Source organism: Ruegeria sp. BH6 (genome assembly GCF_056538105.1).
Map to the genome: position 1 here is coordinate 110,513 of NZ_JBQFSR010000011.1, position 46,189 is coordinate 156,701.

Here is a 46,189-nt window from a genome sequence, read left to right on the forward strand (position 1 = left end):
CGGTGGCCTGCGGCAGGGCCAGATTTCTGTCTTCCTGCCCGATCATCCGGCAGAGCAGGAGGGGGAGGTCAGGCAAGAGGACATAGGTCCAAATCTTGAACAGGCTTCGGGTGTTTTGCGGGCAGAGTTAAACGCGGTGATCTGCCGAATGACTCTGCCGCTGGCGTCGCTGTCTGACCTTGCCGTTGGGGATGTGCTGCCGTTGACGGGATCACGGCTGGATCGGGCGCAGGTCTTGACGATCGACCGCGCGCGCGCTGCCGTTGGTCGCTTGGGGCAATGTGGCGGGATGCGCGCCGTGCGCCTGAACGAATGCGCACCGCTTACGGCGTTGACCCAATCTGAAGCCGAGGAGTTTCTGGAGGCCCGGTCGCCTGTGGCATCACATCAGGAACCGGACATGCCCGCACAACCAGAGATGTCGCAGATGCCTGTCCCGTTCGATTCAATCGCACCGGAGGATTTGGAAACGAACCTGAATTTCGCCGACTCAGATCAAATGGTTGCCGAAATTTCGCAGTTGGCCGGGTTGTCGACGCCCACAACTGATCCCAATAACCCTAGCTAGTTTACTCAGTGTCGCCGCGGATCTGCTCAAGGATCGGGCGCAGGTTGTCCAGCGTGTAACCCGCTTTGGTGGTCGCGTTCAGGATGTCGTCCGCACTCATCCGATCGCACTGCCCCAATGCCCACACTACCGAACACCGCGTGCCCGAGGCGCAATAGGCCAGAACCGGTCCGCCGCAGCTTTCGGCTAACTCGCGTTGCAGGGCCACATTTTCAGGGGTCATGGTCTGGTGGGTCAGTTCCAGAACCTCGTATTCCATACCCGCCGCACGCACCGCGTCGCCGATGGCGTCTGATTGCATGTCCGCAGGAACCTCGACATTGGGCCGGTTGCAAATCACTTTGACAAAACCGGCATCGGCGATGGCTGGGACGTCCTCGACCGAAATTTGCGGCGAGACGGCGTAGCGGGGGGTAATCGGGCGAATCTCCATGGCAATTGCTTAGGCCGCGTTGGCGGCTCTGTCCAGTTGCGCACCAAGGGTAGGGGCCGCAACCATGCCCACAATCATGGCGATCAGGAACACAATTCCGCCAACTCCCCCATAGCCAAGCGAGGCAAGGGCCGGTCCGGGGCACAGCCCAACCAATCCCCAACCCATACCAAACAGAACAGAGCCAAAGATCAACTGGCGGTCCAATTCGGGTGCGGCTTTTTGCGGAAACCTCCCTCCGGTCAGTGGGCGGCGGTTGGACGTCAACCGCCATGCGACAAGCATGGGAAGGATCGCCCCAGCCATCACAAAGGCGAGCGTTGGATCCCATTGTCCGAACAAATCCAACCAGCCCTGCACTTTGGTTGTGTCGGTCATACCAGAGATCAGCAGGCCGATTCCGAACAACGATCCTGCAAGAAATGAAATGACTACGCGCATCAGATCAGCCCCCAGACATGGCGCAGCAGAGCGACCGTTGCGATCCCAGCCATGATGTAGACGATTGTGGCGACAATGCCCCGCAAGGAAAATCGGGATATTCCGCAAACGCCGTGCCCCGATGTACACCCATTGGCGATGCGTGTGCCCAAGCCCACCAATAGACCGGCAATAATCACGAGAGTGATGTTCCCGGTCAGATGAGTTTGGGCCGCGGGCAAGAGCAGGGGTCGCAGCAACAAGGGCACTCCGATCAATCCCGCAAGAAAAGCCAGCCGTTCAAGTGATCGATCACTGCCGTCGACCAGTCCGCCCAGAATGCCACTGGCCCCCATGATGCGCCCATTGCCCAGTAAATAGAGGGCAGCACCCAGCCCAATCAGAAGACCTCCGCCAAGGCCCCATATCCATTCAGGTTGCATAGTTTGTCCTTTGCACGACAGCCGCCAATGTTTCAGAGTTTGTTCAGTGGCAGTTTCAGGTAAACGTCGCCATCTTCATCGGCTGGCGGCATCTGCCCTGCACGCATATTCACCTGCAGCGACGGCAGAATTAGGCGGGGCATGGGCAGCGTTGCATCACGGGCGTCGCGCATTTCAACGAACTCTTCGACAGAGCGTCCATGACCAATATGGACGTTCAGCGCCTTTTGCTCTCCCACGGTTGTTTCCCAAGCATATTCGTCACGCCCCGGCGCCATGTAATCATGCCCCACAAAGACGCGCGTCTGATCCGGTAGTGCCAGAATTTTTTGGATCGATTCGTATAGCGTTGCGGACGACCCACCTGGAAAATCACAGCGCGCCGTGCCGAAATCGGGCATGAACAGAGTGTCGCCGACAAACGCGGCATCGCCAATCACATAGGTCAGGCAGGCCGGAGTGTGGCCGGGCGTATGCAGAACATCGCCGCGCATCTGACCAACGTGAAAGCTGTCGCCTTCGCGGAACAGGGCGTCGAACTGACTGCCGTCCCGCTGAAATTCGGTCCCTTCGTTAAAGATTTTACCGAATGTTTCCTGAATGGTAACGATCTGATCCCCGATCCCGATCTTGCCGCCCAGCTTTTCCTGCAGATAGGGGGCAGCGGATAAGTGGTCGGCGTGCACATGGCTCTCCAGAATCCATTCAACCCGCAGGTTGTTCGCCCGCACGTACTCGATGATCTTATCGGCTGCGTGCGTACCCGTCCGGCCAGAGGCGTGGTCAAAATCCAGAACGCTGTCGATAATCGCGCATGCAAGCCCTTCGGGCTCTTGCGCCAAGTAGGAAACCGTAAAGGTCTCGGGGTCGAAAAACGCTTTTACTTTTGGTGTCATGTGGTCCTCCGCCTATGTCGGTAATTCATATATCAATTACGGAATATATTGCAATCAACACTGCGTGATTTGATGCGGGTCAATGCAGGGTAGCCTCGTTTCGAGTAAAAATTAATCAAATCGCCCCCGGTCGCAAAAATAGTCCGACGAACAGGCGGTTTTCCGCGCGATTGTGTGGCAATCTATACGGGTCTTAAAACGGTCACATATATCAGACTAAATGAAGACATTTGGGAGGATAGAAATGTCGTCAGTCAATTTATACTCAGAAGCCGAACAACTTGAAGAAAAGCTCAGCGGAGCGTGCCTTGATACACGTCTGGCATTGCAACCAAGTGTGGCCAAAGTGATTCAACGGATGCGCCAGCAGGGAATGCATGTCCCGTCGCGCCTACGTCGTTTGGATGCAGCCCTGTGCGAAGATGCGATGGAAGCGCGCTTTGATAATCTGCCCGTTTGAATTCAACGGTCAGCCAAAAGAAATCCCGACGATCACCACCATCAGGCCAAGAACCGACAAAAACAGTGATGCCAGGTTCCACGGCAATACACCTTGAACAACAGCGCGCAGTTCCTCGTCCGACAAGCCGGACTTGCGCGCCTTCATCACACGCAGGATACACCAAACCAGGCCGCAGAGCCCGGCAAGCGACAGGGCGGCACCGCCCCAGGTGATGAATTCGAACATGGTTCCCCACATTTGCTTGTCAATTCCACCAGCGCTTAGCGGATCGCCACTGCTCACACAAGCCCGGCTGGATTGGGTGCTTGCGGCCCGTGCGGCAGCGATGTATCCGGCGTAGAGCCCGCTGTCACAGCATCAGATATCCACCTCTGGGAGAGACATTTATGGATGACATGACCGAAGATCAGGCCACTGCGAATTATCGTGTTACCGCGGGTGAGCTGCGCCAGTTCATCGAACGCTTTGAACGCCTGGACGCAGAAAAGAAAGACCTTGCGGAACAGCAAAAAGAGGTGATGGCGGAGGCCAAAGCCCGTGGATACGACACCAAGGTCATGCGCAAAGTAATCGCGCTGCGCAAGCGCGACAAGGACGATATTGCCGAAGAAGAGGCGGTGCTTGAGATGTACAAGGAAGCGCTGGGCATGAGCTGAAACAGGGCTGGGTCCGTCTGACGATTCTTGTCATGCGGGTCCCTCACATTCACGATCAGGGTTTTAGAACACGCACGCCCGGTACGGCACCAAGCCGTTCAAGATCCTGTTCGTACAGTTCGGAAAACGCGTCCACGATCTCGGTGGACCAGCCAGGCAAGTCCAACTCTTCCTCGATTTTCTCAGGCAGCGCGTGCTCTTCAAAAATCTGAGCCAAATGTTCATGCAGGGCTGACCTGTCTTGCGGCTCAATTTGGTTGCTCAGGGCCAGCACTTTGGTTTGTCCGGCTTCATCCAGCAAAGTCGCCAACAGGTCATATTCATCCACCAGCGTCGTACTGTCGTCCAAGCCAGTTAAAGACCGTATAATGTCCCCCCAGATAAACGGGGTGTCCTCATTGCTCCACAATGTGATTTGAACGCTGGGGGCGAGGTCCTGAATGTCTTCGATCATGCCGATCCAGCTAAGGCAGCTCAGGTCAGTGTTTCGAACAATTTCGGCACGCTCACCTTCGGGCAGCGACATTAGGAGTTTGGGGATAAAGCTGCCCGGATTTCTGAGCCCTATGAACAATTCAAGTTGGTGTTCATCAAAGGCTTGCTCCAACAGCGCCATTCTGCGACCGGCTAAAGGATACAACTGCCCTTCCTGCAAGGCATCAGCCGGTTCACCCGCGAATCTTCCACTGGAAAAGATCGCGCGCTGGGTATGTGCATCGTTTGGCAGAATGCTATTGAGGTTTTGGGATAATTCGACGGCCTCAGTTCCTAACTTTTCAAAAATAGGATTGAAGCTCCTGTTGTATCGCCGCGGGCCAAAAATCTTGACCCCGTTATTTTTCAGGATGTCTGAGTTTTTCTTCAACGAGTTCAGCACGCGGCCTTCATCTGTAAAAGCCGCGCCCGCGTGGATAGCAACCTTCATTTTCGGTTCTCGTCCTTGCTTTCAACTCTTCTAGTCGGGTTACAGCCTGCGGTCGGAACAGTCAAATCCACACCATTCTGCCCGGTTGTTTCTTCGCGTTGCCAAGAAATCCGACATTCACTAAGTTAAGATAAAAATATGGGCTTGCAGTCTCCAACAAGAGAAAGTAATCGACACTCAGTGCCCCTATAGCTCAGCTGGTAGAGCAACTGATTTGTAATCAGTAGGTCCGCGGTTCGAGTCCGTGTGGGGGCACCAAACCAGACGCAGAAGCGTTGCAATCCGCTAACGCTCTGAAAGGTAAAGTCAGATTCACGGTTCGAAACCCTTGTTTATGGCTGTAGACCGCTGGAGCGGCAAAGATCATTCGAAGCATAGATTTTCGCCATTCGAGCGTTGACTTTTTCCATATATCAAAAGGGCTTGAGAGAATCCGCATTGCCGGTTCGAACGCATCTGAGAAGTCTGGGCTGTTTTGGTCGAATTCTCTTAATTTGTGCTCCTCATGGGCCTTTTCATTGTGTAGTTTTTCTAGCTTTCTCTCCAGGGCCGAAGACACAACTTCCAACTCAGTGTCTACGTACTTGTCAGTCGTCTTTTCGATTTCACTGTTTATCTGAGAGATTCGCTTTCTGCGCTCCTTACGTGACTGTTTATCCTTGAGCCTCCGAAGCTCCCACGCATCTCGCAGCATTTGGGAAAAGACCTTCACGAAACCAGGCTCGGGTTGAATCTGGCGCAACAAAGATTCGAACTCACCTTCAATCTGCTCTCTTCGAATTGACTTTCCGGCCCTGCTGCATCCGTGTTTTCGGCAAATGTAGTAAGGATAGTGCTTTGATCTTCCTCCTGACCAATTCGAGGTCATGAAGTTCCCGCAAGCTTCACAAAGGACGAATCCACGGAGAGGAAAATCCTCGCTGACATCTTGCCTGACACGAGCCACCACCTTTCCATCCAAACGCTTCAGAATTTTCTGATGTTCCTCATATGAGATCAGTGGAGAATGCTTTCCTTTGGTGAGTGGGATGTTCCACTTGAGGTTGCTGTAGCGCCCTGCATATAACGGGCGCCGCAATATCGCTGAGACGTATGAGTAAGTAAGTTTGCTTTTTCCGATATAGCGCATGAATGTAGGATCATTCTCAAGGAACGATTTGGATTCTCCCACAGTTTCGAAGCGACCAGCGGCAAACCCTGATAACATCTCTGATAGAATGGATGCCACGGGCTCGTCCCTTACAACCTTTTTTCGCCCTTGATTGTCCGAACGAACATACAGGTAGCCAACCGGCAAGCGGCTGAAAGCATAATATCCGTTCAACATTCGACCACGAGTGCGGCTCTTGTTTGTCTCTGCATTTTTTTGGCTAAAGTGCTGAGAGAACACTGCTTGCATCATCTCAAACAGGATTTCATCGGCGCTTTCGCCAAAGCGAAGTCGAGGGCTTACCAATTTACCGCCCGCGCTTTCGATTTCCTCCTTTATTCGCAAGTATGCCTTCATACCTCGGGCAAGCCGAGAGACGTCATCAATGATGACGGCTTTCGTATGCCCTTTAGATCGTTTTAGATAACTAAGCAGACTGCTCATGCCTTTTCTTTTATCCAATCGACCCGACGCTATATCTCTAAATTCTTTTTCGACATCTAAGTTGTTTTTAAGTGCAAACTCGCGGCATATGGTTAGCTGCGATTCTAACCCATCGCCTTCCTTAATTTGCTTGGAACTCGAAACTCTGACATAAATTACTGCCGCGATCTTTGTGTCAAGGTTGCTCATTTTTAATTCTCCCTTTTTATTCGATGTAATTCCGCTATTTTTGATATTTCATTCACTAATATTCGCAATAGCGAGCACGATTTGCCATGAGGCCCATAAATGTGATCTTCCAATTCTCCTTTGACCCGCTACCCAGTTGAGCTCGGTGCAATATTTTTCGAAATTCTCATTAAATTTCGCCGTCACACATAGAGAACTTGTTCGCGTAGCCAACGCGTCTACGTCTGAACATACCGCGCCCCAACCATTTGAAATTGCGCCGACTGTGCTGGCTCCCTTGGTCGACTTCCACGAGATGCTTGGCTTATCTTTCTTTTCCTTTTTTGATCGGATCATTTCACGAACCATTTATTACATTAACTGACTTCCCTATTGCCTCAAATGAAACTCAATTCGTCAAGGGTAATGAAAAAACAAGCCCGGTGGAGTAGCGTCACTAATTCTAGACCAGTTCATTTATCCTTGAATTCCTGGTGCTAAAATTCTGTGAGGTCTATTCTTTCAAAATCTCCTATCGGACTCATCTATTCATGTTGGCAAGAATAAATTTGGCGCCCATTAGATCTAAAAATACGAATATTGCCTTGAAGTCTTGGTAAGTATTTTGGTGTGGAATTCCATTTGCCATTGGGAAAATGGTAGCCAGTCAAACTCAAAATTCTACCGAAAAAAAGCGAATCAGTCAGGAGTGCTGTCGCGATTTTCGGGCCTACCTGTTAGCAATTGACTTGAGTCCCAAGTCTTCTCAACTTAGGAGAAAATTCCTGAGTTTGGGGTTTCCCGAATGGAAGTACAGGTAGCGCCATGCCGCTCATGAAGTGGGATCAGTTTTGAACACTACGGTCGCAGGCATCTCCAGGGATGGCCAGCGGAGGCAAACTGGCCTCGTTCAGCCATGATAGATAGATCGCAGAAAACAACACTGACGATAGTCACAACTGCCACCGAACAATGAACTTCTCGATCTGAATGACGTTGGCTTGGAGCTTCGCTCGCAGCCTCGATGCCAGGATGCCTGCCGTGGGCGTGTCCTCATGCTGCGTGATGAGTCCATCATTGCCAGTCCACCGGATGTCGAAGAAATCAGGGCAGGGTATCTCCATGCCGCGGACGGTTGCTTTCTCGTATTCCTCGAAAAACCACTCCCTAACGGTTCGCTTGATAGTAAGCGGTGCTGCCCAGGACGGCATCCTGCTGACCGAGGAACAGATGGCGGCGCTGGAGAAGGCCAAGCAGCAGAGGGAGGCGCATGGCGAGATCGAGAGCCACCATCCCGGTTACCTTGGCAGCCAAGACACCTACTATGTGGGCACGATGAAAGGCGTGGGGCGCATCTACCAGCAGACCTTTGTCGATACCTTTGCCCGCGTGGCGATCTGCAAGCTCTATACCGAGAAGACGGCGATCTCCGCCGCAGACCTGCTGAATGACCGGGTGATCCCGTTCTTCGCCGAACAAGGCATCAACCTGCTGCGCATCCTGACCGACCGGGGCACCGAGTATTGCGGCAAGGTCGAAAACCACGCCTACCAGCTTTATCTGGCGGTCGTGGATGTGGATCATTCCAGGACCAAAGCAAACAGCCCACAGACCAACGGCATCTGCGAGCGCTTCCACAGGACCATCAAGGATGAGTTCTACGACATTGCCTTCCGCAAAAAGCTCTACCGCTCGGTGGAGGAGTTGCAGACCGATCTGGATATTTGGCTGGCCAAATACAACGAACAGCGGCCACATTCGGGAAGATACTGCTACGGCAAAACACCTATGCAGACCTTCCGAGAAACGCTACACATCGCCGTGGACAAGACAATCAGGGGTTCCGATCAATCGGACGGCCAACAACCCATTCTCAGCCCTGTTCGCTGAGGTGTCCGTCAGATCAAGTCTGAAGTTTTACATCTCATTGTTCTTCGGTAAGCCGTTTCAAACCAAGCTCCAGCTTCGCTCCAGTGCTTACAACTCGCGTTGCCTCTCGAAACCAGAGCCGATCTTCGGCGGATACCTCGAGAAGGAACCACTTTGCCAACTCGTTGTGATTGTGCGTGTAGAGCTGCGTTAGTGCAGTTGTTCCGTCGTCAAGTTTGTCTCTCACGTTTGCTCCGTATTCTATCAGTGTGCGAAAAAGCCAGGGATCTCCTATTTCAGCCGCAAAAAGAAACGGAGTCATTCCGTCGCAAGAGACTTTTGTGGTGATGTCTGCCCCTGCGTCTAGAAGGGACAAAACGATCTCTTTACAGTTTACAAGTTCGCTCTGTTGCTTCTGAAAATACTCATCCATTTGCGGCACGATCCGAGGGTTTTTGTTGATAAAACTCTCCCACGCTTCTGCATGCCTATGCCTGAATGGAGATGGTGTCTGCCAATGCCGGTCACCCCAAATGGACACCTTTTGAGCACGTTGGTGAGGATCAAGGAAGTCTTCCAACAACCTTTGTGGCGACCGGAAGTTATTTGCTGCTGCAAATAAAGGCGAACCTCCTTGCGGCCCTTCAATTTCGAAATCTGCACCTTTAGAAAGCAAAGATTCAACAAAACCCGAGTGGCGCTCCTTTATTGCTTCATGCAAGCATGTCTCGCCATTTTTTGCCTTCGTATCGATTGTAGCCTTCTTTGTGGCGTCGATTAGTTCGTAAAAGACATCTTTGTCACCTCGCTTAATCGCAAAAAACAAAGGTGACCTTTCCCGCTTATCGAGGTCGCCTGGATCAGCTCCCTTCTTCAAAAGTGCTTGGATATTTTCCCTGTCGAGGAGGAATGTGTAAATATGAAGCTGGCTCACGGGTCCATCGCCCCAATCCCTAAGTCTCCTGCCCGGGTTAGATAAATCTGGTGTCCGGCCTTTCCATTTAGCTGCTGCGGGAAACCCGACTTTCGATGTCTTTATTGGCAGGCAACCAAGTGCTTCAGGATAAGAATTTGGAAACAAAGACTTGAAAGAAGTATCCGTCTCCTGAGGCATTACCTCTAGTCCGATTGTTTCACAACGCGCAGTCCAGCGGTTGCGAATTTGCTTTTCGTTGATGGCGGCTGAAGTGGCGAACAAGTAGGTCATTGCGCATTCAAATCCGGCGGCACTATGGTAGCTGAACGCTGCGCCCGCTTCATCAAAACACTTCAGCGCGGCCTTGCGATCTCCAAGCTGTGCCAAGTGCATCCCTTCCATCAAAGAAAGGTTAGCCAGACTGAAGCTATCGCAAAGCTCTTCCTTAAGCAGCTCGATACAAGCTTCGGCCCTTGCTACATCTCCAGCCACCTTCTCTCTACTAGGGGCTGTGAGCTCCGAGAGCTCCAATAAGTTTTTACAACGGGCTTCTCGAAATTGCTCATGCGAAATAGAGTTTTGGAGTTTTATTTCTTCAAGGACCGTCTCGACCGACTTCTCGTAACGCGAAGTGTGCCGAGAAGTATCTACCATTTCGAGACAGCAATAGTTTCTGTATGCATTCGCAAGTGCCAAAGCAAAACCGAGATCAAAGTCATATTTGCTCTGGATTGCTAAGATCTTCGAAACGCTCATGCCGGACTTACGCGACCATCGACCGATCTCAGTTTCCCAACTGCGCGCCTCTATCGGAATTTTTTTTTGTAGGTCAGCAGATAGCGCCCGGATGGTTTTACCCTGAAGACGTGCATTCCATACAACGGAGACACCTTCCGCAGGATGACCAATAACATCTTCAACCTTGAAACCGAGTTTCTGCGAAAGCGGCGTCAGGAGTTCGACAAACAAAGAAACAGCGTAGCTGTCAAAGACGCTTCTAACTTCAATAGCACCACGAGATCCGCACTCGAGTTCTCGGACGGCAAAAAAGTAGTGGTCCTTATAGTTGACCAGAGTTTCTAGAATCCCAGTAGAATCGGGGCAGGACTTCAACAAACTCGAAAGCTTTTTTAGTGAGAGTTCGCGGATTTCTTCAGAAAGAAAACCCTGTAGATCAGCCATTCGTTGAAGTTTCTTGTCGAGAGCAGAGTTGTTCTCACCGTCAACGTGCGTGAAATTACGAAGTATAAACTCTAAGATTTCGCCGGGTTGTGGGATTGGCTTCATTGGGAGGCTATTCGTTTTAGATTCTCTAGCTGCATGCGCGTGTTCAGGTAAGCTCTCCGGCAGCTTGGGGATCTTGCTACGACCAAAATTCCGCCATTCGCTAACCGCAATTTGCCGTGCTTTCGACCAATTGCAAAGCGTGCTCCTGCTTTTACTTCTTGACGGATCATTTTGTCTATATCTCTGTTTTTACAGTACTTCATGTGTGAGATTTGGGGGGAGGTGATGAAAGCCTCATCACCTCGATGATATTATTTTTTTGTCTGCTTTGCCGCAGCAGCCTGGGCACGGGCCGGAAAGCTGCCTTTACTCACTTTGCCACCGTTGCTTTTCGCGGAGGCACTCTGTACTCGCGCAGCAGCTTTTGCAGTCATTGGTTTTGATTTTCTCATAACGTCTTCCTTGTTGCGTTGTAGATGGCCAATATTTGGCAAGCACCAAGAAACAAATCGAGAGACATACTCGGGACACCAATCTTCATTTTTAGGGAAGGTCGGGTTGAGGTTGCGCGTCCAACGGGCTCAGTAACCCCTTTTACGCATACTACTCAGTGAAGCCGCCAAATCTCTCATACAGTATCACTGACACTGCGACACGCGGTCTGCTCGTCTTTGCCCTGTGTAATCAAGACCCTGCGCTAGAGACTTCGAAATGGGTATTCACCACACGCAACAAGTGCTCAAAGTCACCCTGGACGGCGTCCTCGAGGAAGGCCCGAACTCTGGCTTGTTCGGCTCCGGCTTTTTCGGCTGCGGTCTGGCAGCGTGCCAGCACTTCAAAGGCGTTGCCGCTTGTCCTGGGCAGGTCGATGGTTGCAAGTTTTTTCATGTCAAATCCTCATCTAGAATACCGGGCAACCATTGCAGGTCGAAATTAATCTCAGGTATAAGAATTGCGGATTTTGCCCCGATCCAGAGACTGATTGGGATTTAACATAAGTTGCGATTATAGAGTGATTGCGCTTTCGTCAGCCTGCTACCCGCTGCATCCGAACATCGACCAGTCGTGAAACTTCGATAGGTGACAGCCTTGAGCCCTAAGTTCAAAATGCTTCTTCGCACTCAAAGGTCTGCGATGCGCAGCAAGCGGACTTTGCAAAGTTTGGTGGCCATCTCTGCTGTGCTGCTTCGTCAAATCAGACATATGAAAGCCGTTGCGTTAATGCTGGGTATCAGTGACAGATTGTAGCACGTTTATGCGAGTTTGGTTTCAGCAAAGATATACGATGAGCAGAGCAATTCCGACAAAACTGATACAAAGTTTGAGGGATGAGTTAGCATCCGCGATATCAGATTATAAGGCCTATGAAGTGCCGGGTGTCTGCGCACGATTGGGTTTGGCCGAAGGAAGCGAAGAAGAAGCGTTTCAGAGTAAGTACAAGTATGCGTCCAGCAGGTTGGCAGCAGTTGAGGTCGAACCACTCGTAAAAATGGCTCGTTCGCTTCTTCAAGAGATCGACGCTTTCAACCTCCTTGAGTTGGTTGATAAGATCGCGGATCTGGAACGGCCCGAGATTACTAGCATCACGCGCCGAAGATTAGTCAAACTGCTGACCGTGGGCCCACTGGTGAGTGAAGTTGATGATTTTACGTTTGTGGCGGCTGTCTTTCCACTGGAAAACATGTCCGCACCCCATCGAAATGATAATCGCACACTCGAAGAATACTTAATCCAACACACAATTCGAAACGATGATCTGACTCAACAGGAGTACTTGGAAGCTCTTGGGCTGCTGACTTGCTCCACCCGTTTGTTGTTTAGCTTTATCGAACAGCTCACCTCTGCCGAATATCAAAGTGAGGAACGCCAGAGGATACTATCTGGGAAGGTCGACGATTTGCTGCGCCATGATGGGTACACGCTGTCTGAAGCCGGAAGAATCTCAGGATCACCGATTTTCGAGGTAAACCCGCTGCCAGAAGGAAATCCGGCTGATATTGAGATCACGGCGACCCTGAGCACCTTTAACCCGGATCAAATTGGCGAAAGATGGCAAAGTGCACTCGACAGCAGGTCAAAAGACGCTGAACGCGCAATCACATTGGCCCGAACTCTATTGGAAGACGTTTGCAAGTGGATCTTGCACGAGGCAGGTGAAAGCTGGGAAGAAAAAGATGATCTTCCAGTTCTATACAAAAAACTCTCCAAGACGCTAAGGTTGGCCCCTGATGATTACACGGAACAAGTATTCAAACAGATTTTGAGTGGGTCACAATCGGTTGTGACGGCACTCGGTGCGCTCAGAAACAAGCTGGGAGATGCTCATAGTATTGGACCGAAGCGCATCAAACCAGCGGCTAGACACGCAGAGTTGGCCGTCAACTTGTCAGGTACTATGGCCACGTTTCTTGTTTCCACTTGGAACGCGAGGCAAGCAGAAAAGTAGAAACACAGATACTGGTTGGCAGGTTTGGCTGAGCAGCCTCATCTGACTGGTCCAAGTTGATTGTTAGTGCATCATTGGCCTGTGATCCATTGAGATGATGGTTTCGGGCGCTGGCGGGCGGTAGCCCAGTGCACTGTGGGGACGTTTTGTGTTGTAGTGTCTCCTCCATTGTTCGATCAAGATTTGTGCTTCGCGCAGGCTGTAGAAGATTTCGCCGTTGAGCAGCTCGTCTCTGAACCTGCCATTGAAGCTTTCACAATATCCGTTCTCCCAAGGGCTTCCAGGTTCGATGTAGGCTGTCTTGGCCCCGACAGCAGCCATCCAATCCCTGACGGCCAGGGCAACAAATTCCGGCCCATTGTCTGAACGAATGAAACCGGGCGCGCCACGCAGGATGAACAGATCCGTTAGAGCATCAATCACGTCCGTTGAGTTCAGCTTGCGCTTCACTCTAATCGTCAGGCACTCCCGGCTGTGCTCATCAAGGATGTTCAGCGTCCGAAAGGCTTTGCCATCGTCGGTTCGACAATGAATGAGGTCATAGCTCCATACATGATTGCGATACTCCGGCCTCAGCCGAACACACGACCCATCGTTCAGCCAGAGCCGTCCTTTCTTCGGTTGTTTCACTGGCACTTTCAGCCCCTCTCGTCGCCACAGGCGTTCAACCCGCCCGTCGCTAACAGACCATCCAGCCTCTCTCAGCAGCGCTGCGATCCTGCGATAGCCATATCGGCCGTACTGTCGGGTCAACTCGATCATGTCGGCCACCAGTCGGTCTTCGTCTGCGCGACCTTGTGGGACGCGCCGTTGCGTGGACCGGTGTTGCCCCAGCACGCGGCAGGCGCGTCTCTCGGAAACGTTCAGCTGGTTGCGTACATGGTTAATACAAGCACGACGACGAGCGGGGCTCAGTAGTTTCCCTTTGTGGCTTCCGTCAGGATCAGTTTGTCCAGCGTCAGATCTGAAACTGCGCGTCTCAGCCGCTCGTTCTCTTTCTGAAGCCGTTTCAGTTCCTTCAATTGATCAACACCCATTCCACCGTACTTCTTCCGCCAGCGGTAATAGGTTTGTTCGACAACTCCGATCTGTCTGATCGCATCAAGACGGGACATGCCTTGCCCCATCAGAACTTCAACCTGCCGTAACTTCGAGACAATCTCTTCAGGCTTCGGTCTCTTATTTGCCATTCGTGGCCCTCCGTTTCCTAAACATAACGGTGGACCAGTTCAGTTGGGGAGGCTCAAGACCAGACGTTCGCAGGGCGAAGGCACGTTGGTACAACGAGCACTCCGCTGCCAATCTCTGCGCCCCGGACAAGCGACCGAAGGAAGCCCAAAACAGACATTGCGATTGCAGTCCGTACTCCGGTAGCTTTCACATTATGAATGTACTACCTTACCTCTCCGAGCATTACTCAGACCCTAAAACATATCCTCCTGGTGTGGCTTTCCTGGACGGACAGTATTTGCCGATTTCGGAAGCCAAGATTTCGGTGCTGGACTATGGGCTACTTCATTCTGACGCGACGTATGATGTCGTCCATGTTTGGAACGGAGCTTTCTTTCGACTCGAAAATCACCTTGATCGGTTCTTTGCAGGTTTGGAAAAGCTGCATATGTCGATTGAGTATAACCGAGAACAGGTCATCGAGATACTGCACAACTGCGTCGCACTGTCAGGGTTAAAGAACTCCTACGTCGAGTTCATTTGCACACGCGGTATGTCTCCGACATTCAGTCGGGATCCACGTGATGCGGTCAACCAGTTCATTGCATTCGCAATACCGTTTGGATCGGTGGCCAATCCAGAGCAGATGAAACATGGACTAAATGCAGCAATATCATCCTTAGTCCGCATTTCTCCAAAGTCAGTCGATCCGACCGTGAAGAACTATCATTGGTTGGATCTGGTCAAAGGCCTCTACGAGGCTTACGACCGCGGTGCTGACACTGCGATCCTTGTCGATACAAATGGTAACGTATCTGAAGGGCCCGGATTCAATATTTTTGCCGTCATCGACGGAAAAGTTCTAACACCGAAGTTCGGTGTGCTTCTCGGGGTCACTCGTCAGACGGTCTTCGACATTTGCACGAACCTGGATATCGACTGCTCAGCCGTCGACATACCCCAAGACCAACTCCTAGTTGCAGACGAAGTCTTTATATCTTCAACCGCCGGTGGGATCATGCCAGTGACCAAAGTAAATGGACGAAATATCGGTGCTGGATCTCCCGGCCAAATCACAAGTCAGATTACCATGAGTTATTGGGAACTACACAAGGAAGAGAACAAAAGGATGTTTGTCAGATACTTGGATGACAAATAGCATTCAGTCGGTGTCTGGTTGGCTCGGAGAAACGGAAGCTTTTCTGCAAGACGGACCCCGGCAAGACACGCCAAAATAGCGGACCAAAACAGAGCTTTTCTGTGACCGGTCTCAGCCCTAAGCGGACATTCGAGTCTCGGGTAGCAGCTGCGCGGAAGCCCCCCGAACTAGTATTCGGCAACCAATAGATGTGCATCATTTACCGTCCCGTACCTAGTTGTTTGGGAAGACTAGCTTGGTTTCATCAGTTCAGATATGCCGTGCCAAGTGAGCGGTGTCAGGATGCGCCGCGGAAATTTCTTTTTTGGAGAGCAATTTGGAACACGCTGAATACATTGCATTGGCCGGTGTGGTCGCAACACTTCTGGGAGTGTTTGTGACTTGGAAACTGGCGAAGAGACAGTTTGCAATGAAAAAACTAACTTACTCTTATGACATCGAAAGGCTCGTCAAAAACGACGACCCTGATCTATCGCTAGATCTCAAAGTACTATATCGCGGTGAGGAACTTCCTGAGCCCACATTGATGACGTTAGAAATTACAAATTCCGGCCATAGCGCAGTCGAGGACGCAGAAGTTGTCGTGCAACTCCCAGGCTCCACTTACTTGATCCCTGGACATTTTATTGATCTCCCACCTGGATATCTGTCTCTGTGGGACATCGAAAGAACCGATGCTGAAGAATGCACTGTGAAGCTCAAGCATATCAACCCGAGACAGACTGCCAAAATGCGGTTTCTGATGGACGAGATGCCGCAGGGAAATCCTCAGCTGGCCTGTCCGATGCCAAACGTCGAGTTCGACAAAGCTAGTGTTGCTAAGATGGGTGTAATGGCAGAAATTGTCGTGTCGTTCGTTGCCCCACAGGTATTGGGTGCCACGCGGCTACGCTGAGCGTGTGAGCTGCACGCCTGGGAAGCCCATATCTTAAGAAACGCAGGGAGCATCAACCAATAAACTCACTCTCCCACCTCTAGCCATATAGCTACTGCAACAAGCCGCAGGCAGCCCCAAGCGGACATTCGTAACAAGTATTTTCAGCTCCTGCTTCGGACCATAGGCCGTCAGAGATTGATAGGAGGTGTCGTCACACTGGTTAGCATCGCCGTTGCAAACAGGATCAGGACAACAGCCAACATCTCCATTGAAATCGACCGCCGGAGAGCAATTTCCGCGCCACGCTTCTCAGCCCTGAGAGCCGGAACAAATCTCAGCTTGTTCAGCGCCGCCAGGCCAAGAAGGGCAGAAACGATAACGACCTTGGCCAAAAGTACCAATCCATAGGCCGTTCCGAACAAGGCGACCACAGAGCCCGAAAGCAGCCATGCGAGTGCTGCGCCAGCAACAATCAGGACGGCAACTCCGTAAGCAGCGACATTGCCAAAATGGTGCAGTAGATCGGCCCCAGTGGGAGTGAGCGCCGCTTTGTGCAGGGGCAGAAGAGCGCCAACCCAAAAGGCGACTGCCAGAAGATGAAGAACCAGTAAGACTGCGAGAGGCGCCCTGGGCTCTCCAAGCGAGTGTCCCACCTGAGCAAAGGAAATCGCTATGGCAAGGCTGCCCGCCAAAGCGACCCACTGCCCTACGCGGGGGAGCAGGATTGCCAATATCGCGAGTTCGCCCACCCCTCGCCAAATCGCAGCGGTGCCAAGCGGGCTGTCCCAGACAATGCCAAGCATCATTGGGTCCGTCGCGCCCTCAAAGCCCATTCCGGATATCCGCGCCGCTCTGATGCCGAAACGTAGAGCCAGAACGGCGAGACCGAGAAGCGCCGCACCGACCGAGAGGTGACGTGCAAGGCGCAAAACGGACGCCTCGGCGCGCGTGGCAAAGAGAACGGTGAACAGGATGCTGCCCATCGCCAGCAGCGCCGCGCCGTAGCCAAGTGCTTTCGCCAAAATGGCCAAGACGACAACACCGTCAATGGGGGCCAGTCCGGTCACTCAGCGACCGTGAAAGAGAAGCTGCCCTGCATCGGGTGACCGTCTGACGCCATACCTCGCCAGTCGAAGCGGTAGCTTCCCGGTGCAAGCTCTTCCAACGGCATGGCCCGGAATTCTGTGGCGGGGTCCATACCTGTCTCGCGTTCAATTTCGACGTCGCCATCTGAGGAGGTCAGCGTAATCGAAATGATGCGCATCGGATCATCGAAACGCATGGAAATCTCCGGCGCGTTCGTGACAGTCGCGCCGTCAGCCGGTGTCGTTGCTTCAGACTTTGAATGCGCAGCCGCAAGCATCGGAGCCATTGCAACGGCCAAACCGAAAAGAGTTTGTTTGATCATCTGAGTTGTTTCCTATTCGGACTGGGCATTCAGTTCGTCATGATACTCACGAAGGTCATCGGGCCAGGTTGATTTGATAAAGGATAGCACCGCAATGATTTCGTCATCGCTGAGCACACCTTCATAGACCGGCATACCAGTTGCGTGCGCATTCTCTATCAGCCCGGCCAGGCCAAATTTGGTCAGGGTGAAAAGCGTTTCATCATCGTGGTGCCACGTATGCCCTGTGGCGTCATGCGGAGGTGCCGGTAGCAAACCATCCTCGCCGCGTATCCGCCAGTTTGGCTGTCCTTCCAGGCGTGCTCCGTGGCAGGCAGCACATTGTTCCGCGTAAATTATTTGGCCAATGGCGACCAGTTCAGCGTCATCCGGTGTCAATAGACCGACCGCTTTGGTGGGCTGGGCCAGAACGAATGCTACGGTGAAACCGGCGAGCGTAAGCCCGCCGGTGACCAATAATGTTGTGCGCCCAGCCATCAGGTGTCGAACGGCTGCGCGGTGCCCGCGCGGTAGTACACCGTTCCGGTTCCAGCCTTTCCCCCAAATGCAATGACATCATAGCGGGCGGACGGATCGTCGCCCATACCAGGGGACCCCACTGGCATGCCGGGAACAGCAAGCCCTGTGATGTCAGGCCGATCCTTCAACACGGCTTCCAGTGCTTCAAACGGCACATGGCCTTCAAAGACATAACCATCGGCTTCTATGGTGTGACAGGATGCGAGGTTCAACGGGATACCCCGCGCTGACTTCTGTGCCTCGGGGTCGGTCAGTTCCTCAACGGTAACGGCGTAGCCACGTGCGCGAGCCAAGTCGGCCCATGCGTGACAACATCCGCAACCTGGTGAGCTGAGCACGTGCATTGGGGTGCCTGCACGAACGGGAAGAGCGGTCGCGATGAGAGCAGTTGCAGACAGTGCTGTGAAGTAACGACGTGTGATCATGTCTGTCGGTCCTTTGAAGTGAAATTTGAACGGATTGCGGGCGAGCGCCCGTAGCCATTCAGGCTTTCGGAGGACCGGTGGGGACACCCAGTGCGAGGCTCGAATAATCGGAACCAGCGTGCGTCACACCACCCACTGAGATCACCAATGGAGCAATCGGCGAAATCCCCGCCGTGGCGACAAAATCACCAAAACAGGATGTTGAACCCATGCCGCTACTGGTGTCGCAACAATCCGCAGCAGCTTTTTCGGCATCAGCCAACGGATCGTCGCCCGCCATTTGAGCATGATGACCAGAATGATCCGATCCATGGGTCAAGCCATGCTTCGCGGACGCTGCGGATGCGCCAGAGAATGCAACAACTAGAAATATCGACAGGACCAGGCGAAACATACCAAATACCTACTGGGGGTATGTGGTTTTGACAAGTTGCGAGGATGGGTCGCCATATACATCCTAGTTGCACTCATTATGGGTGCGCCACATCTCTGGATCATGCCCGTCCGGAACAGTGGAACACAGATCACCTGAAATTCCGGTAAGACTGATTATTGACTGACTTGCGCATTAGTTGGCAACGGCAATGTCAGCAGGTAGGCGTTTAGCCCAAGGTGTTGCCGGTGATGAAGGTGTACGAGCTTTCAACCAGATCGATGACGACATCCAACTCTTCGGGTGTCGTCGGTGTATAGATCATAACAAAGCCGCTCCACCCAGGACGTTGATTGGCCCACGGGTGCGCTACGGCCCAACCCGCCTCAACTGCCCGTCGCGCCATTGCGGGGTCTAGCGAAGCGTGCAAGCTGCCATCAGGATGCATGTGCGCAAACTCAAACCCACCAACGATAGAGTTCGGGTGAGACAACAACATGTCGGGATCAAGTTGAAAACCAATCGCGCCAGGTAGTGATATGCGTGTGGGGCCTAGTGTGACCCCCGGGAATTGCGCAACACGCTCCAGCAATAGCTGGGCCAATTCGGCATCAATTTTGACACCAATCTGAGTATGCGGTACGCCGCTTGTCGTTTCCGGACGGGGCGAGGTGCGCTCTGGCAAGGAGCGCTCTTGTGCGGATACCATCGGGCACATCAATGCCACCACCGTTACAGCAACCGCCAATGTTCTCAGGTAGACATTCATCGCTTTGACCATCCGCCAAAATTAAAGATTGAGTGCTCAGCGCCGTATCGGTGCCCCTGCACACATCATTCAGCTTTTAGCGCTTCGATATTGATCAAGAGCTCTATTTCGTCGCTCACCGCAGGTGCAAAGGCCCCAAGTCCGAACTCAGACCGCACGATAGTCGCCGTGGCTGCCAGACCCAAGGTCGGCGTGCCCTCTTTTTGGCCAAACGGGTATGGCGCTGACTTGTTAAGCGTTGTTTCCAGAACCACAGGTTTGGTGATGCCATTCATGGTCAGGTCGCCAGAAATATTCGCGGTATTGTCCCCGGTCACTTCAATGCTGGTTGAGGCGAAGGTGACCACGTCATCGTCACTCGCGCTGAAAAAGTCATCGGACATGAAGTGTTGCAGACGGGCGTCCCAGCCGGTGATCATGGATTTTACAGGCATAGACACTGTGACAGATGACGCAGACGGATCATCTTCATTGAACTCTATCTCGCCGCTAAAACCTGAGAACATTCCAAACGTTTCTGAGAACCCGATGTGGTTGTAGCTGAACAAGACCTGGCTGTGTCCAGGATCCAGCTCGTAAGTGCCACTCTCGGACAGCGCGGTTGTCGCACCAATCGATAAGAGTACCGCCAGCGGGGTTGCTGCCACTTTGAACATTGATACGCTCCCATTTTGACAAGACGTGTTCGCGGAATTGAGTATTGAGCTTTAGTTTTTAGCCGGCCATACTTTTAGTACAAAATGTTCTGCTATGCAACAATATGTTCTATAGGAGGGGCGATTGAAAGAAGATCCCAGGCTGATCGCCACACGACAGGCCGCACTTGATGCGGCGCAAAGGATACTGATGGATGAGGGCGTGCTGCACGTAACTCATGGCGCGGTTTCAAAGGCAACGGGCATTTCGCGCAGCACACTTTACAGGCACTGGCCAGATGCGCGCAGTCTGCGTGATGCAGCATTCAGGCGCATCGCAACCCCGCCGAACATACCGCCCAAAACCCATGGCCCGCTACGATCTGATCTGCGCTGGTTGCTCGGAGTACTGATGGGAGCCTTAAATGACACACCATGGGGCCAGATCGCGCCTCAGGTGGTCGCTGCTGCGTCCACAGATGCAGAAGCGCGGTTGGTGATCACTGAATTCATGAAAGACAGGTTCACAAGTGTTAAAGCAGTATTTGCAGCCGCAATAGACCGTGGTGAGATCACAGCCGACGTTTCGATTGACCAGCTCATAGAACTAGCAATCGCGGCACCTTATTTCCGCAAGCTCATTCGTCACGAGGCACTGGACGAAGAGTGGTTGGACAAACATGTCGATCTGCTTTGCAGCATCGCGAAAACCAATTCGGGACAGTGACCATCGCCTGACTATGCAATCAAAGCGGCCAATAAACATAACAGTTTCCAAGATCGCAGTATGGCTACGTTCGCCGCTTGACATCAGCACGTCGCAGGGTCAATTCGATGCGCTCCTCACAACGTTGACGACTGCACTCTGATTTGTCGCTGCCGCTAATTCACAATGCAACATGAATACCTTTGGGTTCAGTGTCGCCCACGGCAATGTCGACTTTCGGGAACCGGCCAAACAATGCAATGTCCAGTATCCTCCTCGGATGCGCCTTTCTCTGACTTGCACATAAGTGACTTGAAGCAGCCCAAACTGAACCTTCTCACCCAAGCATTGCAATTTAGTAAACTCGCAACGAAGCGGCATTTAGACTTTTTCCGCCCAAAAACCGCTTCCAAAACGCGATCCCCCAGACTGACTTGGTAATGTCAGATTCAATGCGGGCGTCACGCGTACCAATGCTGCCCGATTAGTCCGTTGCGAAGCAATAAAACAGACCTGCCCCGCCTGAACGTGGCAGATGTTCCTCTCCGCAACCGCGCGAGCCGTGCGATGAGTTCCAGGACACCATGTTTCGGGCATCGTTGAGACCGATACGGTCATGATGCCCGACAATCGCAGATCCATCCTCGCTGTTCGAAGTCCAGTTACTGCATGTTGTGTCACCGCCTGCCGTAGAGAAGTAACCTGCGGAATCGGAGCCGGTCAGAATGTCATGTTTGTTCGGCTGGCTACCACGCCCATTGACGGGGTTACCGTTTTCGTCGAGCGCTGTCTGTAGACTAATGTTCACGCTGTCGCGGTGCAGTTCTTCAACATTGTTGGCGATGAGCTCTCCATTGGCATTGTACCAGGGGCCTGATCCGATCCGGTCGCGTGCAGAAATGCCATTGGTGATCGTCATCGGGTCGGTGCTGCGGTCAATGGACATTGAAGTGCTCAGATAGGCCGCAAATGTTTTGGAAGAACCGGCCGCGGAAGCGAGTGCATTACAATGGGCATCGGCGCCTTCGAGGCCGCCTAGATTGGCACCGTCCCCCTTGCCCACACTAGTGATGAAAAACGTCATCTCCTCGCCTGCCGATTGCGCCTGTGCCGCCGTTGCGAAACAGCAGATTACGAGTGCAGCAACCCCATGAACAGGTGTTCTTTTGGTGAACTTCGGCATGTGTTTCTCCCTTCGTGCTGTGTAATCACTGATGCTAGTCGTATGTAACCATCGGGTCCGGATGTATGACACTATGGTGCTGGTGCGATTCACTACAGCCGGTTGTGCATGACCGACCCTCTGGCCCTAATCTTTACTACCCTACTCCAGTCTTACGTGTTAAGTACGGTCGCTCACCTGTTCCCAGGATCATTTGTAAAGAGTGACTGAGGGTCGTGACGGAATGACACAAAAAATCGCTCTTTGGTCCATTCCGATATCCATTGCGGTACTGGCCCTAAAACTGTTGGCTTGGTGGCTGACAGGCTCGGTGGCGTTGTTGTCGGACGCAATGGAATCTACCGTGAATGTCGTTGCGGCGTTGCTGGCATACTTCGCAGTTCGCGTTGCAAACAAGCCTCCTGACGAAAACCACCCGTTTGGTCACAAAAAAGCTGAGTATCTTTCCGCCGTCGCCGAGGGCGTACTGATTGTGCTGGCAGCTTTCCTGATCATCAGAGAAGCTGTGCTGGCGCTCCCTAACCCGCATCTTGAGGATGCGCCGCTGCTTGGAATTGCCGTCAATGTCATTGCAACAGGTGTGAATGGCGCATGGGCCTACCTATTGCTCAAAATCGGCCGGCGCGAGGGTTCGCCTGCATTGGAGGCAAGCGCCCGGCACATTTTTACGGATGTCATGACTTCAGTTGGTGTCATAGCAGGTCTGATACTTGCACTTGTCACCGGCTGGCTGATCCTCGACCCGATTCTGGCAATTCTTGTTGCACTGAACATCTTGTGGGAGGGATGGAAAGTTATTCGGGCATCCATCGATGGCCTGATGGATGTGAGCCTTTCAGACCATGACTTGCGGGCTATTTCTAACGCAATCGAAGCAAATCTCGGCGCAGCCTTAGAGTACCACGACCTCAAAGGGCGCAGATCCGCGAATGTCATCTTCGTGGAGTTTCATCTTGTTGTGGACGGCACAATGCCAGTCAGCGCGGCGCATGATATATGCAATGACATCGAGGAAGAATTGGATCGTTTGTATCCGGGTTCCGTCTTTGTCATTCACCTCGAACCTGATGACGAGTTGAAGGGTGACGGGGTTAATTCCCACTAAACTGGTCAAATGGCTCAGCAAAAACTCTATTGGTTTGACTGATCTGACTAAGACGTTCGGCTTGAAATTCGTCAGACCTAAGCCCGATGTGGGAAAGCCGAACCAGAAGTAACCTGTCTCCAACGTCGCGAAGCGTGACGCTTAGAAATGGAGGCGAACATGAAAATTCAAAGAAAGCTGGGTCAACTTCTTAGTACAGCAGCGTTGGCTTCGTTGATTGCGGCTACGCCTTATGTGCCAGCGTTTGATGCCGATGGTCGCCTACATTTTGAACCGTCCTATGCCTTTGCCAAGAGCGGCAAGGGGAAAGACGGGGATGGTCGCGACGATGATCGGGATGATGATCGTAACGACGACAGAGATGATGACCGCGACGACAACTCGGGGTCAGGTAATAGCGGCCGTGGTGGTGACCGGGACGATGATCGTGATGACGATAGAGACGATGATCGCGACGACGACCGAGATGATGATCGTGACGACAATTCGGGATCAGGAAAAAGTGGTCGCGACGACGATGACGATGATGATGATGATGATGATGCCTCCAAACGCTCCAACAAAGGCAGCGGAAAGAAGGATCGGTCTCAAACAGGGGGCAAGCCGTCGGGCTCGGCTGGGATAACAAAGATCGAAACAAACGCTAACGGCATTGAAGTGCGTTACGCCGACGGAACCAAGGAGGAGATCGAAAACGGGCGGTATGAAAGAAAGAATGCTCAGAACCGAACTGTTGAGGAGCGCCCCGCGACTGGTGCTGACGTCTCAAGGCTCCGGTCTTTGGCAAATGGCATCTCAATCGGCAACGTGCGCTCTTCAGGGCAAAGCGGCGCTGCTGGAAGTCGGCCCACGAAAATCGAACGCCAGGGCAACAACATCGAAGTGAACTATGCCAATGGTTGGAAAGAGGAGATCGAGTTTGGGCGCTACGAGTTGAAAGACCCGTACAACCGAACTGTTGTTGAAAGAAACGCAACGGCCTCTGATCGCAGGAGGTTGCAGTCGGTTGCCAACTGAACAGCAACTCCAGTCGATAATCCGTTGGCGGCTTCTTTGAGTGAGGGGCCGTCATCGTCTTCAAAGAGACCGCAGTTAATCTCCCTTGTTCCAAACATCATGCGCAATGAGCGCGGCCTCTACCCGATTTCGCGCATGAAGCTTGGACAGGATTGCCGTCATGTAGTGCTTCACGGTCTTTTCCTGAAGGTCTAACTCATCAGCGATTTCACGATTGCTCAGTCCCTTGGCCACGCGTCGAAGTATTTCTTCCTCACGATGCGTAAGATCATCGAGAATGCTGCTGTTGATAGACATGCCAGTGTCAGCGCTGATTTGAAGCAATACCCGCGAGGCCAAGCCCGGAGAAACGAACCCTTCACCTGCGGCGATGCTGTGTAAGGAAGCGGTCAATTCGCTCGCGGTTACGCCCTTTACAATGTACCCAATCGCGCCCGCCTCCAAGGCGTCCGCGACATCGCTGCTGTTCTCTGAGACCGTTAAGATTGCAATGATGGGCGGATTTGCCATTGCCGCAATTTCACGTGTTGCGCTTATCCCGCCACCGGGCATCGAGAGGTCAAGAATGGCTATGTCCGGCTGATGCGTGACGACCAGCGATACTGCATCTTCCGCGCTGGACCCAGCAGCCAAAACTTCAAAACCATCAGCTTCATCCAGCGTGCGTTGCAAGCCATCCCTGAATATCGGGTGATCATCAGCTATTACGACAGATGTAGTCATGATGTGCCTAACTTTCTGGGAAAGAGTGTCATAGAAATGGTCGTGCCCTCACCCGGTCTCGATGCGACTTCGAACCTGCCGCCAATACTCTCGACCCGATCTCGCAAGCCCATAAGCCCCTGGCCACCATCGTCTCGCAACGCGGCTTCTTCTGACCTGTCAAATCCAGGTCCGTCGTCTTTGACCTTTACAACTATGCGGTCGTTCTGCGCCTCAGAAATAACAGTGCACTTGGAAGCTGGAGCATATCTCGCGGCATTGGAAAGCGTCTCCTGAAGGAAACGAAAAACGCACAGCTTGTCGGACAATGACAACCTTGGGGCCTGGCTACCCAGGAATGAAATATCCGGTCGCAACGGGCTGTGTTCGGCGTGATCCTCTACGGCTCTCTTCACAACATCGGCAAGCGCCAGGTTGTCGATGTCCGGGGCGGACAGCCCTCGCGATATTGCACGAATTTCAACCAGAGATTTTTGCAAAGACTGCTGAATTCCCTCTGCCTCTTTAGGCCTTTCGGACTCTTTGGAAAACGCCGCCTCCAGTCTAAGGGCAGCGAGCGACAGGTATTGTGCAGGACCATCATGCAGCTCGGCACCGAGTTTCTTGAGGAACCGATCTGTTTGCGTGGCATATCTTTCTGACGCCTCGACCACACGCGACCGCAGCAGTGCATTCTGCTCAGCCATCCTTTCACTTTCTGTCAAGCGCTGTTTAAGAAGAGTCCCCTGTCGTCGAATTGTTTTGTCGCCAATTGCGACGATGGAATACAAGACAATCGTACTTGCAAGAAATGCGGAACCGACGACCAACCAACTCGTTCGCCTGGCCTTGGCTAAGTCTAACTCCAGCTGGTCAGCTCTTTCGTAGAACTCCGCGACCGCGATGATTTCGCCGGACCAGAGTTCGCGGATAGGGCTGTAAACTTCAAGTAGTGGTATCCCCAGTGCTGCCTCGGCAGCGCTTTCGGCATGATCAAGCTCTTCAAAAGAGCCGGAGATATTTCCACCCCATGCTCGTTTCAGATCATCCGTTGGATTGAAACGGTTTCCTATGATGTCTGTATCCGAGGCATGTGCAATCACGCCGCCTTGCTTCCAGAATTTGTAGGAAACAATGCGGTCACGCATTGGCTGGCTCATGAAAATCTCGTCCAGCGCTAGGCTCGCCTGCTCGGAAAGGCGGTAGCCATGTGCCAATTCCTGGCTGAGCGGGGATACTACGCTTTCCATATACAGCGCCGCGGAGTTGGCGGAGTTTTGCACGACTGCGTTCTGGATTCGATTAGACACCCAGACCCCGACGATTGCGGTAGCAGTACCCATCACGAAAATGCTGGCCGCAAGAAAGACTCGCGACAACGACCAATTTCCAATCGTCAGGTCAGTTACTTTGGCTCTCATCGTGAAATCGACTATGAACTACAATCTGTTATCGCACCACGGACCTTGGTCTGACGTGATCTGGCTAAATCTCGGATACTGAGCTTCTGCCCAGTGGCCGGAGTCAGATATCATCCATCGTTCTCAGTCTTTGCAGCATCGGGCAGTGAACGTTACCGCTATCACAATTGGCCGTAAGCTCACTCAAGGCGTGCTCCAGTTGTCTGAGCTCATCAATCTTGCTTCGAACGCTGGCAATGTGTGCCTCGGCCAATTCTTTCACTGACCGGCAATCTTCAGCACTTCCTTCTGACAGCTCTAAAAGCACCTTTGCGTCAGATAGAGGAAACCCCAGGTCGCGGCACTTCTTCAAAAATCGAAGTCTTCCCACATCGTTTGCTGAATAGAGGCGACGATTGTTCAGAGCTCGTGCGGGTCCTGGTACGATACCTTCGCGTTCGTAGTAGCGGATAGTTTCTATGCCGACCCCGCTTTGCCGGGAAGCCTCACCAATCGCAATCATGTGAAGTGCCTCCACTTGATCCTGTAGTTACTACAGGAGTTATACGCTCTGAATGCCGGTGCCTCAACACAATCAAATAGAGTACCTCGGGAGCAAAAGATGAAGAAATATTTGAGCCTCAGCTACTTGGGATCGGTTTCAGCTCTGGGGGTCGCGACATGCTGTGTTCTTCCAATGGCCATGATGTTGCTCGGCTTGGGTGGCAGTTGGTTGGCGATATTCGGAAAAATAGCGGCAGCAAGCTACTATGTTCTCGCCATCTCAACAGCGCTGGTCGCGGTTTCGTTGTTCGTAGCGCATCGAAACGGGACGTTGGCAAATCTGAAATGGTGGCTTGTCGGAAGCACGGCGACTACCGCGTTGGCATGGGTCATCGTGTTCAATGAGGCTCAAATCAACGATTATCTAATCATGCAGATGTGAGACAATGACAAAACAAACTGTGGTGCTGAATAGCATTTTGACCTGCCCTCGGTGTGGGCACGTTGAAACCGAGAAAATGCCAACTGAATCGTGCCAGTGGTTTTATGAATGCAAGTCATGCAAGGCAGTCTTGAAACCGTTAGAAGGCGATTGCTGTGTTTTTTGTTCCTACGCAACTGTCCCGTGCCCGCCAATTCAGTTAGGTGATTGCTGTTGTGGATGAGCGGGCCGCAACCGCAATATCCGACAAAGATGTTGAGTGTCTTAATTGGCTCGTCCGCCAAAGTTTGCAATGTCTGCTTTCTGCGCTAAGCCGGAATTGCAAAGTCTTGAGTTCAATGTCTGCTTTGGGCTGAGGCTGTGTGAAAACTCCGGCCCACGAGCTCTCTCGTCGCGCTCGTTTTGAGCGCCTGAGCAAAAGCTCTCTCAGAAGTGCGAGAGAATGCACATAGAAGGTGTTTTCGGCGTATTTCGCCAGACTGTCAGAGTTTTCACACAGCCTCGGCTGCGAGCGGTCTATCGCACCATTTCAGAAATCGCCGGCACTGACCCTTTTTAGACCTGCTTTGGGGCGAGTTTGTTCCACTCATCCGCGCTCATGCTTTTTCGCGCTAGCCCATCCTCTGACGCGAACTGAGCTGCTTTGACGAGGAGAAAGGCCACCGTGATGGCGTCTACCTCGCAGCGTTTCTCGAATTCTTCGGTAGTTTCATTGGGCCTTTCTTCTGACATTCCCATTCCCCTCTGTATCTGACGCTTTCGGGTAATTGGCTCACTTTGCATAATACTTCGTCGCCCTAAGAAAGCCAGTTCTCGGGCGTGCGAGCGCTTCTTCAGGAGAGGCTCTAATTCTGCAAACAACCTCGTCCTCCAGCGCAAGTGATTTGCAACGGTGTTGAAGGGCGGGAGATCGGCTCTGATACTCCTCATTGTTCGTTTTGATGGGCGTCATCTGGCGACACATCCCGCTCATTTTCAGACGTTGCCATTCTCCCGAACAGCCAACTCGGCGATTTTTCGAACCAGATACCAAACGCTGCTGCGGCGCGCGTGACCCTTGATCCAGCCGGTGACATTCTTGACCAGGATATCGAGATGCGGGGCTTCGTCTTCGAATACTCTGACTTTGTAGTCGGAGATATCCGCAAGCCCGGACATGTTTCCTGCACGGGCTTCCGCGATTGGGGTACGGTTTACGTAAACAACAACTCTTAGCATTTTCGCCTTTCCTATTTTGTGGTGTCTGCATGCTTGGGTCCTCGTGGATCCGTCCTAGTTCCACGAGTGGGTTTTGGTCTTTTGATGCAGAAGGCCGCGCACCAGCCGTCTCAAAACCCGCACTGATCGGTGCCGTCCATAGGTACTCACCAAAGCTTCAACATCGCCGAGATCCAGCCGAAAGAACTCAGGCCTCAACCCAAACTCAGCAGCGAATTCGCTCACCAGGCTTTGAATGATCGCAGGCAGTTGTTCTTGGGTCGGGGGCGGGATTTCATAGATTGTGCAGCGGCTGAGAAGAGGGGCAGGAACGCCATTCAGATCATTTGCGGTCAGAATCCAACTCACGTGCGAGGCGTCAACGTCAGCAGCCAAGTATTTCTCTCGATATCGTCTGGCCTCAGAGGGCTCGAGCAACGCAAGAAGTTCGCCGGTGATATCTCCGTTTCGACTCGCGTGCGTCTTGTCGATTTCGTCGAGAATGATCGCTGGATTAAGGAGGCGTGCCGTTGCAACGGCCTCCGTCACGATCCCAGCATGCGCAGAACTCCAACCCACCGAAAGTCCAAACAAATGGTTCTCCGACTTGCCGCCGACATTTGCGCTCTGTGCGTAAAGGCCGAGAGCTTTACATGCTGCCTTTGCAAAAGCCGTTTTGCCGACGCCGGGCTCACCAACCAGTAGGGTGGGTTGGATATGGAGGATGTCAGATCCGATGCTCCATCGGCACTCAATATCATGGACCATCCCCTCGATGACGAAGTTGCAATGAGGGAACCTGTGGGAAACTTCACGAAGTTCGTTCAACTCATCAAGTGAGGCCAGCCGGGCAAATTGGTTGCTCCAGGTTGTGAGCTGTTTGATATGTTCCGGCATCTCTTTTCTGAGTGTGCGCGGCAGGTACTCAAAGTCCACCTTGTCCAGAAGATACCGGGCAGCAGTGGTCTTCTCACCCTCTGCACGAGAAGCTTCCATGCTCATATCGGCTGTATGACGTTCGGAGATGAGGCCCATGACCTCTTTCCAGCGCTTCAGGCTCGTCATCTGTTCCACCGTGTCTTGGGCAAAGACCGCCAGAGCAGGATCGATTTCCCTCAAACGGTTAATTTCCGTCTGCCGCCAGTTGTCAGGCTCATCGCTAAATTTTGCGGTTTCTTCAGATCGATTATTGATCACCTTGAGAAGCTCTTCAGAACTGGCTCTTTCCAAAATCATTTGCTTCACGATTTCCCAGGACGCACGGGAGTTGGCTGCTCTCAAAACAGGGCGGAGGATGTCTGCCTCGTCATGGCAGAAGCCAGCCAGCGCAAAAATCTCATCTTCTTCCCAGGTTGTTTCACTCATCGGGTCACCAACCTTTCGCCACACAGGCGGGGCATCGGTGACCCGATGCGCCCCAGGCAATTTGGCCGACATAGCCGCAGCTCCGACATTGAAGCACATCTCGCTTGGCACGAGTATTTAAACGCACTGTGGGAAAGGTCTCCATCCGCTCAGTGGCCGCCTCGTGCGCGTGCCAACAGCATAAATTGACGTGCCAAGCAGCAATGACTTGAGTTGTGGAGGCGTTGCCGCACCGCTCGCAAGACATCTCTGCTTCCTGCACGGCTTGCTGCAACCGCAGTTGAATGAATGTGTCTTCCTGCACGCCGTCTAGGTAGATCCGAAGCGAGCCGAATTTTTGCTTGATCTGTCCGACCGTGAGATAGCTTTCCTCTCGCTGATCGCAGTGCTTCTTGATCGCTTCAAAACACTCAGTGACAATCCGAACCCAGCCCAGATTGTCTTTTCCCAGATGCTTCTCAACGGAGCCGCGGATGTCATCGTAGTCGAAGGTGTCAGTCATCCGTCAGATCCCCGGTTCCAGGGGGCTCGGACTCTTGCGCTGAAGCGATTTCCTCCAGCGCAGCAATGAGACGATGCAGGCCTTTTTCTGTCTCTGCCGCCACCGTCGATTTGAGAGCGGAGAAGTGTTCGTCCGGTAAGTCGAACAGGCATTCAGCGACGTTTTGATGCCTGATACTTTCAGGGTCGAATTCGTGAAAAGGGAATACCAACCGCAGAATGGCATCTGGAGGAAGAAGGCGCTTATCTTCCTTCCCATCGTCTGAGTACATGCGACCTGTATCGCCATGGAACAGAAGCGTTTCTTTCAGCTCACCAGTCTCGATGCGCGTTTTGACTTCAGATAGAAGCTCGTCGTTGGCGTAGAGCTTCAGGCGTCTTCTCAGATCTTCATTTGTTTTGGGGTCTTGTGACATGGAATGCCTCCAAAGAATGGTAGGAGGCGTCGGAATCGAACCGACTCGTGCACTCTGATCTGGAGCTATCACAGGGGTATAAGCCCCGCCCGCATACCAATGCTGCCTCCCGCGTGTTTCGCGTGGGCTATCGACCTCAGGTCGATATTCGCTGGCAGTGGATGCGTGTGTTGGTCATGCGGTGAAGCTGAACCAGCGCGGGCCGTCGTGTCAAGATGAAGTGAGCAATACATCGTGGTTTACCGCGTAGTTCCGGGAACTTTCTATCATGGGTTGTGTGAATTGCTGCCTCCCGACCGTATCAGGCAAGTATATTTCGCCACTCAAGGTGAGAATCGGTCGGTGATTCTGATCTAATGAAGAGCGCCCGAACGTTCTGTTTCTCGGTCGGCGCAACCGGGGTTTATGTATTCGCGTCTTCGCTGACACCGCTGGAGAGTGGTTCTTGTTTTATCGAACGTAGTGCGACGGGTTCCATGATCGGCGTGGAACCCGCCCAGATCTCACCAGTCTTTTTTCACGCAGCAGGGGCACCTCCGCCTGTCATCGGAACGGTCAATATGTCCAACATAACCGCAAACAGCACAGGTAAGGTGCTCGGCTGCGTCCGTTCGGCGGAAATAGCGGCGTTTGTGCTCGTTGAACCGTCTGGCAGCTTCTTCATGTGCACACCAACAGCATAACGTCATGATCCAGCTCTCTAAAATCTGAGGGCGTGCCGCGTTCCCGCATCGCTCGCAGCTCTGGTTTGCCCTATTGATAGTAGCTGCGACCCAGCTGCGGATGCGTTCATCCTCAGATGCCTTGCTGAAGTAGATCCGGAGCTCGCCGAATTTTTCTTTGATCTGGAGAATCTTTGGATAGTCGATCCCAATCTCGTCACTGCGTGCTTTGATCTGCTCAAAAAGCTCGGTCACGATCCCTGACCAACCCAGTGGGGTCTCACCCAATTCGTGTTCAACGCTTGTTTTAATATCGTCGTAGTCGACCACATTGATGGTGGCTTCGGTTTCGGACATGCCGCGTCCTCCTGGAATTCCGCCGGTAGGGGGTCAGCTCCGATTGGGTTCCGGCAGCACTTCGCTGGACAAAATGGTCTTTGCTTGGAGTGTCAACTTCAAGTTGTAGTATCTATTACTACAGGAAAGTCGCGTTTCTTTGTGCCGGATTTGCAACTGCTTCTCGTCGCGCATGACCTCAGGGAATTTTGGCTCGGTCGTGGGGTTTTCTCCTAGAGCGCATGCTTCCCATGCTTGCCTTGTTCCAACCGTGCGATCTCGGCTTTCAACAGCGCGATCCTCTGCGACGTCTGATGTTCCGCAATCAGATCGAGAAACATCTTAGTCTTGCCGCCGTGCTTCATGCCATAGCGCTCGTAGACCATCGCATTAAACACATCCAGCTTCGCCTTCGGAATCCGGAACTGGATGTGTTCATATTGTTCAATCGCTGTTTTTGTCATCGAATCCACCTTTATTGTCTGGTCGGTCATTTCAAACCTTTGTATTTTTTAGAGAGTTCAGAAAGGGTCAGTTTCAGGGATAAGCCAAGTTCCCGCTGCAACAGTCTTTGCTGGAAAAATGGCTTGATGAGATTGCTTTTCCTTGCAATTGCCAAGCAGTATCAAGGCATTGCTAACAACGAATACTTGATCGAACGGAAGCTACAACTTGACTACACCAAATGAACTTGGTCCCCACAACGCAATTTGGCTCGGCGACGGTGAGTGGATTAGCTGGGATGAGATCAACTGGCAGATTCAGTGCAAGGAATGGCGAGCAAGGTATCCGAACGCCCGGCTCTCACTCGTGCCTATTTTCGAGCAACTATTGGATGCTGCTGCCGCGTATTATGATGCCACCGGCAGCCATCTTCAGGTCTACGGTGACATCGGTGAGCTTTATGGCGCCATTACCTACGGCCTTGAACTTCATAGGAACTACGCACAGGGGTCAGACGGCCGCATGGGCAATGATTTCGTTGAGGTAAAGACGATTACACCATTCAAGAATAGAGACGAGGTCGTCGTCAACATGGATGGGAACTTCAGCAAACTGCTGGTGGTTCGTATTAACGAAGACTTTGACCTGTCTCACAAACTTGTCGACCGCAAGGACATACCCAAGCGAAAGGGGAAAGTCATAGTTAAATGGGCTGACATGTAATCAGGTATGCAAGGAGTCACTATCCTTTCCTTGTGGTAAGTGACAACACAGAGTTAGCCAATGAACGCGGATTCTAGGGGGTGCAGATCATCTGATTTACTACCTTTGACCAGTCTGCGAGTTCCTCCAAGATCCGGTTCGAAGTTTGTTCGTTTGGGGGCACCACGAAGCTCATGAAATTACTTAAATATCAAAGCGTTAGAGCGCTGTCGCTAGATTCGAAGGTGACACAAGAGGTGACGTTATGCCTCTAGTCATCGCTGAACTTGGAGCGATCATGATCTTAGTAAAGCACGTAACGCGGAAGAAAGAGGGTAGTGTTAACCAAGTCCTAAACGGTCACGGTCGTGAGAACGAGGTGAACCTCTTTTTGGATGTCTGCGTGCAACAGCTGCCATCGACATATTTAATCCGAAATGATCGACCATCGCCGTCCAAGCCAATTTCCAGCAGCTTCTGGCACGGGCCGCCAAAATATTCAGAACAGTTTCTTTTTTGATGCACCCAGTGACGTTTCGATAGGGGCAGGCGCTACGGGCTGTTCAGCTCAACTCGATGGTATTGCCGAAAAAATAGATGCTGGAAGGTTTCGTTATACTTTGTATGAACTCCACCCAATCTTCTCCGTAAACCTGCTCGAAAGATTCCGGGTAGGCCCAGACTGCATTGTGGTAGGTAAATGTGGTCAGCAAAACACCTAGCGTGCAGGCGCTGGCAAATTCCTTTTGCTTACCTTTGAAAAGCATCGAAACAAACAGACCAGCCATGCTTGCAAGACCAATTCCGACAATGTCTTGCGCGCCGGGTTGCCCACTTCCGGGCACGTTAACCAGCTGAGACTGAAAATAGCGTGTCAGAAATACTGCAATGGCACCTAGGAAAAAGGCTCCGATGAAAGAACCTGGGTATGCCAATCGTACCCAGATGCTGTCTGTTCTGCCAGGAGTGGCTTTGCTGGCGGCAACTTCGGCGCGCTGATTGATGCTTGAAACGCGGTCCTGAAAGGACTTTTGTTCTTTCTGCATAATAATACTCAGGGACCTTGATGAATCATCTCAATCAAACACCCCTCGGAGTAGCGAAGCTGTAATGAGCGTGCAGCCCAGGCGCGTGTGATCCTGTTCTGAGTAGAGCTTGCGCATCATTTTGGGAAATCACATGAGGTTGCGTAGCAAGCGTGTGGGTCGGCAACAAGCTGCGTGCTTCTTGGCCCACGCAAGCATTTGCAGCCGGGATGTTTGCCGGTTCTCTTGGCGGCAAGCAACTTGCGGCTTTTCAATCACTTTGGTTGGCAGTATGAGTTTCGGAGGTCACCCGCTTTACAGCTTTGGTGGCGCGCGGATGTGGCGAAACTGGTAAACGCAAGGGACTTAAAATCCCTCGCCCTAGGGCTTGCGGGTTCGATCCCCGCCATCCGCACCAATTTTTACTGAAATGAGATGGTGCCAGATTGCCTTTGCCCGAGATTACAGCCGGCTTGGCAGGCAATGCGGCGACTGTTCAGTAAGATGGATGGAAGCTGAAGCGGGCTTTTGAGTACGGTTCTATTGATGTGTGATCAGACCGGGAAACCAAGTTGGTTGATCAGGCGCCAGATATCACGGTTTGCATTCGACAATTGCGCTACGATGCTTTCGATTTCCTGAATGGCCTTTTCATCAACCGTGTCTTCACGCCCCAGCTTAATATCGGTCTTTCGGTCCGCAATGCGCATCAGGATGGTCTTGGGGTTCCCGCTGTCAGCATCAAAGGAATAGATGCAATGGTTATACCTGTTCCGAATGGACGACAGTTTGGCCAGCCGTCGCGTGTGGGCCAGGATCGGATCGCGAATTTCGGCAGGGCGGCCTTCCATCTTGGCAAGACGTTCAACCAGATCGATCCGGGCGCGCGTCGTGTTGAGCGTCAAGAAGATGATAACGGCGACGTCCTTGTTGGTGCCGCTCAGCCCGGCAATCAGGTGGATCAACAGGCTTTCTGTGTTGGTCCACATGTAGTTCAGTTTGCCGACCAGCAAGATTAAGCGGTCAAAGCGGGTTTCCAGCGTCTCAGTCAATGGTTTGTCCGTGCGCTTCATCGGACGCCACTTCGAAATAGAACTGTGCTGCCGCGGTCCGGTTGCTTACACCGATCTTGCCGGCAACATTGTGCATGTGCAGCTTTACCGTGTGCTCAGTGATGCCGAGGTTCGACGCGATGATCTTGTTGCTTTGCCCTTTCGAGACAAGGTGCAGAACCTGTTTTTCCCGCCGCGTCAGCCGGGAATAGATCGGATTAGGTTTCTTTGGATTTTGCTCTGGCTTTGCGGGTGTTTCACGCAGCAAGCGGGGTTTGTTCTGATTTTGCAGATTTGACACGCAATCAGCCATAAAGCACGGCAGATACAATTCCTCATGCATCAGCAGGCGCAGAATGGACCGCCACACATCCGGTGCAACATTCATGGGAAGATAGCCGACATCCCCGAACTGCCCCCGATCCCAGTTTTCGAACAGAAAACGGGCCGAGTCCTCTTTGCGGTACGCAAAGGCCAAACAACCTGATCCGGTTGCTTCGGTATAGACCTGCGGGCGGGCCAGCAAATCGTCTAACATAATCTGATCGACAACAACAACTTTGCCAGCCGCGGCAACCGGGGCGCCGGAAGTTTTCAAGTCGGCGATGTCGTCATACCGATGAGCGGCCACACCGAATTCGGATTGAACGCTTCGCAGTGTCTGGTTGGAAAAGAAGAGTTCCTTGCCGATGAAATTAATCGAGAAATCTTCGGTACTAACATCAAGTTGGGCAATATTATCCTGTAACGGATTGCTCATTATTTCCCCCTATAAACCCACGCCACAAAATCGGTGACGAAATCGTAAACAACAATCGGAACACAAATTAACGGCAAATTAGCCGACAGTCCTGACCGACTATACCTGAAAGTCTAATTTTCTTCAATAATTCGTATCGCCCTGCCAATTGGGACTAGAACTATTGATTAAGTTCGCCATGGCCGTTCTCGTAAAAGTAGAGAAAAATTATGGATTTAACCGAGTGGTCGAATTTCCGCCGCATTTTCGTGTATTTGCGCGTTAATTTTGGGTTAATTTTTAAAATTTTAAATTAAATCAGCATCTTGCCATATCTAATGCTTTAGGGCAGCTATTCAGGCAGCCTTCCCGCTGCAACCATGTCCCTGCTTCAATTTGAGAAGCTTGGTTCCTGACGTGTCCGCGATTCGTGAATTTGCACGAATCTTGATTATCGCGGACAGCGCATCGGCTTAGCCGGGAAAGGAAGGTGGTGAACGAATCAACCAAATGAAACCGCTTCATGCGCGTATTGCGCCTGAATGCTCAAATTTTTGTTTCAACTGCGCCAGTAGCCGTTTTGTAGATGAATGACGGTCGGGCGCTTAAAAAGTGGAATTTTGAAATGAGACGCAACCATCAACAACCCGTCAATGATATTACAGCCATCGGCGAAGTAGAAGTCGATGAAGCATATGTTCATGTCGAAGCAGACGTGACCGTTGAAGAAGCAGAAATTGACGCGAACAATAATGAGCAAAGTCAGGGTCAGGACCAAGGCCAGGACCAGGATCAGGGTCAGGATCAAGACCAGGGGCAGGATCAGGGTCAGGAACAGGGTCAGGAACAGACTGCAGACGCGGACCAGCAACAAGGTCAGGACCAAGGTCAGGATCAGGACCAAACTCAAACCAACGGTGACAACACCAACGATAACTCCAACTCTGTAAACATCGACTTTGGTGAGGAAGGTCTCCGCCCCAATGACGATGATCTGGTTGATGTCGATGTGTATGAAGGTGGCTCGGTCGAGGACATCATCACGGTCGGAAACGACTTTAACTACGATCCGGGCGACGACATGAACCTGGATATTTCGTTGGACGGTCAAGGCAACGACATGCTGGCCATCAACAACCAGTTGGCCGAACTGAATGACGATGACCACCTGGGCGCGGCACGTGTGTCGAATGACGGTGGTACCTTCGAACAGCACGGTGATGCCCATGGTGGCGAAGCCAACGCTGCTGAAGGTATTGCATCGCACGCAGACGGCGGTGACTCCGGTGACGGTGGATCAACTGACGGCGGCAATGCAATGTCGTACACCAAAGGCGCATCTGCCTATGCCGGTGGTGGCGATGCGGGTGATGCTGACGCCGACGCAGATGCCGGAAACGGCGGCGACTCGGGTGATGCAACGACCTTGGGTCTGAACGTTGGTAAAGGCTACGCAAGCGCTGACGGTTCCGGTGACGGTGGCGACAGCGGCGATGCAAGTGCCGACTCGAGCGCCGACAATCAAGGTGACTCGGACGCGTCGGATGCGGACAGTGACGGTGGTGACGGTGGTAATGCCGGATCGATCGGTCTGGGTCTGGGTGTTGGTCTTTCAGGCGCTGGCAATGACGGCGACTCAACCGGCGGTGACAATGACTCCGATGCTGACGCTGACCAAGACAGCGATGCAGACGTCGATTCCTCGACTGGAGACGCAGACGGCGGCGACAGCGGTGCTGGCAACTTGGGTCTGGGCCTTGCAGGTAGTCTTGCGGGCAGCCTTGCCGGTAGCGACGCCAGCGGCGACGGTGGCAACAGTGACGGTGGCAATGCCAATGGCGGCGACGGTAGCAATAACGACGCAACTGGCGGCGCGGGTACCGGTGGTGCCGGTGGTGCTGGCAGCCCTGACGACGACTTCGAAGCTCCGTCAAATGGTGGCGGTGCCGGTGGACCTGGAACTGGCGGCAACGCGTTGAACGAGAACATCACCGGTGGCGGAACTGGCGGTAATGGAGCCGGTGGTTCAGGTGACGGTGGTGACGCGGATGCGGACGCAGATGCGACTGCGGATGCTCAAGGTGTCGGTAACCAGGATGCGGATTCCGCGGGCGGTGCCGGTGGGTCCAACAATTCCGATGGTTCGGCAGATGCTAGCGGATCCGCTGACGCGATGGCCGACGGCGTCGGTGGCGGCGGCGGAGCACTGGATCTGGATGCAACTTCGGATGCCAGCGGTTCTGGGTCTGTAGACGCTGACAACGACGCTGGTGATGGCGCAGCTTCCAGCCTTTGGGCGGTTGCGGACACTGACGGATCCGCTGACGCGATGGCTGACGCAATCTCTGGCTATGGCGGCGCAGGCAGCTCCGACAACGATGCAACGGCTACCGGATACGGTACATCGGACGGTACGTCCACGTCGGGCATCGGTGGCGGCGGCGGTGCTGCACAAGCCATGGGTGGCCAAGGCGGTAACTCGCACGGCTTCGTCGATATTGGTGACACCAAAGGTGGCATGCAGCAAGGCGGCGACGCATCGGGTGCGAACTCGGGCGCAGGTGGTGCCGGTGGCAACGCTGGTGACTGGGGCTCGGGCAACGGTGGCGATGGCATCGTCAACGGTGAGTCGCACGCATCGGCCGCAGCGGTCGTCGATACTTCGGCGTTCAACCAGTCGATCGTCATGGGTGCCAACGTTCTTGGTAACTCGGTCGATACGACCATGGTTGGCGGCAACATGTCGTCCAGCTACTCCAGCGACGACACCGACGTTTAATCGGAATCAGAGCCCGCTTTGGCGGGCTCTGACCTCTTAAAAACTGCCGGGGGCGCATTATGCGGCCTCGGCCCAACTTAACCTAAACCGGAAATTTCAGGCCGGGGAGGGGAAAGGAAACTAAAATGGCACTCGACAGTATTACGGAACAAATTGCACATTTTGTTGGCACTTTTGAACTTACGACCGAACAGGCCCGTTGGCGTGATTTTTATGAAGAATTTACTGCTCTGCGTAAGAAAGCAGAACTTGAGGGTCTCGAAGATCCGGCCCGCATCAATGTCAAAGCCAATCTGAAAATGGATCCGGGCGATTACGGCCCGGTGCCTTACAAGTTTGGACCCGCACAAGATGATGTCCCCCCACCAACGGAAAATTCTGGTCTGATTGATGGTGCTGATGGGGCACCCGGCCCTGCGATCGGTCCGGATGCCATCTTGCCCGAAGATGCGCCGGGATTCAGCTCGTTTGTGCAGATGAACATCATTCTGGAGCCCGAATACATCACCGAGCTGATTGGATCAGCGGTCACCTACACGGTGCAGAAAATCCATCTGATCGACAACGATGTCGTGGGCGAAGGTGACTTCCGCGATGTCGAGGCCCTGATGGCGCAAGCCGACGCGCTGCAAAGCGCGGCACTGTCCTTGCATGCCATATCGACCCCATCGATCCACATCCAGGACTATCAGTCCGGTGAGGCTGTCGAACAACTCATCGAACAAATGCAATCGCCCATTAATCTTGAGATTGAAGGCGTAACGGTACATCAGTTCCACGGCGAGGATGCCTCGGGCATCATCGTGAATGGCGAGTATGTCGATGAAATTCCGGACTTTTTGAAGCTGCTGCCGGAACATCACAAGGAAGATTCGGAGGACGAAGACGCCGAGGACGAGTTGGCCGAGGCATTGCCGGCCGAATGGGATCAATCCGAAGACCCCGAATTTGAAGACGGTCATTCGGTGGTCGCAGGTGGCAACTATGCCGTCAACGAGGTCGCGGTATCAGTTGGCTGGGTCGATGCGCCCAACATCGTGGTCGGTGGGCAGGCGATCAACCTGACCGCTGTCAGCCAGGTCGCTGTCGTCTCTGATGTCGACCAAGGTGCGCCGGGTGCGCAAAGCGACACGCATGTTGTCCAGTCTTCAAACATCGCGACCGAAGCCAACGAGGCATCATGGGTGGAACACAATGTCTCGGATAATCCCGATCAGGACCCGATTGTCATGATCGACTGGATTTCCGGTGATCTGCTGGTGACCAATTTCATTGAGCAGCTTATCGACGCCACGGATATTGACCACATCAATACGGAAATCTCAGCTTCGTCCACAGCCTATACGCTGGGCGATAATGATATGGCTAATGTGACCAACATCATTCAGCTGGGCAGCTACTATGATGTGATCATTATTGGCGGCGATATGGTCTCGATCGACGTTGTGAACCAGACCATCGTTTTGTTGGACAATGATGTGGTTCACGGCGCAAGCCCGACGGATGCCGAAGACAATCTTGTAATGAACCAGGTATCGTTGACGACCGAAGGGGAAGACACCCACGAAGAGTTAAGCGACAATCTGGCCAGCACGGTATCTTTGCAAGAGGTGGATACCGATGCACTGGAAGACGCGTTGTTGAACGATCCGATGTTTGCCGGAACAGAAGTGGTGCGGGTTCTCAAGATCGAAGGTGACCTGCTGCAGATCAACGTCATTGACCAGGTCACCATGTTGCAGGATGACGACGATGTTTACGTCGAAAACTCAAGCGGAGAAGGGGTTTCCGCGCTGGGTGCGGGCAACGCGCTATTGAATTCGGCCAACGTGACCAAAATGGGAATCGACTCTGTCGTGATGGCGCAAGAGGGCGAATATTCGGATGTGATGTTGCATCAGGCCAGCCTTATCGACAGTCCAGAAGAGGAAAATGCCGAGCTTGTCAACGAAGCGATCGCGATGTTGCTGGAGGATGTAGACGGGCCGGGCAATTCGGAAAACGCCCCAGGCCAGAGCAATCTGACGTCCTCAGAAGCGGCTGCCATCGACGACGGCCTGCAATCTATGCTAGCGTAGTAACCCTGTTTGTTACGAGTGTTTTGAAAGTTTTAACATGTCGATTGTTTTTCCGTCGCGCCCGAGACGATACGCCAGTCCGTTGGATCGTAACGCTGGTGCCGTTTCCAAGCCGCCAAGTGCGAGCAAATCAGATTTGAAACGGAAAAAAGTTCTCGGATTGCGCTTGAGCGAAGATTTACGCGTTAGTAATCCGCCAGACGGTGAACGGGAGGCAGTCGCCAAAAGCGATGCGAGCGCCGGCAAAACCGTGAAAGCTGATCCTGAACATCACGAAGTGAAAGAGGAACCGCACCTGCGCGCCGGACCTTCCCCCCGGCGCAAGCAGCCGCAGCCTGCCGAAGACAATGACCAACAGGGCAGCGGTGATGGGGTGGCCGATGTCGAGGGCCCCGATCCTGAACCCGTCAATAAAACGAGCGACCGTACACCCCCCGCGTCGCGCTCGAGTGGCGGTGATCGCATGGGCACCACTATCGAGGCCAAAGCGAACGAGCCAATGCTGCGCAGTAGTTCTGGCGGCGGCGATGGCAAGGGGCCACCCCAAACATTTCACAAGCGAACGCCGCCTGAAGATTTTCAGGCGACGTTGCGCACTTCGTTACGCGCGATCTATCGCAATCTGGCTTTTGTGCTGGTTCTGACCTGTGCAACGAATGTTCTGATTTTGGCGATCCCGATCTATCTGTTCCAGATCAGTGACCGCGTCCTGACTAGCCGGTCGTTGGACACGCTGATCATGTTGACCGCCATTGTCGCCGGGGCAGTGATTTTCCAATCCGCCTTCGATGCGGTGCGGCGGTTCATGCTGATGCGCACCGCGGTTGAGGTGGCAGCCCGTCTGGGTGCCCCGGTTCTCAGCGCTGCGGCGCATGCGTCGCTGCATGGCTCTGGGCGGGAATACCAAACACTGGGTGATTTGCAGCAAGTGCGCAGCTTTTTGGTCTCGGGGACGCTAATTTCCTTCCTGGACGTGCCCTTCGCACCATTGTTCATCCTGATGATCTTTTTGGTTCACCCGCAGCTTGGGATGATCGTGATCGTTACGGCGGTTTTGCTGATGACAATTGCATTCATCAACCAGCGTATGACGGCCAAACCCTTTGCCGAAGCCAACAAGGCGCAGTCCATGGCCAACATGCATCTGGATTCGATGTCGCGAAATAGTCAGATCATCAACGCTCTGGCAATGATCCCCGAGGCCGTGCGCATCTGGGGACGCGACACCGCACAATCCCTGACATGGCAGGTCCGCGCGCAGGACCGGAATGTGATTTTCGCGGCCATTTCGCGGGCGGTGCGTTTGCTGACGCAGATCGGCATTCTGGGTTGGGGCGCGTTTCTGGCTTTGCAGGGTGAGATCACCGGCGGCATGGTCATTGCGGCCTCAATTATCGCGGGCCGCGCTTTCGCGCCGATCGAGGGTTCGATCGAAGGCTGGAACGGCTTCCTTCTGACACGCGGAGCCTATGGCCGGATCAATCAATTGCTATCCAACTCGGCCCTGCAATTCGAAAAGCTGCGCTTGCCGCGCCCCGAGGGTCGGCTGGACGTGGAACGCCTTCTCTATGTGCCTGGCGGCACCAAGCGTGTTGTGCTGAACGGGATCAGTTTCTCGCTGAACCCGGGCGAAACTCTGGCCATCATCGGCAACTCGGGTGCGGGCAAGACCACGCTGGGCAAAACGCTGGTTGGGTCAATCCTGCCCACATCCGGCAGCGTCCGGCTGGACCTGATGGATATTCGCAACTGGGATCCGCGTCAGTTTGGCGAAAGCATCGGCTATCTTCCGCAGGACGTGCAATTGTTCCCCGGTACGATCAAAGACAATATCGGCCGGATGCGGGACGACGCGACCGACGAACAAATCCACGACGCCGCCGTTCTCGCCGATGTACACAACATGATCGCCACGTTACCGCAAGGCTATGAAACCGTGGTGGCTGCGGATGGGTCACCCTTGTCAGGTGGTCAGAAACAGCGCATCGCACTGGCACGGGCCTTCTTTGGCAATCCGCGCATGGTGGTTCTGGACGAGCCGAACTCGAACCTGGACGTTGCTGGCGACAGGGCCCTTGCCCGGGCCATCGAACAGGCACGGGAAAGTAAGATTACCGTCGTAGTGATCACGCAGAAACCAACGCTGCTGAACGTGGTCGACAAGATCATGCTGCTGACGGATGGCCGTGTGGCGCTGTTTGGTCATCGCGAACAGGTTCTGCAACAACTGAACGGGCCGCGTAATAATCAGCCCGGCATTCAAAACAAATAAGGGGGGTGCGACATGAATGAACTGGTACCCGTGAACAACGATCCCAATGATCCGACCGTCTGGTATGCCGAAGTTCCACGCTCGATCAATCGTCTGGTTGTAATTGGGCTTACCATGCTTGTCGTTTGCTTTGGCGGTTTTGGCGTCTGGTCGTTCAGTGCACCGCTGGCCGCTGCTGTGATCGCACAAGGTAGTTTTGTCGCGACAGGTCGCAACAAGATCGTGCAGCACCTTGAAGGCGGTATCATCGAGGAAATCCAGGTTGTTGAAGGTCAGGCCATCAAAGCCGGGCAAGTGATGATGACGCTGGATCAGACCTCGGCCGAAGCCAATGAGCGTGAATTGTTCATCCGTAAAATCCGCCTGCAGGCCATGTCAGATCGTCTGAATGCCGAGTACAATGAACTGCAGCGGCTGGAGTTCTCGCCTGACCTTATTGCCAATTCAGAAGATACAGAAGTTCTGTCCATTCTCGATGGGCAAAAGATCACTTTTGATCTGTCCCGCAAGACGCTGTTGAACGACATCGCTCTGCTCGAACGCAACATGGAAGCTCTGAGAATTCGCTCCAGCGGGTTCAATGCACAGTTGGACAGCATGGTGCGGCGCTCGGAAATCCTGCAGGAAGAACTCGAAACCAAGCAGGCGCTGTTCGAAAAAGGCCTGGTGCGCAAAGGTGAGCTGAACACGATCCGTCGGGTTCAGGCCGAAGCGGAAGGGCAACAAGCACGGCTGCAGGCCGAAGCGGCTGAGATCAGCCAGATGCTGTTGAAATACGAAGAACAGATTACCCGCACCCGTGCTGCCTATCGTGAGGCCGCGCTGGATGAGTTGGGCGTGATCGAAGCCGATCTGGAAAGTGTCCGTGAAAAAGCTCGCCAGGCCCGCAGCGTTCTGGACCGCGCCGTTGTGCGGGCTCCGGTATCCGGCACAGTGGTGCGACTGCACTATCATACGCCGGGTGGTGTGATCGAAACCGGTGAACCCATTGCTGAGATTCTACCCGCAGACGCTCCGCTGATCATCGAAGCGCAAATTCCGCGCACCGAGATCGACAGTGTCGTGACAGGGCAGGACGCCACCGTGCGTCTGGTCGCCCTGAATCAGAGGACAACACCGGTGCTGCAAGGGCAGGTGTTCTATCTGTCTGCGGACTCGGTGATCGAGGATTCAACCGGAGCCCCGCAAGAGGTCTATCTGGCCCGCATTTCACTGGAACCAGAAGAGATTGAACGCGTGCGCGGCTTTATCCCAACACCGGGTATGCCCGCCGAGATCATGATCCAGACCGAAGAGCGGACCTTTGCGGCCTATATCGCGAAACCTGTGACGGACAGCATGTCGCGCGCATTCCGCGAACAATAACAGGGGCGGTCTACACCTTCCATTTTTCGCATGTTAGCCTTCGATGATATTCACCGGAGGATTACTGATGCCATTGACAGTAAAAGCCATGATGGAGGCCGCAAATGCGGTCGTCGAACGTGTAGACACCGATTTTGCCCAACAGGTCATGGAACAGGGCGGGTTGCTTCTGGATGTGCGCGATGCCGTTGAATTGCAGCAGACGGGCCGGGCCAATGGTGCCCACCACATCCCGCGCAGCATGCTGGAATTTCGCGCCGATGATAGCTTGCAATCTCACGACCCCGAGCTTCGGAAAAATCGCCCCATCGTTCTTTATTGCGCCGCTGGTGGCCGCGCCGCTTTGGCCGGTAAGCTGCTGAAAGACATGGGATATGAGCAGGTCTACAATCTTGGCGGATTGCCCGATTGGATTAATGGTGGGGGTGAGGTGTCGTCCTAAAGGATCAGGCGTTCAGAAACGCCCTAACGGCGGCTTCGAATTCGCGCGGTTTTTCGGCGTGCAGCCAGTGGCCTGCACCGGGGATTTTGGCAAACCTCGCGGCCGGGAATAGCGTGCGGATCAGGTCACGGTGTTCAGGCAGGACATAGTCAGAATCGCCGCCCGAAAGAAACAGGGTCGGACCATCCCAGGTTGCGTCCAGCTGCGGAAAACCCATGATTTTGGGCATCTCGGCGGCCAGAACATCCAGGTTCAGTAGCCAGCGTTGCCCCTGAACATCCAGCGACTGCGTGAAAAAGCTTTGAAGCGCTTTTTCTACACCCAGTTCGGCCAATTGCTGTGACGCATCCGAACGTCGCTCGACTTTTGACAGGTCAACGGCGCGCATCGCCTCGATGAACTGGATCTGGCTATGAGAATAGGTGACTGGCGCGATGTCGGCGACCACCAGTTTGCGCAGCAGTTCGCCGTGTTGCAGCGCCAGCGTCATCGCTGCCTTGCCGCCCATCGAATGGCCCACCACGTCGGCTTTGCCGCCAAAATGCGCGATCACTTCGGCCAGATCATTGGCAAGGTCGCCATAGCTGTGCTGCTCGGTCCACATGCTGTACGCGTGGTTGCGCATATCAACGGCCACGACCTGCCGCTCATCGGCCAGCCGTCTGGCAATTACGCCCCAGTTCCGGGCCGAGCCGTACAGCCCATGCGCAATCAGCAAAGGGGGGTTCGCGGTCGGTTCACCATGTATGATCGTGTTCAGCATGAAGTCGTGATACCCGCCGTGAATAGAAACGACCAGCCCCATTGTCGCCTTCGCAAGAGGCGGTTAGATTGGCGGGCTTGGAGGCTTCGTCATGTCGGAAAAAACAGATATCCAAACCCAGATCGCGCAGACGGTTCAGTTGCTGCGCAAAAAGTTGGGGGTGCGGGACAAGACGCTGACGGCTTCGATCCGCAAGGCCAAGCGACAACTGCCCCGGCGGATTTACAAACAGGCCTTGCTGTTGGCCAGTGCCGAGCCGATGGCGGCACATCCAAAGCTGCGGCTGGTTCTGGATACCCCGAAACTTGCTCGTGCGTCAGAAGAGGTTCAGGCGCATCTCAGCGGTATCAATCGCGCCGACCGGCGGCTGGGCTGGTTCCTGGGGATGCTGGGAGGACTGGCGTTCAACCTGATCGCTTTAACGATTCTGTTGCTTGTCTTCTTGTGGTGGCAGGGTTTTATCTGATCCGTATGGAAAACGGCGCCTCAAAGGCGCCGTTCAAGTATTTGATTTTCGACCTGATTACAGGTTCGGATAGAGTGGGAATTTGGCGCAGAGGTCTGCGACCTCGGCTTTGACCTTGGCTTCGACGGCGCTGTTGCCGTCTTCGCCATTGGCGGCCAGCCCGTCGA

The 46,189-nt window shown here is 53.3% G+C and carries 50 protein-coding genes, 3 tRNA genes and 1 pseudogene (1 of these 54 only partly in view); 21 read left to right on the top strand and 33 right to left on the bottom strand.

Annotated features, from left to right (window positions below):
• Window positions 1–568, top strand: partial view of a FliM/FliN family flagellar motor C-terminal domain-containing protein gene (locus tag ACR0B8_RS18910; RefSeq protein ID WP_226689777.1) — the 3' portion only. The gene continues 539 nt to the left of window position 1, outside the view; only the last 568 of its 1,107 coding nucleotides appear in the window; the start codon falls outside the window, past its left edge; it ends in the stop codon at window positions 566–568.
• A gap of 1 nt (window position 569) precedes the next feature.
• Here ACR0B8_RS18910 and ACR0B8_RS18915 read toward each other — a convergent pair whose 3' ends face one another.
• The 4 genes from ACR0B8_RS18915 to ACR0B8_RS18930 are packed head-to-tail and all read right to left on the bottom strand — an operon-like array spanning window position 570 to window position 2,760.
• A complete protein-coding gene (locus ACR0B8_RS18915) occupies window positions 570–1,001 on the bottom strand; it encodes a protein tyrosine phosphatase family protein (protein ID WP_170362573.1) in 432 nt (143 codons plus the stop codon).
• 9 nt (window positions 1,002–1,010) lie between these two features.
• On the bottom strand, window positions 1,011–1,442 hold the full coding sequence (locus tag ACR0B8_RS18920; RefSeq protein ID WP_170362574.1) for a DUF6691 family protein: 432 nt from the start codon (window positions 1,440–1,442) through the stop codon (window positions 1,011–1,013).
• Window positions 1,442–1,864: a YeeE/YedE family protein gene (locus tag ACR0B8_RS18925; protein WP_170362575.1), complete on the bottom strand. Its 423-nt coding sequence runs from the start codon at window positions 1,862–1,864 to the stop codon at window positions 1,442–1,444. Before ACR0B8_RS18925 ends, ACR0B8_RS18920 begins: the two co-directional genes overlap by 1 nt.
• Before the next feature lie 32 nt (window positions 1,865–1,896).
• Entirely contained in the window at window positions 1,897–2,760 is an 864-nt protein-coding gene (locus ACR0B8_RS18930) for an MBL fold metallo-hydrolase (RefSeq protein WP_170351326.1), read from the bottom strand.
• Window positions 2,761–3,004: 244 nt separating this feature from the next.
• Here ACR0B8_RS18930 and ACR0B8_RS18935 point away from each other — a divergent pair, with 244 nt between their 5' ends.
• The gene (locus ACR0B8_RS18935; RefSeq protein ID WP_170351325.1) at window positions 3,005–3,220 is read left to right on the top strand and encodes a hypothetical protein; all 216 of its coding nucleotides are present in this window, start codon (window positions 3,005–3,007) and stop codon (window positions 3,218–3,220) included.
• Window positions 3,221–3,229: 9 nt separating this feature from the next.
• Here the strand turns inward: ACR0B8_RS18935 and ACR0B8_RS18940 are convergent, their stop codons facing one another.
• Window positions 3,230–3,448 (bottom strand): hypothetical protein, encoded by a 219-nt coding sequence (locus tag ACR0B8_RS18940; protein WP_170351324.1) that lies wholly within the window; start codon window positions 3,446–3,448, stop codon window positions 3,230–3,232.
• Window positions 3,449–3,609: 161 nt separating this feature from the next.
• On the opposite strand from ACR0B8_RS18940, the gene ACR0B8_RS18945 reads away from it, so the two are divergent.
• A complete protein-coding gene (locus tag ACR0B8_RS18945; RefSeq protein WP_058282431.1) occupies window positions 3,610–3,879 on the top strand; it encodes a DUF2312 domain-containing protein in 270 nt (89 codons plus the stop codon).
• A 55-nt stretch (window positions 3,880–3,934) separates the two neighbouring features.
• Here the strand turns inward: ACR0B8_RS18945 and ACR0B8_RS18950 are convergent, their stop codons facing one another.
• The gene (locus ACR0B8_RS18950) at window positions 3,935–4,519 is read right to left on the bottom strand and encodes a hypothetical protein (protein ID WP_480659278.1); all 585 of its coding nucleotides are present in this window, start codon (window positions 4,517–4,519) and stop codon (window positions 3,935–3,937) included.
• A 467-nt stretch (window positions 4,520–4,986) separates the two neighbouring features.
• On the opposite strand from ACR0B8_RS18950, the gene ACR0B8_RS18955 reads away from it, so the two are divergent.
• Window positions 4,987–5,062: transfer RNA gene (locus ACR0B8_RS18955), tRNA-Thr, on the top strand.
• On the opposite strand, the gene ACR0B8_RS18960 is transcribed toward ACR0B8_RS18955, so the two are convergent.
• Window positions 5,025–6,587, bottom strand: a complete 1,563-nt coding sequence (locus ACR0B8_RS18960; RefSeq protein WP_226689824.1) for a recombinase family protein — start codon at window positions 6,585–6,587, stop codon at window positions 5,025–5,027. The genes ACR0B8_RS18955 and ACR0B8_RS18960 overlap by 38 nt on opposite strands.
• 1,176 nt (window positions 6,588–7,763) lie before the next feature.
• On the opposite strand from ACR0B8_RS18960, the pseudogene ACR0B8_RS18965 reads away from it, so the two are divergent.
• A pseudogene (locus ACR0B8_RS18965) lies at window positions 7,764–8,456 on the top strand (integrase core domain-containing protein); the annotation flags it as partial.
• Window positions 8,457–8,490: 34 nt separating this feature from the next.
• On the opposite strand, the gene ACR0B8_RS18970 reads toward ACR0B8_RS18965, so the two are convergent.
• Both ACR0B8_RS18970 and ACR0B8_RS18975 read right to left on the bottom strand, forming a co-directional pair.
• The gene (locus ACR0B8_RS18970) at window positions 8,491–10,533 is read right to left on the bottom strand and encodes an ankyrin repeat domain-containing protein (RefSeq protein ID WP_226689776.1); all 2,043 of its coding nucleotides are present in this window, start codon (window positions 10,531–10,533) and stop codon (window positions 8,491–8,493) included.
• Between the two features lie 729 nt (window positions 10,534–11,262).
• The gene (locus ACR0B8_RS18975; protein WP_170351320.1) at window positions 11,263–11,466 is read right to left on the bottom strand and encodes a hypothetical protein; all 204 of its coding nucleotides are present in this window, start codon (window positions 11,464–11,466) and stop codon (window positions 11,263–11,265) included.
• Between the two features lie 397 nt (window positions 11,467–11,863).
• Between ACR0B8_RS18975 and ACR0B8_RS18980 the strand changes: the two genes are divergently transcribed.
• Entirely contained in the window at window positions 11,864–13,024 is a 1,161-nt protein-coding gene (locus tag ACR0B8_RS18980; protein WP_226689775.1) for an abortive infection family protein, read from the top strand.
• Window positions 13,025–13,087: 63 nt separating this feature from the next.
• Here ACR0B8_RS18980 and ACR0B8_RS18985 read toward each other — a convergent pair.
• Window positions 13,088–14,214, bottom strand: a protein-coding gene (locus ACR0B8_RS18985; protein WP_226689774.1) for an IS3 family transposase whose coding sequence is annotated in 2 segments (ribosomal slippage) — window positions 13,088–13,953 and window positions 13,953–14,214 — 1,128 coding nt in all. Because the reading frame shifts where the segments join, the coding sequence is not laid out codon by codon here.
• Between the two features lie 194 nt (window positions 14,215–14,408).
• Between ACR0B8_RS18985 and ACR0B8_RS18990 the strand changes: the two genes are divergently transcribed.
• Together ACR0B8_RS18990 and ACR0B8_RS18995 are read left to right on the top strand one after the other, a co-directional pair.
• Complete coding sequence (locus ACR0B8_RS18990; RefSeq protein WP_226689773.1) at window positions 14,409–15,353, top strand: aminotransferase class IV; 945 nt, start codon at window positions 14,409–14,411, stop codon at window positions 15,351–15,353.
• A 316-nt stretch (window positions 15,354–15,669) separates the two neighbouring features.
• On the top strand, window positions 15,670–16,248 hold the full coding sequence (locus tag ACR0B8_RS18995; protein WP_170533625.1) for a hypothetical protein: 579 nt from the start codon (window positions 15,670–15,672) through the stop codon (window positions 16,246–16,248).
• A gap of 170 nt (window positions 16,249–16,418) precedes the next feature.
• Here ACR0B8_RS18995 and ACR0B8_RS19000 read toward each other — a convergent pair whose 3' ends face one another.
• The 7 genes from ACR0B8_RS19000 to ACR0B8_RS19030 form a co-directional block, all read right to left on the bottom strand.
• Window positions 16,419–17,297 (bottom strand): CopD family protein, encoded by an 879-nt coding sequence (locus ACR0B8_RS19000; protein WP_170351316.1) that lies wholly within the window; start codon window positions 17,295–17,297, stop codon window positions 16,419–16,421.
• Window positions 17,294–17,638 carry a copper resistance CopC family protein gene (locus tag ACR0B8_RS19005; protein WP_226689772.1) on the bottom strand — a complete coding sequence of 115 codons (345 nt, stop codon included), beginning with the start codon at window positions 17,636–17,638 and terminating at the stop codon, window positions 17,294–17,296. The genes ACR0B8_RS19000 and ACR0B8_RS19005 overlap by 4 nt, the downstream gene beginning before the upstream one ends.
• A 12-nt stretch (window positions 17,639–17,650) precedes the next feature.
• Entirely contained in the window at window positions 17,651–18,115 is a 465-nt protein-coding gene (locus ACR0B8_RS19010; RefSeq protein WP_226689771.1) for a c-type cytochrome, read from the bottom strand.
• Window positions 18,115–18,582, bottom strand: coding sequence for a DUF411 domain-containing protein (locus ACR0B8_RS19015; RefSeq protein WP_170351314.1), 468 nt, complete (start codon window positions 18,580–18,582; stop codon window positions 18,115–18,117). Before ACR0B8_RS19015 ends, ACR0B8_RS19010 begins: the two co-directional genes overlap by 1 nt.
• 58 nt (window positions 18,583–18,640) lie before the next feature.
• Window positions 18,641–18,976, bottom strand: coding sequence for a hypothetical protein (locus ACR0B8_RS19020; protein WP_170351313.1), 336 nt, complete (start codon window positions 18,974–18,976; stop codon window positions 18,641–18,643).
• A gap of 208 nt (window positions 18,977–19,184) precedes the next feature.
• The gene (locus ACR0B8_RS19025; protein ID WP_226689770.1) at window positions 19,185–19,724 is read right to left on the bottom strand and encodes a luciferase domain-containing protein; all 540 of its coding nucleotides are present in this window, start codon (window positions 19,722–19,724) and stop codon (window positions 19,185–19,187) included.
• A 65-nt stretch (window positions 19,725–19,789) separates the two neighbouring features.
• Window positions 19,790–20,380, bottom strand: a complete 591-nt coding sequence (locus tag ACR0B8_RS19030; protein WP_170351311.1) for a YceI family protein — start codon at window positions 20,378–20,380, stop codon at window positions 19,790–19,792.
• A gap of 124 nt (window positions 20,381–20,504) precedes the next feature.
• Between ACR0B8_RS19030 and ACR0B8_RS19035 the strand changes: the two genes are divergently transcribed.
• Complete coding sequence (locus ACR0B8_RS19035) at window positions 20,505–21,086, top strand: TetR/AcrR family transcriptional regulator (protein ID WP_170411602.1); 582 nt, start codon at window positions 20,505–20,507, stop codon at window positions 21,084–21,086.
• A gap of 463 nt (window positions 21,087–21,549) precedes the next feature.
• Here the strand turns inward: ACR0B8_RS19035 and ACR0B8_RS19040 are convergent, their stop codons facing one another.
• Entirely contained in the window at window positions 21,550–22,248 is a 699-nt protein-coding gene (locus ACR0B8_RS19040; RefSeq protein WP_217353269.1) for a hypothetical protein, read from the bottom strand.
• Between the two features lie 223 nt (window positions 22,249–22,471).
• On the opposite strand from ACR0B8_RS19040, the gene ACR0B8_RS19045 reads away from it, so the two are divergent.
• On the top strand, window positions 22,472–23,353 hold the full coding sequence (locus ACR0B8_RS19045; protein ID WP_226689768.1) for a cation diffusion facilitator family transporter: 882 nt from the start codon (window positions 22,472–22,474) through the stop codon (window positions 23,351–23,353).
• A gap of 159 nt (window positions 23,354–23,512) precedes the next feature.
• Complete coding sequence (locus ACR0B8_RS19050; protein ID WP_174820553.1) at window positions 23,513–24,370, top strand: hypothetical protein; 858 nt, start codon at window positions 23,513–23,515, stop codon at window positions 24,368–24,370.
• A 75-nt stretch (window positions 24,371–24,445) separates the two neighbouring features.
• Here the strand turns inward: ACR0B8_RS19050 and ACR0B8_RS19055 are convergent, their stop codons facing one another.
• The 3 genes from ACR0B8_RS19055 to ACR0B8_RS19065 form a co-directional block, all read right to left on the bottom strand.
• The gene (locus tag ACR0B8_RS19055; RefSeq protein ID WP_226689766.1) at window positions 24,446–25,093 is read right to left on the bottom strand and encodes a response regulator; all 648 of its coding nucleotides are present in this window, start codon (window positions 25,091–25,093) and stop codon (window positions 24,446–24,448) included.
• Window positions 25,090–26,493 (bottom strand): sensor histidine kinase, encoded by a 1,404-nt coding sequence (locus tag ACR0B8_RS19060; RefSeq protein WP_170351306.1) that lies wholly within the window; start codon window positions 26,491–26,493, stop codon window positions 25,090–25,092. Before ACR0B8_RS19060 ends, ACR0B8_RS19055 begins: the two co-directional genes overlap by 4 nt.
• Before the next feature lie 103 nt (window positions 26,494–26,596).
• Entirely contained in the window at window positions 26,597–26,995 is a 399-nt protein-coding gene (locus tag ACR0B8_RS19065; protein ID WP_170351305.1) for a MerR family transcriptional regulator, read from the bottom strand.
• A 99-nt stretch (window positions 26,996–27,094) separates the two neighbouring features.
• On the opposite strand from ACR0B8_RS19065, the gene ACR0B8_RS19070 reads away from it, so the two are divergent.
• Together ACR0B8_RS19070 and ACR0B8_RS19075 are read left to right on the top strand one after the other, a co-directional pair.
• A complete protein-coding gene (locus ACR0B8_RS19070) occupies window positions 27,095–27,418 on the top strand; it encodes a hypothetical protein (protein ID WP_170351304.1) in 324 nt (107 codons plus the stop codon).
• Window positions 27,419–27,422: 4 nt separating this feature from the next.
• Entirely contained in the window at window positions 27,423–27,641 is a 219-nt protein-coding gene (locus ACR0B8_RS19075; RefSeq protein ID WP_226689765.1) for a GDCCVxC domain-containing (seleno)protein, read from the top strand.
• A 332-nt stretch (window positions 27,642–27,973) separates the two neighbouring features.
• On the opposite strand, the gene ACR0B8_RS19080 is transcribed toward ACR0B8_RS19075, so the two are convergent.
• The 8 genes from ACR0B8_RS19080 to ACR0B8_RS19115 form a co-directional block, all read right to left on the bottom strand.
• Entirely contained in the window at window positions 27,974–28,150 is a 177-nt protein-coding gene (locus ACR0B8_RS19080) for a hypothetical protein (protein ID WP_170351303.1), read from the bottom strand.
• 243 nt (window positions 28,151–28,393) lie between these two features.
• Window positions 28,394–28,636 (bottom strand): hypothetical protein, encoded by a 243-nt coding sequence (locus ACR0B8_RS19085; RefSeq protein ID WP_170351302.1) that lies wholly within the window; start codon window positions 28,634–28,636, stop codon window positions 28,394–28,396.
• 54 nt (window positions 28,637–28,690) lie between these two features.
• A complete protein-coding gene (locus ACR0B8_RS19090) occupies window positions 28,691–29,980 on the bottom strand; it encodes an AAA family ATPase (protein WP_226689764.1) in 1,290 nt (429 codons plus the stop codon).
• 4 nt (window positions 29,981–29,984) lie between these two features.
• Entirely contained in the window at window positions 29,985–30,482 is a 498-nt protein-coding gene (locus tag ACR0B8_RS19095; protein ID WP_226689763.1) for a hypothetical protein, read from the bottom strand.
• Window positions 30,475–30,897 (bottom strand): hypothetical protein, encoded by a 423-nt coding sequence (locus ACR0B8_RS19100; protein WP_226689762.1) that lies wholly within the window; start codon window positions 30,895–30,897, stop codon window positions 30,475–30,477. Before ACR0B8_RS19100 ends, ACR0B8_RS19095 begins: the two co-directional genes overlap by 8 nt.
• Before the next feature lie 17 nt (window positions 30,898–30,914).
• Window positions 30,915–31,008 (bottom strand) — tRNA-Ile (locus ACR0B8_RS19105).
• 392 nt (window positions 31,009–31,400) lie between these two features.
• The gene (locus ACR0B8_RS19110; protein WP_170533628.1) at window positions 31,401–31,916 is read right to left on the bottom strand and encodes a hypothetical protein; all 516 of its coding nucleotides are present in this window, start codon (window positions 31,914–31,916) and stop codon (window positions 31,401–31,403) included.
• A gap of 212 nt (window positions 31,917–32,128) precedes the next feature.
• Entirely contained in the window at window positions 32,129–32,359 is a 231-nt protein-coding gene (locus ACR0B8_RS19115) for a hypothetical protein (RefSeq protein ID WP_170351296.1), read from the bottom strand.
• A gap of 208 nt (window positions 32,360–32,567) precedes the next feature.
• On the opposite strand from ACR0B8_RS19115, the gene ACR0B8_RS19120 reads away from it, so the two are divergent.
• Window positions 32,568–33,062, top strand: a complete 495-nt coding sequence (locus tag ACR0B8_RS19120; RefSeq protein ID WP_170351295.1) for a hypothetical protein — start codon at window positions 32,568–32,570, stop codon at window positions 33,060–33,062.
• A 542-nt stretch (window positions 33,063–33,604) separates the two neighbouring features.
• Here the strand turns inward: ACR0B8_RS19120 and ACR0B8_RS19125 are convergent.
• Window positions 33,605–34,087 (bottom strand): hypothetical protein, encoded by a 483-nt coding sequence (locus tag ACR0B8_RS19125; protein WP_170362578.1) that lies wholly within the window; start codon window positions 34,085–34,087, stop codon window positions 33,605–33,607.
• Window positions 34,088–34,399: 312 nt separating this feature from the next.
• On the opposite strand from ACR0B8_RS19125, the gene ACR0B8_RS19130 reads away from it, so the two are divergent.
• A tRNA-Leu gene (locus tag ACR0B8_RS19130) sits at window positions 34,400–34,484 on the top strand.
• Between the two features lie 136 nt (window positions 34,485–34,620).
• On the opposite strand, the gene ACR0B8_RS19135 is transcribed toward ACR0B8_RS19130, so the two are convergent.
• Both ACR0B8_RS19135 and ACR0B8_RS19140 read right to left on the bottom strand, forming a co-directional pair.
• Complete coding sequence (locus tag ACR0B8_RS19135; protein ID WP_480659272.1) at window positions 34,621–35,118, bottom strand: hypothetical protein; 498 nt, start codon at window positions 35,116–35,118, stop codon at window positions 34,621–34,623.
• Window positions 35,111–35,878 carry a helix-turn-helix domain-containing protein gene (locus ACR0B8_RS19140; RefSeq protein ID WP_170351288.1) on the bottom strand — a complete coding sequence of 256 codons (768 nt, stop codon included), beginning with the start codon at window positions 35,876–35,878 and terminating at the stop codon, window positions 35,111–35,113. Before ACR0B8_RS19140 ends, ACR0B8_RS19135 begins: the two co-directional genes overlap by 8 nt.
• Before the next feature lie 604 nt (window positions 35,879–36,482).
• Here ACR0B8_RS19140 and ACR0B8_RS19145 point away from each other — a divergent pair.
• The 5 genes from ACR0B8_RS19145 to ACR0B8_RS19165 all read left to right on the top strand — a co-directional run bounded on the left by ACR0B8_RS19145 (window position 36,483) and on the right by ACR0B8_RS19165 (window position 44,793).
• Complete coding sequence (locus ACR0B8_RS19145; RefSeq protein WP_170362580.1) at window positions 36,483–38,636, top strand: hypothetical protein; 2,154 nt, start codon at window positions 36,483–36,485, stop codon at window positions 38,634–38,636.
• A gap of 125 nt (window positions 38,637–38,761) precedes the next feature.
• On the top strand, window positions 38,762–40,714 hold the full coding sequence (locus tag ACR0B8_RS19150; protein WP_170362581.1) for a type I secretion protein: 1,953 nt from the start codon (window positions 38,762–38,764) through the stop codon (window positions 40,712–40,714).
• Between the two features lie 166 nt (window positions 40,715–40,880).
• Window positions 40,881–42,986 carry a type I secretion system permease/ATPase gene (locus tag ACR0B8_RS19155; RefSeq protein ID WP_480659270.1) on the top strand — a complete coding sequence of 702 codons (2,106 nt, stop codon included), beginning with the start codon at window positions 40,881–40,883 and terminating at the stop codon, window positions 42,984–42,986.
• 12 nt (window positions 42,987–42,998) lie between these two features.
• Window positions 42,999–44,351 carry an HlyD family type I secretion periplasmic adaptor subunit gene (locus ACR0B8_RS19160; protein WP_170351284.1) on the top strand — a complete coding sequence of 451 codons (1,353 nt, stop codon included), beginning with the start codon at window positions 42,999–43,001 and terminating at the stop codon, window positions 44,349–44,351.
• A gap of 67 nt (window positions 44,352–44,418) precedes the next feature.
• Window positions 44,419–44,793: a rhodanese-like domain-containing protein gene (locus tag ACR0B8_RS19165; RefSeq protein ID WP_170362583.1), complete on the top strand. Its 375-nt coding sequence runs from the start codon at window positions 44,419–44,421 to the stop codon at window positions 44,791–44,793.
• 4 nt (window positions 44,794–44,797) lie between these two features.
• Here the strand turns inward: ACR0B8_RS19165 and ACR0B8_RS19170 are convergent, their stop codons facing one another.
• The gene (locus ACR0B8_RS19170) at window positions 44,798–45,598 is read right to left on the bottom strand and encodes an alpha/beta fold hydrolase (RefSeq protein WP_413247496.1); all 801 of its coding nucleotides are present in this window, start codon (window positions 45,596–45,598) and stop codon (window positions 44,798–44,800) included.
• 49 nt (window positions 45,599–45,647) lie between these two features.
• Between ACR0B8_RS19170 and ACR0B8_RS19175 the strand changes: the two genes are divergently transcribed.
• Window positions 45,648–46,022 (top strand): hypothetical protein, encoded by a 375-nt coding sequence (locus ACR0B8_RS19175; protein WP_170362584.1) that lies wholly within the window; start codon window positions 45,648–45,650, stop codon window positions 46,020–46,022.
• Window positions 46,023–46,189 lie beyond the last annotated feature (167 nt).

What these genes read in the sequence shown, in the direction of transcription:
- ACR0B8_RS19145 (WP_170362580.1), top strand. Translation starts at nt 36,483, where the DNA reads ATGAGACGCAACCATCAACAACCCGTCAATGATATTACAGCCATCGGC.
- ACR0B8_RS19055 (WP_226689766.1), bottom strand. Translation starts at nt 25,093, where the DNA reads ATGACTACATCTGTCGTAATAGCTGATGATCACCCGATATTCAGGGAT.
- ACR0B8_RS19075 (WP_226689765.1), top strand. Translation starts at nt 27,423, where the DNA reads ATGACAAAACAAACTGTGGTGCTGAATAGCATTTTGACCTGCCCTCGG.
- ACR0B8_RS19150 (WP_170362581.1), top strand. Translation starts at nt 38,762, where the DNA reads ATGGCACTCGACAGTATTACGGAACAAATTGCACATTTTGTTGGCACT.
- ACR0B8_RS19070 (WP_170351304.1), top strand. Translation starts at nt 27,095, where the DNA reads ATGAAGAAATATTTGAGCCTCAGCTACTTGGGATCGGTTTCAGCTCTG.
- ACR0B8_RS19065 (WP_170351305.1), bottom strand. Translation starts at nt 26,995, where the DNA reads ATGATTGCGATTGGTGAGGCTTCCCGGCAAAGCGGGGTCGGCATAGAA.
- ACR0B8_RS19080 (WP_170351303.1), bottom strand. Translation starts at nt 28,150, where the DNA reads ATGTCAGAAGAAAGGCCCAATGAAACTACCGAAGAATTCGAGAAACGC.
- ACR0B8_RS19090 (WP_226689764.1), bottom strand. Translation starts at nt 29,980, where the DNA reads ATGAGTGAAACAACCTGGGAAGAAGATGAGATTTTTGCGCTGGCTGGC.
- ACR0B8_RS19095 (WP_226689763.1), bottom strand. Translation starts at nt 30,482, where the DNA reads ATGACTGACACCTTCGACTACGATGACATCCGCGGCTCCGTTGAGAAG.
- ACR0B8_RS18940 (WP_170351324.1), bottom strand. Translation starts at nt 3,448, where the DNA reads ATGTTCGAATTCATCACCTGGGGCGGTGCCGCCCTGTCGCTTGCCGGG.
- ACR0B8_RS18975 (WP_170351320.1), bottom strand. Translation starts at nt 11,466, where the DNA reads ATGAAAAAACTTGCAACCATCGACCTGCCCAGGACAAGCGGCAACGCC.
- ACR0B8_RS19110 (WP_170533628.1), bottom strand. Translation starts at nt 31,916, where the DNA reads ATGTCCGAAACCGAAGCCACCATCAATGTGGTCGACTACGACGATATT.
- ACR0B8_RS19010 (WP_226689771.1), bottom strand. Translation starts at nt 18,115, where the DNA reads ATGGCTGGGCGCACAACATTATTGGTCACCGGCGGGCTTACGCTCGCC.
- ACR0B8_RS18935 (WP_170351325.1), top strand. Translation starts at nt 3,005, where the DNA reads ATGTCGTCAGTCAATTTATACTCAGAAGCCGAACAACTTGAAGAAAAG.
- ACR0B8_RS19005 (WP_226689772.1), bottom strand. Translation starts at nt 17,638, where the DNA reads ATGATCAAACAAACTCTTTTCGGTTTGGCCGTTGCAATGGCTCCGATG.
- ACR0B8_RS18915 (WP_170362573.1), bottom strand. Translation starts at nt 1,001, where the DNA reads ATGGAGATTCGCCCGATTACCCCCCGCTACGCCGTCTCGCCGCAAATT.
- ACR0B8_RS19140 (WP_170351288.1), bottom strand. Translation starts at nt 35,878, where the DNA reads ATGAGCAATCCGTTACAGGATAATATTGCCCAACTTGATGTTAGTACC.
- ACR0B8_RS18930 (WP_170351326.1), bottom strand. Translation starts at nt 2,760, where the DNA reads ATGACACCAAAAGTAAAAGCGTTTTTCGACCCCGAGACCTTTACGGTT.
- ACR0B8_RS19085 (WP_170351302.1), bottom strand. Translation starts at nt 28,636, where the DNA reads ATGCTAAGAGTTGTTGTTTACGTAAACCGTACCCCAATCGCGGAAGCC.
- ACR0B8_RS19175 (WP_170362584.1), top strand. Translation starts at nt 45,648, where the DNA reads ATGTCGGAAAAAACAGATATCCAAACCCAGATCGCGCAGACGGTTCAG.
- ACR0B8_RS19115 (WP_170351296.1), bottom strand. Translation starts at nt 32,359, where the DNA reads ATGACAAAAACAGCGATTGAACAATATGAACACATCCAGTTCCGGATT.
- ACR0B8_RS19015 (WP_170351314.1), bottom strand. Translation starts at nt 18,582, where the DNA reads ATGATCACACGTCGTTACTTCACAGCACTGTCTGCAACTGCTCTCATC.
- ACR0B8_RS19025 (WP_226689770.1), bottom strand. Translation starts at nt 19,724, where the DNA reads ATGAATGTCTACCTGAGAACATTGGCGGTTGCTGTAACGGTGGTGGCA.
- ACR0B8_RS19160 (WP_170351284.1), top strand. Translation starts at nt 42,999, where the DNA reads ATGAATGAACTGGTACCCGTGAACAACGATCCCAATGATCCGACCGTC.
- ACR0B8_RS18920 (WP_170362574.1), bottom strand. Translation starts at nt 1,442, where the DNA reads ATGCGCGTAGTCATTTCATTTCTTGCAGGATCGTTGTTCGGAATCGGC.
- ACR0B8_RS19165 (WP_170362583.1), top strand. Translation starts at nt 44,419, where the DNA reads ATGCCATTGACAGTAAAAGCCATGATGGAGGCCGCAAATGCGGTCGTC.
- ACR0B8_RS18960 (WP_226689824.1), bottom strand. Translation starts at nt 6,587, where the DNA reads ATGAGCAACCTTGACACAAAGATCGCGGCAGTAATTTATGTCAGAGTT.
- ACR0B8_RS19020 (WP_170351313.1), bottom strand. Translation starts at nt 18,976, where the DNA reads ATGTTTCGCCTGGTCCTGTCGATATTTCTAGTTGTTGCATTCTCTGGC.
- ACR0B8_RS19045 (WP_226689768.1), top strand. Translation starts at nt 22,472, where the DNA reads ATGACACAAAAAATCGCTCTTTGGTCCATTCCGATATCCATTGCGGTA.
- ACR0B8_RS18970 (WP_226689776.1), bottom strand. Translation starts at nt 10,533, where the DNA reads ATGGCTGATCTACAGGGTTTTCTTTCTGAAGAAATCCGCGAACTCTCA.
- ACR0B8_RS18925 (WP_170362575.1), bottom strand. Translation starts at nt 1,864, where the DNA reads ATGCAACCTGAATGGATATGGGGCCTTGGCGGAGGTCTTCTGATTGGG.
- ACR0B8_RS18945 (WP_058282431.1), top strand. Translation starts at nt 3,610, where the DNA reads ATGGATGACATGACCGAAGATCAGGCCACTGCGAATTATCGTGTTACC.
- ACR0B8_RS19170 (WP_413247496.1), bottom strand. Translation starts at nt 45,598, where the DNA reads ATGGGGCTGGTCGTTTCTATTCACGGCGGGTATCACGACTTCATGCTG.
- ACR0B8_RS19125 (WP_170362578.1), bottom strand. Translation starts at nt 34,087, where the DNA reads ATGCAGAAAGAACAAAAGTCCTTTCAGGACCGCGTTTCAAGCATCAAT.
- ACR0B8_RS19040 (WP_217353269.1), bottom strand. Translation starts at nt 22,248, where the DNA reads ATGCCGAAGTTCACCAAAAGAACACCTGTTCATGGGGTTGCTGCACTC.
- ACR0B8_RS19100 (WP_226689762.1), bottom strand. Translation starts at nt 30,897, where the DNA reads ATGTCACAAGACCCCAAAACAAATGAAGATCTGAGAAGACGCCTGAAG.
- ACR0B8_RS19050 (WP_174820553.1), top strand. Translation starts at nt 23,513, where the DNA reads ATGAAAATTCAAAGAAAGCTGGGTCAACTTCTTAGTACAGCAGCGTTG.
- ACR0B8_RS19060 (WP_170351306.1), bottom strand. Translation starts at nt 26,493, where the DNA reads ATGAGAGCCAAAGTAACTGACCTGACGATTGGAAATTGGTCGTTGTCG.
- ACR0B8_RS18990 (WP_226689773.1), top strand. Translation starts at nt 14,409, where the DNA reads ATGAATGTACTACCTTACCTCTCCGAGCATTACTCAGACCCTAAAACA.
- ACR0B8_RS18980 (WP_226689775.1), top strand. Translation starts at nt 11,864, where the DNA reads ATGAGCAGAGCAATTCCGACAAAACTGATACAAAGTTTGAGGGATGAG.
- ACR0B8_RS19030 (WP_170351311.1), bottom strand. Translation starts at nt 20,380, where the DNA reads ATGTTCAAAGTGGCAGCAACCCCGCTGGCGGTACTCTTATCGATTGGT.